The sequence below is a fragment of the Streptococcus mitis genome (genome assembly GCF_946190065.1).
Classification (GTDB): Bacteria; Bacillota; Bacilli; order Lactobacillales; family Streptococcaceae; genus Streptococcus; species Streptococcus mitis_DE.
In genome coordinates, this window is sequence record NZ_CAMHZD010000021.1 from 1 (window position 1) to 42,655 (window position 42,655).

General features: G+C 40.2%; 26 protein-coding genes and 2 pseudogenes. 4 read left to right on the plus strand and 24 right to left on the minus strand.

Annotated elements, in window-relative coordinates; translation table 11 throughout:
• From OCF96_RS08825 to OCF96_RS08945, 23 genes and pseudogenes are all read right to left on the minus strand, one after another.
• On the minus strand, positions 1-6,170 hold a 6,170-nt coding region (locus OCF96_RS08825), incomplete at its 3' end, for a DUF1542 domain-containing protein (protein WP_261446948.1).
• 412 nt (positions 6,171-6,582) lie between these two features.
• The gene (locus OCF96_RS08830) at positions 6,583-7,458 is read right to left on the minus strand and encodes an Rpn family recombination-promoting nuclease/putative transposase (RefSeq protein WP_261446949.1); all 876 of its coding nucleotides are present in this window, start codon (positions 7,456-7,458) and stop codon (positions 6,583-6,585) included.
• A 100-nt stretch (positions 7,459-7,558) separates the two neighbouring features.
• Positions 7,559-9,247 carry an alpha-L-fucosidase gene (locus OCF96_RS08835; protein ID WP_261028098.1) on the minus strand — a complete coding sequence of 563 codons (1,689 nt, stop codon included), beginning with the start codon at positions 9,245-9,247 and terminating at the stop codon, positions 7,559-7,561.
• 1 nt (position 9,248) lies between these two features.
• The gene (locus tag OCF96_RS10220; RefSeq protein WP_315899000.1) at positions 9,249-13,037 is read right to left on the minus strand and encodes a glycoside hydrolase family 2 TIM barrel-domain containing protein; all 3,789 of its coding nucleotides are present in this window, start codon (positions 13,035-13,037) and stop codon (positions 9,249-9,251) included.
• Positions 13,038-13,427: 390 nt separating this feature from the next.
• Positions 13,428-17,894 (minus strand): annotated as a pseudogene (locus OCF96_RS08850) (ZmpA/ZmpB/ZmpC family metallo-endopeptidase).
• A 308-nt stretch (positions 17,895-18,202) separates the two neighbouring features.
• Entirely contained in the window at positions 18,203-19,087 is an 885-nt protein-coding gene (locus tag OCF96_RS08860; RefSeq protein ID WP_004235732.1) for an SPFH domain-containing protein, read from the minus strand.
• A gap of 767 nt (positions 19,088-19,854) precedes the next feature.
• Entirely contained in the window at positions 19,855-21,360 is a 1,506-nt protein-coding gene (adcA, locus tag OCF96_RS08865) for a zinc ABC transporter substrate-binding lipoprotein AdcA (protein ID WP_261446950.1), read from the minus strand.
• A gap of 9 nt (positions 21,361-21,369) precedes the next feature.
• Entirely contained in the window at positions 21,370-22,176 is an 807-nt protein-coding gene (locus OCF96_RS08870) for a metal ABC transporter permease (RefSeq protein WP_000950030.1), read from the minus strand.
• Positions 22,169-22,873, minus strand: coding sequence for a metal ABC transporter ATP-binding protein (locus OCF96_RS08875; protein WP_001269496.1), 705 nt, complete (start codon positions 22,871-22,873; stop codon positions 22,169-22,171). The genes OCF96_RS08870 and OCF96_RS08875 overlap by 8 nt, the downstream gene beginning before the upstream one ends.
• Positions 22,873-23,313: a zinc-dependent transcriptional regulator AdcR gene (gene adcR / locus OCF96_RS08880; RefSeq protein ID WP_001249308.1), complete on the minus strand. Its 441-nt coding sequence runs from the start codon at positions 23,311-23,313 to the stop codon at positions 22,873-22,875. The genes OCF96_RS08875 and adcR overlap by 1 nt, the downstream gene beginning before the upstream one ends.
• A gap of 148 nt (positions 23,314-23,461) precedes the next feature.
• A complete protein-coding gene (dltD, locus tag OCF96_RS08885) occupies positions 23,462-24,730 on the minus strand; it encodes a D-alanyl-lipoteichoic acid biosynthesis protein DltD (protein ID WP_084928023.1) in 1,269 nt (422 codons plus the stop codon).
• On the minus strand, positions 24,723-24,962 hold the full coding sequence (dltC, locus tag OCF96_RS08890) for a D-alanine--poly(phosphoribitol) ligase subunit DltC (protein WP_000351967.1): 240 nt from the start codon (positions 24,960-24,962) through the stop codon (positions 24,723-24,725). Before dltC ends, dltD (OCF96_RS08885) begins: the two co-directional genes overlap by 8 nt.
• 13 nt (positions 24,963-24,975) lie before the next feature.
• Positions 24,976-26,220 carry a D-alanyl-lipoteichoic acid biosynthesis protein DltB gene (gene dltB / locus OCF96_RS08895; protein ID WP_261446951.1) on the minus strand — a complete coding sequence of 415 codons (1,245 nt, stop codon included), beginning with the start codon at positions 26,218-26,220 and terminating at the stop codon, positions 24,976-24,978.
• Complete coding sequence (gene dltA / locus OCF96_RS08900; RefSeq protein ID WP_261446952.1) at positions 26,217-27,767, minus strand: D-alanine--poly(phosphoribitol) ligase subunit DltA; 1,551 nt, start codon at positions 27,765-27,767, stop codon at positions 26,217-26,219. Before dltA ends, dltB (OCF96_RS08895) begins: the two co-directional genes overlap by 4 nt.
• Before the next feature lie 20 nt (positions 27,768-27,787).
• Positions 27,788-27,919, minus strand: coding sequence for a teichoic acid D-Ala incorporation-associated protein DltX (locus tag OCF96_RS08905; RefSeq protein WP_004262018.1), 132 nt, complete (start codon positions 27,917-27,919; stop codon positions 27,788-27,790).
• Between the two features lie 449 nt (positions 27,920-28,368).
• The gene (gene dltD / locus OCF96_RS08910; protein ID WP_261038936.1) at positions 28,369-29,541 is read right to left on the minus strand and encodes a D-alanyl-lipoteichoic acid biosynthesis protein DltD; all 1,173 of its coding nucleotides are present in this window, start codon (positions 29,539-29,541) and stop codon (positions 28,369-28,371) included.
• A 47-nt stretch (positions 29,542-29,588) separates the two neighbouring features.
• On the minus strand, positions 29,589-30,743 hold the full coding sequence (gene dltB / locus OCF96_RS08915) for a D-alanyl-lipoteichoic acid biosynthesis protein DltB (RefSeq protein ID WP_261446953.1): 1,155 nt from the start codon (positions 30,741-30,743) through the stop codon (positions 29,589-29,591).
• 254 nt (positions 30,744-30,997) lie between these two features.
• Positions 30,998-31,488: pseudogene (locus tag OCF96_RS08920) on the minus strand (transposase); the annotation flags it as partial.
• 90 nt (positions 31,489-31,578) lie between these two features.
• Positions 31,579-32,757, minus strand: a complete 1,179-nt coding sequence (locus OCF96_RS08925; RefSeq protein ID WP_261446954.1) for a ryptide export MFS transporter — start codon at positions 32,755-32,757, stop codon at positions 31,579-31,581.
• 227 nt (positions 32,758-32,984) lie between these two features.
• On the minus strand, positions 32,985-33,689 hold the full coding sequence (locus OCF96_RS08930; protein WP_000980817.1) for an MIP/aquaporin family protein: 705 nt from the start codon (positions 33,687-33,689) through the stop codon (positions 32,985-32,987).
• Between the two features lie 69 nt (positions 33,690-33,758).
• Positions 33,759-35,585, minus strand: coding sequence for a type 1 glycerol-3-phosphate oxidase (gene glpO, locus OCF96_RS08935; protein WP_261047312.1), 1,827 nt, complete (start codon positions 35,583-35,585; stop codon positions 33,759-33,761).
• 41 nt (positions 35,586-35,626) lie between these two features.
• On the minus strand, positions 35,627-37,135 hold the full coding sequence (gene glpK / locus OCF96_RS08940) for a glycerol kinase GlpK (protein WP_000076788.1): 1,509 nt from the start codon (positions 37,133-37,135) through the stop codon (positions 35,627-35,629).
• A 159-nt stretch (positions 37,136-37,294) separates the two neighbouring features.
• Entirely contained in the window at positions 37,295-38,722 is a 1,428-nt protein-coding gene (locus OCF96_RS08945; RefSeq protein WP_261446955.1) for a helix-turn-helix domain-containing protein, read from the minus strand.
• Positions 38,723-38,886: 164 nt separating this feature from the next.
• On the opposite strand from OCF96_RS08945, the gene hslO reads away from it, so the two are divergent.
• From hslO to OCF96_RS08960, 3 genes are read left to right on the plus strand one after another with little or no spacing between them, the layout of a single operon-like run.
• Positions 38,887-39,759 carry an Hsp33 family molecular chaperone HslO gene (gene hslO / locus OCF96_RS08950; protein WP_049499132.1) on the plus strand — a complete coding sequence of 291 codons (873 nt, stop codon included), beginning with the start codon at positions 38,887-38,889 and terminating at the stop codon, positions 39,757-39,759.
• The gene (dusB, locus tag OCF96_RS08955) at positions 39,746-40,726 is read left to right on the plus strand and encodes a tRNA dihydrouridine synthase DusB (RefSeq protein ID WP_000183317.1); all 981 of its coding nucleotides are present in this window, start codon (positions 39,746-39,748) and stop codon (positions 40,724-40,726) included. The genes hslO and dusB overlap by 14 nt, the downstream gene beginning before the upstream one ends.
• A 1-nt stretch (position 40,727) precedes the next feature.
• A complete protein-coding gene (locus tag OCF96_RS08960; protein WP_261274262.1) occupies positions 40,728-41,273 on the plus strand; it encodes a cysteine hydrolase family protein in 546 nt (181 codons plus the stop codon).
• 69 nt (positions 41,274-41,342) lie between these two features.
• Here the strand turns inward: OCF96_RS08960 and OCF96_RS08965 are convergent, their stop codons facing one another.
• Complete coding sequence (locus OCF96_RS08965) at positions 41,343-42,041, minus strand: hypothetical protein (protein ID WP_261446956.1); 699 nt, start codon at positions 42,039-42,041, stop codon at positions 41,343-41,345.
• A 277-nt stretch (positions 42,042-42,318) separates the two neighbouring features.
• Here OCF96_RS08965 and OCF96_RS08970 point away from each other — a divergent pair, with 277 nt between their 5' ends.
• Positions 42,319-42,549: a hypothetical protein gene (locus OCF96_RS08970; RefSeq protein ID WP_261017956.1), complete on the plus strand. Its 231-nt coding sequence runs from the start codon at positions 42,319-42,321 to the stop codon at positions 42,547-42,549.
• The last annotated feature ends 106 nt before the right edge of the window (positions 42,550-42,655 follow it).

Sequence of the window (42,655 nt, forward strand, 5' to 3'; positions counted from 1 at the left end):
GCGTTTCCTTTATCGTCTACTACTACAGTCGCACCTGGATTCACTGCTTTAACTTTGTCTTCGATGGCTTTCTTCTCTTCTGGAGTGAGAGCATCTGGATTTGCTACTACAGTCTTGTCAGCCGGTTTTACGATGTCGTTGCCTGCGTTTGGTTTCTTAGTATCTTCAACAGTACGTACTAATTCTTCTACAGGAATAACTTGTGTTTGACCATCTGGAGTTGAAACTTTAGCATTTCCTTTGTCATCAACTACTACAATTGAGTTTGGATTTACAGCTTCAACTGCTGCTTTAATCTTCTCCTTCTCAGCATCTGTCAACTTAGCTGGATCATTTACAACCACTTTATCAGCTGGTTTAACGATATCGTTACCTGCTTTTGGATCATTTGCTGTATCTGCAGTTTTCACTACTTGCTCAGGAGTGATGATTTCTTTGTGTCCATCTGGAGTTGTAACAGTAACATTTCCATCTGCGTCTTGAGTGATTTCTTTAGCATCTGGATTTACTTTCTTAACAGCTTCTAAGACCTTAGCTTTTTCATCATCTGTTAAAGCACTTGGATCATTTACAAGAACTTTGTCAGCCGGAATATTCACTTCACCTACAGCATTAATAGCCGCTTTATCTGACTCTTCAATTCCATTAACAGCGTCTGCGGTTTTAGCTACATCTACAGATTTCTTAGCTTGATCTGCGATTGCATCTACTTGAGCTTTAAGATCTTCTTTAGCTTTAGGAGTCAAGTCGTCGCGAGCGTCAATTGCTGCTTTTTTAGCTGTTGCTTCTTCATCAATTGCTTTACGAGCATTTGGCTTATCTTCTACAACAGGTACAGATTTTTCAATTTCACCTTCAGCTTCTTTTTGAAGTTGCTTAACTTCTGCATCTGTTCCAGCTTTATCGATTTCTTCCTTAGCTTCTTCTGCTAGAGCTTTAGCTGCATCTGCTGCAACTTTCTTCTCATCATCTGTAGCATCTGGAGTGTTAGCAATGTCTTCCAATTGTTTTGCTAATTTATCTTCGATGGCTTTCTTAGCTGCTGGTTTAGTAACTGCTTCAGGATTTACTGCTTTAACTTCATCTACACCTGATTTTTTAGCTGCATCTACTGCTTTTTGAGCTTCCGCTGCTTTTTCTGGCGTATCTGCATTGTCTGGTTGTGCATTAATTGCATCTGTTGCTGTCTTAGCTTTATCTTGTGCTTCTTTCTTAGCTGCGTCTTTTTCTTCTTGCGTTAAATCAGTACGTGCATCGATTTCTGCTTCTTTCTTAGCTAATTCATCTGCGATTGCTTTCTTAGCTTCTTCTTTTGCTACTGGATTTACAGCTTTAACATCTGCTACACCTTTATCTTTTGCTGCATCTACTGCTTTCTGAGCTTCTGTCGCTTTTTCTGGTGTATCTGCGTTATCCGGTTGTGCATTAATTGCATCTGTTGCTTCTTTAGCTTTATCTTGCGCTTCTTTCTTAGCTTTTGCTTTCTCTGCATCTGTTAAGTCTGTACGCGCATCAATTTCTGCTTCTTTTCTAGCTAACTCGTCTGCTACTGCTTTCTTAGCGGCTTCTTTAGCTACTGGATTTACTTTAGCAACTTCTCCTAAACCAGATGTTTTAGCTGTATCTACTGCTGCATCTGTTGTAGCTGAATCGATTGCTTCTTTAGCTTTCTTAGCTTCTTCTGCTGCTTTATCTTTAGCTACTTTTTTCTCTGCATCTGTTAAGTCGGTACGGGCATCAATAGCATTATTTTTAGCTGTTAACGCATCGTCGATTGCTTGTTTAGCTTCCGTTTTCTTAACTGCTGCTGGATTTACGGCTGTAACTTCATCTACACCTGTTTTCTTAGCTGCATCCACTGCATCTTGTGCTGTTTTCGCTGCTTCTGGTGTATCAGCTGCATCAGGTTGTTTAGCAATTTCAGCTAATTGAGCGTCAGCTTTATCTTTTGCTTCATTCTTAGCTGCTGTTTTTTCTTCGTCAGTTAAGTCTGTACGAGCATCAATTTCTTTATTTTTAGCTGTTAATGCATCTGCAATTGCTGTTTTCGCTGCTTCTTTCGCTACTGGAGTTACGTTTGCAACTGCTGTAGTTCCAGCTGTTTTAGCTTTATCAACTTCTGCGTCTGTTGTTGCTTTATCAACTGCATCTTTAGCTGCATCTGCTTTTGCTTTTGCAATTTCTTTCGCTTTAGTTTTTTCTTCTGGAGTTAAATCCGTACGAGCATCGATTTCTTTGTTTTTAGTTGCTAATGCATCATCGATTGCTTGTTTAGCTTCTGTTTTCTTATCTGCTTCTGGATTCACAGCTTTAACATCTGCTACACCCTTATCTTTAGCTGCATCTACTGCTTTTTGAGCTTCTGCTGCTTTTTCTGGTGTATCAGCATTATCAGGTTGAGCATTAATTTTTGCTAATTCAGCATCTGCTAGTTTCTTAGCTTCAGCTTTTGCTGCTGTTTTTTCTTCATCAGTTAAGTCTGTACGTTTATCAATTTCAGAATTTTTATCTTCTAATTCTTTCGCAATTGCTTTCTTAGCTTCTTCTTTAGCTACTGGATTTACAGCTTTAACATCTGCTACACCTTTATCTTTTGCTGCATCTACCGCTGTTTGAGCTTCTGTCGCTTTTTCTGGTGTCTCTGCATTATCAGGTTGAGCGTTAATCTTAGCTAATTCAGCATCTGCTAATTTTTGAGCTTCATCTTTAGCAGCTTTTTTCTCAGCATCTGACAAATCTGTACGGTTATCAATTTCTTGATTTTTAGCTGTTAATGCATTGCCAATAGCTTCTTTAGCATTTTCTTTTGCTACTGGATTAACTTTACCAATTTCTGTAGTTCCTGCAGTTTTTGCTGTATCTACTGCATCGTTTGTTGTTGCAGCGTCAATAGCTTTAGTTGCTTCTGCTGCTGCCGTATTATTTTTCGCAATTGCTGCGTCTTTTTCTGCTTGTGTCAGATTTGGATTTGCTTTAATAGCGTCTTCTTTAGCTTTACGAGCTGCTTCTACATCTGCTTTTGCTGCTGCTTTCTTAGCAACTACTGGGTTATCTGCTGCAATTGCACTTGTTCCTGCGTTTTTAGCCGTATCAAGAGCTGTTTTTGTAGTAGCATCATTAATTGCTGTTAATGCTTTTTCTTTATCAGCATTTACTTTAGCAACTGCTGCTGCTTTTTCTTCATCAGTAGCGTTTGGAGTAGCGTTAATTGCTGCAATTTTCTCATTTGCTGCTGTGTTTACTGCATCAATCGCAGGTTGTTTATCTAATTTAGTGAAGTCTGTTAATGGTCTTACATCTTTAGAACCATCTTTATATGTTGCAACAATGTTATTACCTTCTTTAGTGATTGTAGCAACTTTGTTATCAGTATTATCTACTGCCTCACCACGTTTAGATTCTAGGTTTTTGTCTTCATTCGTTCTAGAATATTCTAATTTTGCTTTAATTTTAGCAAATTCTTCATCAGTCACAGCTGTTGGATCAGCTACTGCTACTTTATCTTCTTCTGTTGGTGTAACGATGTCATATTTCTTAGCTTGTGCTTTTAATACGAATGTTACAGCTCCTGGGTCAGTTAAATATGTACCAACAATTTCTCCATTATTTTTATTTTTTACTGCATTATTTGAAATCTCTGCACCATCTGTATCTGTTGCTGTTGCAAAACGAGTTACAAGCTCTAAAGAGTCGTTTTCTGTTTTTGGAAGTCTATCCTGTGCAATCCCAGAAACTTGTCCTGTTATTTTAATTTTTGCTGGTGTAGCAGTTTCAGAATTAATCGCTGTTACTTTGAATCCCCATTCATTATCTTGTAAATCTGGATTTCCATCAACGTTATTTAACGCAATATTTCCACCTTTTTTAAGGGCCGCTGATTTAATTTTCCCAGAATCATCGTTAAATGTAATATCAACATCAGCTTCTTCTCCAGTATATAAATAAACTTCTTTTTTATTTGGAGCGGGATCTGAATACGGAATTGATACCGTTGGAGCAACGTTCGTACGGGCAAAATCTGTTAATGGTTTTGTATCTGTAGAGCCATCTTTATACGTTACTACTAGATTATTACCATCTCTTGTAATTGTATCGACTCTTTCATCTCTATTAGTTAATACTTCACCACGTTTAGATTCTAATCTCTTATCTGGATTTGTTTTAGAGTATTGAATTTCTACTCTTTTTTTAATTTCATTAAATTCTGCTTCTGTTACATTTGAAGCATCTGCTACTGGTAGCTTATCAGCTTGTGCGACTTCTTTAATATCATATTTTAAAGTTTGTGGTTTAAGCACTACATTAACCGCAGTTGGATCAGTAGCATCACGACCGTTTCCTCTCGCATCAGCACCATCATTGTCAATAGCTTTTACAAAACGCCATCCTAAAGCTATACCCGGTGGGTTTTCTCCTTTAGTTACTTCTTTTAATTTAGCTTCTGTAAATGCTCCTTCTGGCGCTGGAGTACCAGTGTAAGTGATAACTGCTGGGTTATCTGCTGTTGCAGTTGTTTCAGACGTGAATTTATTTGCAGTGAATCCATATTGAGTATCTTGTTTATTTGTTTCTCCTGCTACGTCTTTAAAATCTTGGTTACTTCCTCTTTTTAACTCTGCACTTGCAAGTTTTCCACTATCATCTTTGATTTTAATATCAAATGTATTAACTTCTGATGCATACACATATACTTCTTTTTTATCCGCTGCTGGGTCTGAGTATTCAATTTCTACCGTTGGTTTTTCATTTGTACGAGCAATATTTGAAAGTGGAGTTTCATCTGTTGAATCGTCAGTATATGTTACTACTACTTTTTTACTTGTAGTATCAACATCAATACTTTTCACTATTGAGTTTTGATTGTCTACGAGTTGTCCTTTTTTAGATTCTAATCTTGCATCTGTACTTGTTTTAGAATATTCAATCTTAATTTGATCTTTAATTTTTTGAATATCTGTAGCAGTTAAATTATCGATATCAGTAACACCGATTTTATTTCCATTTTCTGCTGGTTCTTGGATACTATATTTGTATGTTTGAGATTTAAGGACAATCTTAAAGTATCCATCTGCATTTACACCACTTCCAGGAGCAGACATTGTAGAACCATCTTTTGCTGTTACACGAAGATAACGGTCACCCATAGCGAAGTTTTGAGCTTCCGTCTTCGTATAGTTTTTATTCCCCATTATAACATCATTCGGTTGACCAGTCATTCTCACCGTTAATGGGGTATCTGTCTCTGTAGTGATTTTTTCAAAGTAATATCCATAACCATCTGTTAATGTTGTATCATTTACTTTTGTAAAAGGTTGACTTGATCCTTTTGTTGTTTCAACCGATGTTACTTTATTTGTTGCTGAGTTGATTTTAAATTCTACATTAGCCTCTTCTTTGTTATAAACATAGATTTCTTTTGTTGTATCATTTGAAAACTCTGTAGTGTAAGTAATATCACCTACAGTTTTTGACGTTTCAGTACGGAAAGCATTATCCTTATCCATCACTTTTCCGTTACGTGGATCGTTTGAACCTGTATTTTCGATTGAGTTAGATTCTGATTTTTTCTCAGTATTTTCTGCTGTTTTACCTACAGTTTCTTTTCCGTTAGTAGTGTCTACTGCTGGAGTTTCTTTTTTCTCTACAGGTTTATTTTTTAATTTAGTGTTAGCTGTAGTTACAAGTTTATTGTAAGCTTTTGTGATTTCATCTTGAGTTGTTGCGTTTGTTAATGTAGCTTTTGCAGATTCTAGTTCAGCTTTTAATACTGCAACACTTTCTTCAGTTTTGTTTTCGTATGTACCGTTAGCAAGTTTTGCTTCGATTTCTGAAATGTAGTTTGCTAGTTTAGTTTTATCTAAAGCTGGAGTTGCAGGTTCTTCTGATTTAGCAGGAGCTTCCGCTACAACTGTATTGTCCACTTGTTTTGTAGTATCCTCCTGAACCTTATCTGAGCCAGTATTTTCATCAGTTGGTTTAACTTTAAGCCCTGCTTCATCTTGCGGTTGAACAGCAGTCATATCAGCTGATACAGCTCCATTCCCTAGGAACATGAAAAGAGCAGCGACCGCTACACTAGCCGCTCCAAAACTATATTTACGGATCGAGTAACGTGTGACCTTTTCACGGTGCAGACGTTCAACACGACTCATAGATGGTTTGTTTTCCATTATTTTCTTTTCTCCTTTTATAAGGTTAATTGATTTGATTTCCACATGACACCTGCATACAGAAATCTACAATTTACATTTTATCTTATTTTCAATATATATGCAAATGATTTGAGTTGAAATTTTCGCCAAAAAAACATTCTGGGAAAGTAAGGAATTTTCAGATAAATCAAATCGGTATGTTTTCTCGTTTTTATGAATAAATAATTTACATGTTTTTATAACGAATTTGCTTTTATTTTAATTTCATTCATAAAGATAGCGCATTCATATAGGGTTAGTGGAGAAATAAATAAGTTTGAAGGGTCAAACAAATTATTTTTACGCTACATAAGAAAAAATTATTCGTAAAACATGTGAACCCAAAATAAAACATGCTACCTCATTTCGGTAACATGTCATCACTTTCTACTTACAACAACGCCTCAAACTCCTTGACGGTCATACCCAACTGCTGGCTGGCAACTTCAGGTGTCAGAAGACCTTGGCGGACTAGATTTAGTAAACCTACTTTCAATCCCTCTTCAATCCCCTCTGTCCTAGCAGTTTCCAAGGCATAGTCATGAGCCAATAATGCTTGTTCTTCTCGCATACGTAGTTGACTAAACATCTTCCTGTCCTCCTCGGACCAGCTCTTGTAGTCCAGCAGTTGATCTGCTTGGCTGATGGCTCGCTCAGGTTGCTGGGTAAAGGGTTTATTCCCAAAAAACTCCAACCACGGTTTACGAACCTCGTCTTTGCTGGTTTCTCTGTATTTTTTTAGTTCCAAGAATGCCATCTTGACTAGATGGTTTTCCTGTCCATTGTTTGTGATGGTTAAGACTTCACCTGTCGTGTCCTCTCGCATACTAAAGCTATGAAAAGCCAAATCATCTGAGAAATAATTACTGTCCACAATAGCGATTGCGTATACTGGAGCAATATGTTTGTAGCTCTGGTGAGTATTGCCCTCTTGCTGGCGAATTTTTTCTATATTTTGATTGACCTGACTGCACAAATAAGCCCACAGGCGATTGATGAAAAAATTCTGATGATGCACTTGAATCTCAATAATGACCTGAGTCCCGTTATCCAACTCCGCTAAGACGTCTATACTGGTATAGAAATCCTGCGCCGAGTACGGCAGGGAAGGCAAGACATGAATATTACTTCCCTCCAAAATGGTCACATTTTTGGCTGGCAAGTCCAGCATATCACGAATAAATTGACAAGTGATTTCTGGATTGCTAAAGATTTTCTTAGCAACCAAATCATTGGTCGGGCTGATGCCCGGATGTCTTAGAATCATCCTTTTCCTCCTTTTATTATACCACAGTTTTAAATCTAGCTTTACTAGATTCACCGCTACTATCTATTTATTCGGAAAGGAAATGAATTGTGAAGATATTTTATCTCGTTTCAACTAAAATATGAGCTTGATCAATCAACTGTCCATCAACAGTCAAATTGAGATAGAAATCCAAGGTCTTATCAGCAGCAAAATACAGGGTTGGTAGATGCAAATCTTTTTTGCATTCCCCTGCTTGGAATTGAAGGATTTGAATCTCGTCCTGATAGGCGACACCATGGACACCTGTCCCTGGTTGAATCGAAATCTTAGCCTCCAAAGGAGTATTACTTTCGCTACGTTCAATCCTAAAATGAAGAGTCTCTCCCTTTGTCACAGCTAGACTTTTTTCTGCAAAAGCTAACCCCTGAACAGCTACTGTTTGTGATAACCTCGGAGTCTTATAGAGTGAAATCTTGGTCAATACAGGCATAGATTGTACCTCGGTAATCATCACGCGCACCTTCTGTGCCTCTACTAGCGAACCTCGCAAGAGACGCTTATAACCAACTGTAAAGCCCTTACCAAATTCTTGCCAGACGCCATCCACCTCTACTTGCACATGAAAAGCAGCGATTCGTTGCCCTAGCTTCAAATCTTCTCTTAACTCAATCACATCAAAAGTTTTAGGTGATCCTAAGTCGAGTTCTAACTGGATTGGCAAGCCTGCATCGCTTGCCCAAGAGCTGGTCTTAAGGCCATCTGTCAAATGGTGACAGGCAAAGTCTGCGGAAAGAGCAGGACCAGATACCTTAGCTCCCAGAGCCAAATCTTCTTTATAGAGCTCATTGCGATAGGTCGCAAATTCATAGAGGCGTTCAATATCCTTTGCATCAAATAGCCCAGCTTGATTCGGCGGAATATTAAGTAGGAGCGGGGTTCCTCTCCCCACTGAGTGAAAATAGATTTCGACCAACTCCTCAAGAGACTTAGGATCCTGCCCTTCATGGTAAAACCAACCCGGCCGAATAGAGACATCTGCCTCTCCAATTGAAAAAATCGTACCCGAGGGATCTCCGTGCTGAAGATAGTCCAGCTCTGCTTCTGTTCCTAGTTTATCAGGATTCACCTTTTGCCACAGTGGATCACCTGCATACCCTCGTTCATTGCCAATCCAGCGGATACTGGTGCCTTCTGTTGAAAAAATTAAGCAATCTCCCTGCAGGTCACGAATGGTTTCAAACCATTTTTCAAATTCATAATTGACCTTTTGAGCGCCCTCTCCTCTGGCACCATCCATCCAGACCTCAGCAAATTTCCCTCCATTTCCATAGGCAGGATTTGATAAAATCTCCTTCAGCTGAGCCAGATAATAGGAATTATAGTCCGCTTCTCGGTCCACATGATAGAGGGGACTGTGGGCGTCCCACGGCGATAGGTAGACCCCCATATCCATATCAAACTCTGTGGCAGCTTGGGATACTTCAAGGAGTAAGTCCCCCTCTCCATTCCTCCAAGGACTGCTCTTGACCGAATAATCTGTATGAGCTGTCGGATAGAGGACAAAGCCGTCGTGGTGCTTGACCACCAAAATCAACTTTTTAAAGCCCGTTTCCTTGAGCACGCGAACCCACTCACGCGCATCTAACCTTGTCGGGTTAAAGCGTTCAGGATCCTCCTGACCCGTCCCCCATTCCTGATCATAAAAAGTATTGGGTCCAAAATGGATAAAGGCTGCTAGTTCATCCTCTAAATAAGCTAGCTGGGCCTGACTAGGCAAGGGCCCATGCGGTTTTATTTCTCTTACCATACTATTTCCTATCTACATTTTTCTTAACTTTTTTGGCATGTACTTGCAACTCTGTTAACGCTAGAGGGCTTGTCAAGTTTTCAAATCCAAGACGAAGGGCATAAGTCTCTACCTTATCAAATTCAAAACGAAGCTCTTCATCCTTGTCGCTTGAAACTTTTCGGATAGCTGATACAGGGCGCCAATTCTCCTCTTGCTTGAGCAGGGAATCCTTATCCAAATGGTTGGGAGTTCGAGGTAAGCTAGGCTCATTCCCTACATAATAATCAATAAAAGTAGGCTCCATCGCCACGTATTCTTGATTCTCAACATAATACAAGGTCACGTTATCCACGAATCGCGGTTTTAAAATCCCTGCATCTCCAAAAATTATGCCCACGCTGGCTTGCTCTGACTTGGCAATCCAAGTATTGGCTGTCGATTTCTTCCGAGAAATGACCTTGTCATTGAGGTAAGAGGCTGGGTGATTCGGTTCTGAATGAGAAGCAAAGACCAGAGGCAGGTTGGATCCTGTCCACTGATTAGAAATAACTTCCCCATCTACACTGGCATCTGTCACATGGATGGTAACTGTTGCCGGCAACTCACAGCTCGCTACTTGTCCTGTGAGCACACATTCTTCTACCTGAGCATAGATTTGAGAATCAAGCTCGTCCCAAGTCACCTTGGCCGTATCTCGTCTGCCATCTGATAAGACTAGCTTGACTCGGTCTGGTAAGTGTGGGGGTTCCTTGACAAGCGTCCAAACCCTCTCAGGCTCAATAGCGCAAATCCCTTGAACACAAACCTGGGCAGAAGCCTTTAAATCCAGACCTTCTATCTGACCAGATACCGTAAATTCATGAAATCTTGCCAAAGCTTCTTCAGGAATCTCCTCCCAAACAACCTTGACTCTCTTTACTCTGCCAGACTCATAGTCTACCAAAACTGAAGATGGTAGCTGTGGATAAGTTCCCTTAGCTGTATACAAGCGAAGTGGTCTTACAGAAACTGCCTGCCCTAGTAAGGTATTTTCTGCCACCTGCAAATGAGTTTGATAGGTTTTCCCTTGATAATTGGCGAGGATAGCCAAGTCGCCTGCAGACAAGCAATGAAGCACTCCCTGCTTGATAATGGCGTGGGCACTACCACTCGTCTCCCAAATCACTTCACTATTCCCCACCTTGTTCACAGGGTTATCCACAGTTTGTGGATAAAGTCCAATAGCTGGGGAATCCCCTTCTTGTAACCCTGTCTGCTTGTCCACTCGAATCTCAAACAAGCGCTTATTTTTTACTGGTTGGCAATCCAAAGCATCTCCCACTAAGAAATCAAAACTTGCTGGCTCTAATCCTCTGGCACTAGCCTTTACTCTGACTAGACCTGCCTGCTCCAAGCTCTGAACTAAGAGGACACCTCTGCCATGAAAGGCTTTCCGCTTAAAACGACCATTTTTCTGAGCCTGATAACGTTCACGACTGGCCTGCCTACCATTATCCACACCTACAATACGAGCAGGGCCTTCAATTTCAAAATGAAGCTGATTGGAAGCGCTCGGCACCCAATTTCCATCCTTGTCCAATACATCAAAATAGATATAAAGGAGGTCTTGCCCATCTGACTCCAGTTGTGTTTTCTCGGCATGCAGCCCAATTTTGGCTGGCTCACCTGCAGTCACCACCCTATCTTCTGCCACAAGCTGACCTTGGCGGTCATAGGCTACAGCATATAATTCTCCTGGTTGATAAGCTAAATGCCATTCGAGATAGAGTTGGTCAGAACTTTCTCCCTCTTGGTATTTTCGACCGTCTGAAGTCCATTTTTCCTGAAAGGTCTTCAGACCTTGGGATTTTCCATTGAGAAATAGCTCTACTGAACCAGCATTTGAATACACTCGAACAGGGATATCCCCATACTTATCCACAACTTGTTGATAACTCTTGTGGATTTCCCAATTCCAATGGGGCAGGATATGAACCATGGGATGCTGATCTAGGTCCAACCACTGACTTTGATAGAGATAATAGTCATTTTTAGGAATCCCTGCTGTGTCCACAATCCCAAAATAGGAGCTCTTGACAGGTGTGTCATTTTGATTGTGCCAAGGAGTCGGCTCACCGATATAGTCCACTCCTGTCCAGATAAACTGACCTGCATAGTCTAGCCGATTTCTATCTGCTATCCAAGAAGCCGTCGCTGTCTTCCCCCAAGGAACCCGATCATTGCCATAGTCTGACTGTTCAAAATTCCTCACGCGGCGATTATCCCCAATCCATTCCTTATCAGGGCGAAAATAGCTATCACGCGTCCTTGTAGCGGATGAGGTTTCAGATCCATAAAGTCGCCACTTGGGATGTCTTTTGCGAATCCCGTCAATATTGTCTTCCGAGTAATTCAAACCCACCACATCCAGCAAATCAGCAATCTTTTCATGACCTCCAGAACCATCTCCGAAGCGGAATTGGTCCATTCCCATAGTCACAAAACGGCTATCATCAACCTCCTTAACCCTTTCTAGCAAGCGTTTGATCGTCTTCAATGAATGAGCATCGCCATTTGCTTCGCTGACTTCATTTCCTAAGGACCACATAAAGATTGCCGGATTGTTCTTACCACGCTCAATCATGGTACGCAAATCGTAATCTGACCAGAAATCGCCTGCTTTCGCTTCTGGATGAGTCGCTTCTTCCTCAAAAAAGCGACCATAATCATATTCTTTCTTGCCTCCATACCAGGTATCAAAGGCTTCTTCTTGGATGAGTAGGCCCATTTTAGCGGCCACATCTAGCAAGATACTACTAGCTGGATTATGAGTAATTCGAATCGCATTGACGCCCATTTCCTGCATCTGACGCAAGCGTCTCTCAGCAGCTGACCTGTTTTCCACAGCTCCCAGCGCTCCATAGTCATGGTGCAGACAAACCCCATGAATCTTCAACCAGCGACCATTTAGAAAGAAGCCCTTATCCGCTTGCCAATCCATATAGCGGTAACCAAAGTTCTCCTCTACTTCATCAACCAAAAAGCCATTTTTGTAGAGACGAGTCTTCAATTGGTAAAGGTGGGGATGGTCAATATCCCAAAGCAAAGGTTGGAAAATTGATATTGCTTGTTGAAAATGATGTTTGTCCCCAGCTTCAATCACTAGAGAGTCTGTCGCCTGCCAGTCTGACAGTTGCTGCCCTTCATACCAGATACTCTGTTCCAAATACACCGACACAGACTGAGGTCCATCATTTGAAACCTTACTTTCAAGCTGAGTTTCAGCCCATCCATCTCTTTGTTCCTTGAGCTTGGGACTTACTATCTTAATCCCATATAAATCCAGATGCACCAAATCTGTAATCAACAATTTTACTTCTCGGTAAATACCACTACCAGAGTACCAACGGCTGCTAGGTTGCTGATTTTCCACAAAAACCGCAAGCTGGTTGGCCGTCCCATCATTTCTTAGATAAGGTGTGATATCATAAGAAAAGGGTGTATAGCCATTGGGATAATAGCCCAGCACTTGCCCGTTGATATAGACTTGGGAGTTCATATAAACCCCGTCAAAGAGCAAACGCACTGATACTAGACTGGCATCTTCTTCCAAGTAAAACTGCGTCCGGTACCAAGCCTGACCCCCGTTTAACTGACCGCCCTCATTTTGCGCTGGCGAATACTGGTCAAAATCATTATAAATACTCCAGTCGTGTGGCACTTGAATAGCCTGCCAATTTCCCCTCTGAAAATCCGGCGCCAAGGCCTCTTCTTTACCCATCTCCTGGCTAAAAAACCAGTGATTTCGTAAAACTTCTTCTCTTCTCATACAAGCATTCCTCTTTAAACGACTCGTTTTACTTGACTATAGCACAAAACAAAAGCGCTTTCAAGACTTCCTCCATCACTCCCTAAATCCTCAGAAAAGATTCTATAATTTGTGGAGGAGTCTGAAAATCATTCCATATTCAAGCAAACTGTAATTTTCAAGAAACAATACTCTTCTAAAATCTCTTCAAACCACGTCAACGTCGCCTTGCCGTAGATATATGTAAATGACTTCGTCAGTCTTATCTACTACCTCAAAACGGTGTTTTGAGCAACCTGTAGCTAATTTCCTAGTTTGCTCTTCGATTTTCATTGAGTATAAGGTCAAATCTTACAATAACGCAAAAAACACCTCTCTGAATGTTCATTCCAGAGAGATGTCCCTTTTGTCTTAGCTATTGTAAATCGACTGTCTAAAGTCATCTGAATCTTTAAGATAAGCTTTATAAATCGCTTGTTTCAGTTTTTGCACTGGAGTTTCAATAAACTCAAACTTTTTAGCCGTTGTATTTCCTGCTTTTATCTGTTTCAACTCCTCTTGGACAGCTTTCTGCATCAATTCACTTAACTTCTGACTTGTCAGACTTATTTCCTGACCTTCATATTGGATTGTCAAAGGTTTCAATTGATTAATCTTAGCTACTCTTTCCTTGATCTGTGCTTTTTTGAACTCAGCATAGCTCTTACCATTCAAAATTTTATTGAAAATGTAAGTATCAGATAAAGGCTTGTTCTCAGACTCTGCTACTTGTTTGTATTGATTTGAAACATAAGGAACAAATCCTTCATAATAGCCCAAAGCAGCCATCAATTCAAAGGCTTGTTTTCTAAAGGTGATGTCCCCACTCATACCAGAGTCATTTTGACTAACACCATAAATGGTGTCAAACATATCAACAGTATAATAACCATTTGCTGCAATTTTACCTTTATCTGAAAAACCAGCAATGATATAACGATTGACCAGGATATGATTGTCAATCAAACTATCAATATCTGTCAATTTTTTGGCATCTTCTAAGGTCAGAGCTTGAATCTCCTCACTCTTATGAGTCGGTTTAACTGCTGTATTACGGTAATCTACCCAAGTTCTAGGACCTGTTGAAGTGATTGGCGTTATTTTTTTGAAATAACTCATCTTGTCTTCTGCAGATAAGCCTTTACTTGCCTCTGCTTCTAGATAATCTAGAGTATAAAGGACATCAAAACTTCCCTTCATATAAGATTGCAAATCTTCTGCCGTTTTAAATCGATCAGGTGTTCTATTGTAAAATCCATTCTTATCACTCTCATCATATACAAAGTTGAGATTGAAATAAGTATCCTTTTCTGGATTATAGGAGTTTTCAAAAATACCACGGGCATAAAACTCTGCTCCTGTACCATCTCGACGACCGTGATTATTAAACAAGACCGTTCTATCTAGTAAGTGCGTCATTTCATGAGAATAAGTAGCTGAACCTCTATCATCCAGAACCCTATCTATAAAGTAACGGACACCTAATCCATTAGCCTCAGCTCCCACCTTACTTACTGGAGAATAGTAATTCATAGGAGTCATAAATTGGTCAACTCCCTTATCAGCTCCATTACCAGTAGCTGGTGACCAAGTACTATCAATCTGGGCATTTGGATTGCTTGTATATTTCTTCATCGTATCAATAATCAAGCGATTTGTCAGTAACTTATCACGATTTTCGGGTTTTGTTATACGATAAAGAGTATCAACATAGTTGGCTTGTTGTACAGCCGCTTTCTCAATTAAAGACTTGACTCTAGCAAGCTCAGCCTGATACTTAGTTGGATTAGACTGGGCAAGAGAAGTATCTATATAGGAACCAATATTACCATAGGTAATTGTCGCCATATTACTAATCACGTAAACATTTGGTTCTTTCACATTTAAAAGTCCCAAAATAGCAGCCATATTAGCCTCTTGTTTACGAGGATCCTTTTCTCCAGCTGTCAACTTGCTATACAGCCCGACATACGCTGAAGGATTTTCCTTAGATGATTTTTCAACAATCATAGCTTGGCTAGATTTTTTAAGCCAGGTATCCGCATCATCTGACGTAAAGAGTTGGCGATTGCTGTCTAAAAATTCCTTCAAGCTAGCCTTACCTGTAATAGTAGATAAGTATTTTGTAAATGTTTGAGGACTATTGGTCAATTTCATCTCTTCATAAGACATGGATCCTAATTTTTTCAAACTATCCAAGGCGGTCATTGTCTTATTACCAAATGAACTTGGATTAAAGGCCAGAATATCACGAATATTCGTGTCCCCAAATTGAATATTATAAAAGCGATTGATATAAGACAGTCCCAACAAAATCTGCTCTTTGTATTGCTCAAGCTCTTGTTTGACCTTGCTACGATTTTCAGGGGTATCTCCTATAATTCCCAATGTATGCGAGGCAATCTTTTTGAAACTTGACTCAGCTTGCGTCTTCGTCTGATCAAAGCTTTCTTGAATTGATAGTTTTTGAAGATACTCTGTACGCAATATATCTTTGACTTCTTGGTCAGTGATATTTGGGCGTGTTTTTCTGAGCGCAATTCTCTTTGTTATAATATCTCGAGGATCATAGACAGGCTCTAACTGTGCTTTTAATTTACTGTCATGTAAGAAATCTACTGATCTCGCGCTTGTGGTAAGAGCAGACACATCCACAGCATCTTCTCTCTCACTATTGGCTGGAAGTAAGTGTGGTTTATCCTCCTGACTACCAACTAAAATAACTCTCGGTTTCATTGGTTTTGTTATTTGACTCACTTCTTGAGGATTAACCAATTCACCAGTTTGTTCATTGATAGCGTAGGTTCTGGTAAGTGTATTCTCACCAACTTCTCCTTCAGATGCTACCTTTTCTATATTTTTAGCAAGTGAAGAATCCTCTCTTCGCTCCTCAGTAACAGCAATCGGTTGTATTACTTTTTCCACATTACCAACTTGAATCACTTTATCGACTGCTGGATTTACTTGTCTAGTAGTGTCAGATACCGTCACCTGACCTGTTGCCTTGTCTAGTTGATAAGTCGTCCTAGTTTCCACCGAACCATCACGCCCTGCAACCGCTACTTTCTCTTGTCTGAACTCCAAAGCAGGATTCACTTGGTAAATCGTTTTATGAGATAGGACAGTAGTTTCAACACTCGGTTTAGTTCCAACTTCTACAACTTGATCAACTTTGTTAACTACTATTTTGACAGTTTTATTCTCAGAAATATTTCCACTTGCTTGATCTTTAGTATAAGTAGTAGTAACTTGTTCTTGTCCCTCAACACCCGGAATTTTTACTCTTGTAACGCCGTGATCTAGTTCCTCATTCTTTTCATAAACGGTTTCATAAGGAACGACTTTGGTCTCTACTTTGGTCTGAGGAAGTTGAGTGTCTTCTTTATACTCTGGGAGATCCTCCTGTATCTCAGGCTCACCGGAAACGCCACCTTCATATGACGGAAGAGAAGGTTCTACCAAAGGATCGCCGGAAACACCGCCTTCATAAGACGGAAGCATTGGTTCTACCAAGGACTCACCGGAAACACCGCCTTCATAAGACGGAAGAGACGACTCTACCGAAGGCTCACCGGAAACATCGCCTTCATAAGATGGAAGGGACGGCTCCACCAAGGATTCGCCGGAAACACCACCTTCATAAGATGGAAGCATTGGTTCTACCAATGACTCGCCGGAAACACCGCCTTCATAAGAGGGGAGAATTGGTTCTACCAATGACTCGCCGGAAACACCGCCTTCATAAGAGGGGAGAATTGGTTGGACTTCCGGGGCTAGACTTATTCCATTTTCTTGAGGTTCCTTCTCTTTTGTCCCGACCAGAATCACCTGAGTAACTGGTTCACGAAGCACCTCTCTTCCTATTTCATTTCGCGTAACCACACCATCAATAATCCTTACTTCTGTTAAGATTCGTTCTTGTCCCTTGGCACCTTCTATAGAAATTCTTTTTTCTCCCTTAGCCAGAGTTGGGTCAGACTGCAATTGAATTTCAAACTCTATCTCCCCTACCCTAACTTCCAGTTCTGGCTTGTCTTCAGTAACAGTTTTCATTCCTTCATCTGGTACTTTTTTAGACTCAATACTCATACTTTTTTCAGGAGTTGGATTTAAAACAGGCTCAACTGAGTAAGATGGTTGAGGAGATTGCACAAGATCTTCAGTCGAGCTAAAATGAGATGTAGTCTGTGGTACAATCTTCTTAGATTGAGGTTCTGAACTTTCCTCCTTTTGAGATAATGCTGGCGACTCTACCTTATCAACAGAAAGTTCCTTGCTAGCACTATCTCTTACCAAATAATATCCCGTAAATTCATATCCTTGAACTCTTTCAGGACTTGGTAAAAACTGACCTTCTACTCTCTTAACAAGGGCTGGTTGCAATTCTACCAGATTTTCTAAAGCAGAGATGGATGCTACCCAACCACCAACAGCAAAGACGCTCACAAGGAAGTAAGACGCTCCCTTTTTTCTCTTGATTAAAGTGAAGGAAAGCAATAATAATCCTGCTCCCAAGATAAACATCTCATCATTAGAAAACAGACCTGTTTCTGGTAATCTTGTAGCCAATTTTCGATAGACAAAATAGTATTCTTTTCCCTCTTTTACCTCAATCTTATTTTCTTCAAACCATTGCAACTCAGATTTCAGCTTTTCAGGTAAATCCTGCTCATCCAAGTAATGACTTGAAATTAGTGTTGAAGTCGTTTCTGCAGCCTGTACGGGTTGAGCCCCCATACCTGCAAAAAATAAACTCGTTCCTAGCAAGACCGAGCAAGCTCCTATTGTATATTTTCTCAAAGAAAAACGCTGCTTTCTCTCAAATTAAAATTCTTTCATCCCATATCCTATCATTCATTATTACTGTATATTTAGTATATCAGAAATAGTTTGTATTCACAAATCTTTCTAGTTATTCCCTTATCATTCCAAATTAAGGGCAACAACATACAATAATTTTTATTTAATACTCTTCGAAAATCAAATTCAAACCACGTCAGCGTCGCCTTACCGTACTCAAGTACAGCCTGCGGCTAGCTTCCTAGTTTGCTCTTTGATTTTCATTGAGTATAAATGTATATCAATGTTCTTTGCTTTTCTTAACAAATGCAATACAAAAAGAGCCTGTTGCCAAGCTCTTTAGTCTATTATTTCTTCTCAGCACGGAGGGCTGACAAGATTTGTGTACGGATATCATCTACACCATTTGGCGTATTTGGTAAAAAGATAGTTTGGTTTCCTTTAGAGGCAAAGGTATTCAAGGTGTCCAAATACTGGTTGGTCAAGAGGATGGACATGATTTGTTCTTCTGTCATGCCAACATTTGCTTCCTTGAGTTCTGTGATAGATTCTGCCAATCCATCCACAATCGCCTTACGCTGTTGGGCAATCCCCACACCATGAAGGCGGTCTTTTTCTGCTTCGGCTTCAGCTGCAGTGACGATTTTAATCTTGTCGGCTTCCGCCAATTCTTGCGCTGCAACCCGCTTACGTTGCGCCGCATTGATTTCATTCATGGATTGCTTAACTTCTGCATCTGGTTCGACCTTGGTAATCAAAGTTTTCACGATAATGTAGCCGTAAGTAGTCATTTCTTCTGCTACTTGGTGTTGAACTTCAAGGGCAATCTCATCTTTTTTCTCAAACAATTCATCCAAGGTTAATTTGGGAACAGAAGAGCGAAGAGCATCTTCGATATAAGATTTAATCTGAGATTCTGGACGCATGAGTTTATAGTAGGCATCTGTCACGCTCTGCTCGTTGACACGGTACTGAGTCGCTACATTCATCATAACGAACACATTGTCCTTGGTCTTAGTCTCAACCACAATATCGCTTTGCAACAAGCGCAACTGAATCCGTGCTGCAATCGAGTCAATCCCAAAAGGCAATCGAATATGAATACCGCTATTAGCAACCTTTTGGTATTTCCCAAAGCGTTCAATAATCGCCACCGACTGCTGACGAACCACATAAACTGTACTCAGTGTGACTATCACCAATAGAAGCACACAAACCACCACAAAAATCATCAAAAATGTTGCCATTATCGTGACCTCCATTATTATTTTTCCTGTATTATAGCACATTTAAAGAAGGCTGTGCAGTTTTTACTGCTATTTTTCCTGAAAGGTCAATAATTAGAGGCGAATTGTCACATTGTCGTCTAATCTCTGTCAATTTAAGTTACATATGTTATAAACCGTGCTCAGAGTATTTCTAGTTGTTTATCTAAGTACTATCTGAGCTTTTCAAGTCGTGGACAAAGAACCGAAACAAGTAACGGTTAATCTCTTTAAAAGACTCACAAAAAACATCATTGAAGTGAACCGCACTCCAATAGTTCAAGCATTAAGCATTGTTGATGATCCAAATTTAATGTGATATACTATTTTTGTCATCGGTTACCGATTACGTTCCTTACGGTTCGTGAGAGGAGGTGAAACTAATGAGCCTTATCATAGAGCTCGCTCTTACTATTATAGCGGACGTCATAGCAGGAATTATCTTGTATTTCGTCTGCAGATGGCTAGATAGTAAGGACTAGACCGAGTGACTAGCCTATCAACACCCGTTAAATCGCTAAGATACGTCAAAAAAGCCCTTAACTATCGCACTAGTTAGGGGCTTTGGTGTTCTAATGAACCTTATCAATTAACTACATTCTAGCATATAAACCCCGATATTTCAAGAGTTTTATTTATTTTTTAAATTCCTTAGGTAGCTGAAAGGTCTATAATGAAGTTTGCCATCTAGTATCCAAAAACCGACTAGCTCTTATGAACTAGTCGGTTTCTCATCAATGCGCCAACATTTCTTGGGCGATTTCTTGGCCAGATAGGTTATCTGGGTAATAGGTTGGCCAGTTATCCATTTCTTCAAAGAGGGCTTCTTGGCTTGTGCCTCCAAAGAAGATATGGAAATGTTCTGCCTTAACTGGGGCGATATTGTGGTCGCTAAACTGAACATACTTGAATTGTCCAGCGTCCGCATCTGTCGCTTCAAAGAGGAAACGCACGCCACGATTGCCTTTCTTGTAAGTCAAGATTTTCTTACCAACATACTTGTAAGTATATTTCTTGCTTTGTCCACCTTGAACAAATTCCATAGTGTTATCAGTGATATTAATCTTAGTCACATCTGTCTGATAGCCTTTTGTATAGTAGGCCTTGTACTCAGCCTGAGTCATCTTACCTGTCAACTTAGCCTTGTAGTCAAAGACTTGATCAAAAGTACCATCTTCAAGGAAAGGATAAACTGATTGCCAGTTACCTGCATAGTCACTCAAGGTGCGGTCCTTGACGTCTGCATCCTCAAAGTAACCATTTTGAACTGTCTTGGTATCCTCTGCCTTTTCAGGCTCAATTGCTGGGCCTTCTTGGTCTGTTGTTTGTTTCAGAGCCTTGAGGTTTTTCTCCATAACGGAGATGTAGTTTTCGCCAGCCTTGGTATCCTCTTCTGTCAGACTTTCCAAAGGATTAAGGACATCTGTTTTGACACCTGCCTCTTTTGAAAGTGTGTTAGCAAGGGCTTGTGAGGCATTTTCTTCAAAGTAGATATAGGCAATTTTATTTTTCTTAATGTACTCTGTCAATTCCGCCAAGCGAGCAGCTGATGGCTCTGCATCTGGAGAGAGGCCTGAGATTGCGACTTGTTTGAGTCCATAGTCCAAGGCAAGGTAGTTAAAGGCTGCGTGTTGAGTCACAAAACTCTTTTGTTTGGCTTGAGACAAGCCTTCTGCATAAGCCTTATCCAATTCTTTCAATTTTTCGATATAGGCAGCAGCATTCTTCTCAAAGGTCTCTTTTTTATCAGGATAATCTGCTGACAAACTGTCACGGATATGCTCTACTAATTTAATAGCGCGAACTGGTGATAACCAAACATGGGGATCAAACTCATGGTGATGGCCTTCTTCTCCATGGTCATGGTCTCCCTCTTCTTCCTCACCACCTGGCAAGAGCAACATATCGCCTGTCGCTTTTATGGTTTTCACCTTTTTCTTATCCAGGGTATCTAGCAATTTAGGAACCCATGTTTCCATGTTTTCATTTTCATAAACGAAGGTATCTGCATCTTGGATTTTGGCAACTGCCTTGGCAGATGGTTCATATTCATGGGGTTCTGTACCAGCACCGATTAGGAGTTCTACATTAGCCGTATCTCCTGCGACTTGCTTGGTAAATTCATAGACAGGGTAAAAGGTTGTCACGATATTTAGTTTGCCATCTGCCTGCTTTTGATTGGAACAAGCCACTAAAAACAAGGCACATAGACTGGCTAGCAATAAGCTAATTTTTTTCACGTTCGTCTCCTATTTGATAAAACGTCTTACTAAACTGATGAGTAAAAAGACAGTTACAAAAATAATGGTAATACTTGCACTTGCAGGTGTTTCTGCATAGTAGGAAATGTAAAGTCCTGCTACCATTCCCAAAAATCCAATCGCACTGGCAAGCAACATAACCGATTTAAAGTTTTTCCCCAGACGAAGGGCAATACTAGCTGGCAAGACCATAATAGTCGATACCAGAAGAGCTCCCGCAGCTGGAATCATAAGGGCAATGGCCACCCCCGTCACCATGTTAAAAAGAATGGACATGGTACGAACAGGCAAGCCGTCCACAAAGGCCGTATCCTCATCAAAGGTCAGGATATACATCGGACGCAAGAAGAGGAAGGTCAAAATCAAAACAACCGCCGCAATGACAAAGAGAGAAATGACCTGTTCCTCGCTAATCGTCACGATTGAACCAAAAAGGTACTGGTCCAAACTCATAGAACTAGAGCTTTTGCCCTTACTCATGACAATCAGAGAAACAGCCAGACCTGTTGACATGAGGATAGCTGTCCCGATTTCCATAAAGCTCTTGTAAACCGTACGGAGATACTCCAAAAAGACCGCCGCAATCAAGACAATAGCAATAGTGGAAATAGTCGGAGAAATCCCCAGAACCAAACCAAAGGCTACACCTGAAAGCGAGACGTGACTGAGGGTATCACTCATCAAACTCTGACGACGCAAGATAAGGAAGGTCCCAAGAACTGGCGAGAAAAGACTCATAGCAATAACGGCCAGAAAGGCACGCTGCATAAAATCATAAGATAACAAACTAAGCATGACCCACCTCCTGATCATTCTCATGAACGTTGAAACAACGCCATGGTGAGTCTTGGTTACGGACTAGATGAATATTGCGGTCCGCATAGTCCTTAACTTCTTCAGGATCATGGGTAATCATCAAAACAGCCTTGCCGTGATGATGGGCGCTGTGATGCATGAGTTCGTAAAATTCATTTTTACTTCCTGCATCCATCCCCGTTGTCGGCTCATCTAGGATAAACACATCTGGATCCGAAGCAAACATACGCGCAATCACCGCTCGCTGCTTTTGCCCCCCAGATAGAGATCCCAAGCGTTTGTCTCGGTGTTCCCACATCCCAACTGAGTCCAGACTAGCCTTGATATGCTCCTCATCATGAGCATTCAAACGACGGAACCAGCCCTTTCGCGGATAGCGACCCGACTTGACAAATTCATAAACCGTACTTGGAAAACCAGCATTAAAACTGGCAATCTGCTGAGGAAGATAGGCTATTCTCAATTTCTTACCTTGCGTATTTGTCTTTGAAATGGTTACCTTGCCAATGCGTGGTTGGAGGATTCCAAGACTGGCCTTGATTAATGTCGTCTTAGCTGCCCCATTCTCCCCTGTCAAGGTAACAAATTCCCCACTATCAACACTATAATTGATATGTTCAAGAACGGGCTCCTTATCATAATAGAAGGATAAATCCTCTACCGTAATATATCTCATTATTTGATTTCTCCTACTAAAGCAGTCAAAAACCGCTGGATCACTTTTTGTTCATTTGGAGTAAACTGAGTCGCCACTTGTTCATAGGTTAAAAGTGTATGCTCATGGTGATGATGATGCTCCTCAGCGATTGGACGAGCCAAATCAGTCAACTGATAAAAAATCACACGCGCATCCTTAGGATCTTTAGATGTTTCCAACATCCCTTCCTTGACCAAAGACTTAATGGCCTTGGTAACTGCCGCCTGACTGACATTGAGGCGACGAGCCAACTCTGAATTTGTTAAAGATTCCTCTGACAAGAGCATGAGAATGTGCTCCTGAGTATTGGTCAGGGCCACCTCGCTAGTACAATGACCTATTAGGATTTCATGTTGGTTTTCCGCCTGTAAAATCACCTCATTTAAAAAGGCATCAATATCCTTAGCTAGCTGTCTCATATCTGACTCCTTTCCTTTTGGATTTCTCTTTTTTAAGAGAAAATACTATTCTTTGAAATTATTTACTGGTTAATTATATCACAACCAAAAAAAGAGTCAAGAAAAAACGTGAAAGCTAGTTTCATTCTTAAACTCTTCTTTCATTCCCCTATTGAAATTCTTTGACATCTCCATCGTATGTCGCCCAGTCTTTGCTGAAAAAGCGCTCATTCAGATGGTAAGTCGGAGCTGGTGTGGGATTGGATAGGAAAGGATCAACTGCCTTGTCAAAAGCTAACCAACCCAACCAACCAAGGTGAATGGTATCCTTCATAAAGAAAGGCTCCCCACCATCTTTAGAAAAATCTGCTATATTGGTAAAACCTTGACTTTCTAACTGATAGCGAATCTTCTGTACCGTTTGTTGGTACATATTTTCATCCAATCCTGTAAAATCCATCCATTTTTTATTTACGGGAGGAATCACAAACATTACATTGACCTTTGATTTGGCAAACTGATTTAGAACTAACTGCAAGTCACTGTACTCGGATGATTTAAGGTAATTATAACTAGTCTGTGATCCTTTTAACTTTTTCAAATAGTCTCTGATTTGTGTATCATAGAAATGATTATCTATACTAAATTCATTATTAGAAGTATTTTTTTCTGCATCTGCTTTGACAGCATCTTCTATTTTTTGATAAGAAAACTGGTCTGGAATAGTATTCAAATATTTATCAACATGTTCTTTATATTTCAACCACTGTCTGATTGAGAACTGTCCAAAAAAATTTGCTTGTTTCTGATTGATTAGAGCGCTAATCTTTATACGAATATGATCGAACTCTGAAAGAGACTCATTATTAGCAATTTTTTGTATTATATCTTTCATTGATACATTTGGAAACTGTTTTAATAATCTCTTAGATGCATGCTGACTACTAATATCTCCTGATTGATTTTCTAAAAAGGAAGTTAATTGGTCACTATTAAAATACGATTGAAATACTGCAGATTCATAATCTTTTTCTGTAAACCATTGGGGAGATATAACAAATACGACTTGCTTATTCTCTATTTCTGGCAACATCTGTTGCATTCCAAAATACTGGTTTAGCGATGCAGCTCCACTCTGTCCTAAAAGATAAGGACGATAGGAGCGATTGTATTTCTCAGCCAATACTGCAGGATGAGCACCATCAAAACGAAGCCACTCACTTGAACCAAAGAAAGGTATAAATCGGATAGAAGTATCAGACAAAGCTTTTGATTTTTGATTTCGTTCTCTAAAACTTTCTGCAGTAACAGAAGCTGCCGAATGCTTTTCAGATACAATGTCATGTCTAATACTTGCAGGATAATAGCATATAACCAAAATAACCAACAAGCCAGCTATCAAGACCGGTCCGAAGATCATCCATAAGCGTTTAAGCATTTTGTAGCTCCACAATACCAGCTATGATTTTATTAGCTGTATTCCAGTCGTCGCGACCAAACTCTGTAACAGGAACACGAATGTCAAAGCGGTTTTCAATCTCCACAATCAACTCAACCGTTCCCATACTATCCAAGACACCTGCATCAAAAAGATCTTCATCCATCATGTCAGAAACATCTTCCATAAACAACTCATCAATAATTTCGATAACTTCTGATTTGATATCCATATTTTATTTCCTTTTATTTTTTAAACCATAGATCATTCAAGAATCCAGAAAAGATTAAGAATGACAGCATGACGACATGGAAGGTGACAACCATGCCAAGCAACTGAATCCAGCGATTCTCAGGTAAAGCAGACTTCCCTGCTTTTTTCCGTTCCTTATTGAGTGTTTTTTTCTTACGAACCCAAGCGTCATTGACGACCAGCCCAATCCCATGAAAGAGTCCATAGGCGATATAGTACCAGGTCACTCCATGCCAAAATCCCATAATCAGCATATTTACAATGTAGGCCACACTTGAGGTTACATTACGATTCTTAAAGACCTTCTTTCTGGTCAACACCATCACCATTCGCATAAAGACAAAGTCACGGAACCAGAAAGAAAGACTCATGTGCCAACGATTCCAAAACTCTTTTAAATCCCTTGATAAAAAGGGTTTGTTAAAGTTGATGGGGCTACGGATTCCCATCAAGTTTGAGATGGCTAAGGCAAACATAGAGTAACCTGCAAAGTCAAAGAAGAGCTCCAGACCAAAGGTATACATGACCGCTAAAACATAGAGATTAAAGAAACCACCTGACTGCAGGGCTAGATTCTTCAGAGGAGGCAACAAAGTCTCTCCGAGAATATGGGCCAAGATAAACTTGTAGAGAAAGCCCCACATGATATAGCGAACAGATTCATCCAGCATATCCATCAACTCATCCCGCTCAGGAATGGTCTGATAATTTTCATTAAATCGCTTAAAGCGATCGATTGGGCCACTTGAAAAGGTCGGCATGAAGAGAAGGAAACGGAGGAATTCCCAGAGGGTAAAATCCTTAATCACTCCATCTCTCAGCTCGATGATAATCCCAACCGAACGAAAGGTCAGGTAAGAAATTCCCAAAAACCCAAGCAAAGACTGCGTTCCATTGATAGCTGGCTGCACCTTGACAAAGATAATCGGAAGGAGGGATAGAAAGCTAACTAGGTAGAAGACCCACTTGCCATCCTTGCTTTTTCGATAATGCTTGTAGAAAAGCAGGAGCACTATTTCCCAGCAAAGGTAAATACCCAAGGCAGCCAACTGATTGGTCTTCCCACCTACCAACATGGTGACGATAAAGAAAAGACTAACCAGTACTTCATACCAGGCAAAGCGTTTCTTGAAAAAGAGACCGATAAAGATGGGCAAGGTTGCAGCAATCACATAGACAAAATACTGAGGATTGCCGTATGGCTCTAAATGAGGAAGCTGTTTAAAGAACTCCATCATCTCCTATTTACCTCATTAATCAATCCTTTGATATCAATTTTTCCATTTGGAGTCAGTGGCAAACTGTCTCGGTAAAGGAATTTAGACGGCATCATGTAGGACATCATGATGTCTGTCAAATCTTCCTTGATGGCCTTAGTAATATCGATATCACGCTCAAACTGCTCACGAACACCATCTTTTAAGATGACATAGGCCAATAGATTTTGCACCTTGTGGTCTTTGTTATAGCGCGGAACAGCGACAGCAGACTCAATATAGCGAGACTTGTTAAGATTTTGAGAGACATCTTCTAACTCAATGCGGTAACCGTTAAACTTAATCTGGAAGTCCATGCGTCCTCCGTAGAGAAGCAAGCCTTCATCTGTCATAGTTCCCACATCTCCTGTATGGTAGGCTGGTAGACCTTCAAACTCAAAGAAGGCTTCCCCTGTTTTTTCAGGATTGTTCATATATCCTTTTGAAACAGCTGGTCCAGAAACAATGATTTCTCCCTGTTCGCCATTTGGCAGTTTATTTCCTTCCTCGTCAATGATAAAGGTTGGAGAATCAGCCTTGGTATAGCCGATTGGTAGACGTTTGAGAGTCGCTAGCATCTCATCTGTCACGGCAACTGCTGACAGGGCCACTGTCGCTTCTGTTGGGCCGTAAGCATTGATAATACGGGCATTTGGGAAACGCTCGCGCAGTTTTTGAGCTGTTTTAACCGTCAATTCTTCGCCATCAAAGTAGAAATGCGTGATTCCAGGCATTTTCTTACTATTAAAGTCTTCAGACAACATGGCCATATCCGCAAAAGAAGGGGTTGATGTCCAGATAGCGATTGGCAATGAAAAGATGGTCGCAAAGAGTTGCTTAAAGTCCTGAGTAATAGCTGAAGGAAGAGCGAAAAGTGTACCACCAAGTGCTAATGTCGGTGCCCAGTACATGACAGACAAGTCAAAAGAATAAGGTGGCTGAGCCAGCATTTGCGGACGACTTGGCGTCGCAAATTCCTTGTCCGTAATCATCCAGTTGGTAAAGCTGAGGAGGTTATCATGTGAAATCTGCACTCCCTTAGGCTTACCAGTTGTACCAGAAGTAAAGATAATGTAGTAGTTATCATCGCCCTTGACTGGATGCGTGATCTCATAGTTATTCTCTTGAGCAAAGGCTTCTTGAACCTGAGCTAGAGTCATCATTGGCGTAGAAACCTGCTCCAATGGAAAATCTGAGATGGCAATAATCAAACTTGGCTCCGCTACTTCTAAAATAGCTGAAACTCGCTCCAAAGCCGAATGGCTATCAATTGGAATGTAGGCATGACCTGACTTAGTCAGCGCTACAAAAGTTGCCAACATCTCATACTCTTGGCCTCCAAAAACAACCACAGGAGACTTCTCAGGCAAGCCTAGTTGGTCAATGGCTGCAGCCAAACTATCCGAATCAGCCTTCAAATCTCCATAAGTGTGTTCCTGCCCCAAAACATTGTAAACAGGATAGCTAGGCTGGGTCTGAGCAAAATGCTCAATGGTTTCAATCATATCTACTATTGGTTTATTTGACATAATAAGGATTCTCCTTCAAGTTAAAATTCATTATAGATAAAGCTTCCTTGACCCTGACCAAGATAGCTAAAAAAGTAAAGTAGCCCTAGAAAGATAATAAAATACAAGGCTGTCCGACCAAAAAAGAGGTACAATTCTTTTCTCTGTTTCATCAAGAAAAACCATTCATTTCTGTAATTTTCGCTAAAATAAAATCAATTTCTTACTAATTTATTTTCTGCTATTATACCACTTTATAGACTAGTTTTTCAATTGTTTACCCGTCTATTTTCACTACGTTTCAGTAACATTAATTTGTTCCACATGATTCTTTCTAATGATAGCTTGAGTGCTTTTCAGTATAGATTATATGGGGGCTACAACAAAGTAGGCTCCATACTACCTATAGAGGATTTCTCCACTATAAATATTATAGAGCCCTATCTTATGTCTCACTTTATCGGTGCAGTTCCCTTTATCTAGAGATTTTTATAGTATGTAATCCTAAAATTCACTATAGATAAATTCTTGAATGTTCGAAAAATCGGTCACAAAACAATAAATCACGATGCTTAAGATAACCGTATAGAAAAATAACGTCCACAAGATTAAACGGTGTGTGTTAGTTAGCTTGGTTTGCAAATTTGTAAAGTTCTTTTTCAACTTCCATCCATCCTTTCACTCCAACGTGCATCACGTCAAATAAAAAGTAATCATCATACTCTCTGTTTCCATAGTTTAGTACTGTTGCACCATGGCCTTTTGCAACATCTTCTATTTTTTTGTAAGTTTTTTCCCGCATCTCTCTTGAAACACCTGTGTAGTCGTTCCACTTCCCGTTTACTGGAAAAATAATGACTTCAACTTCAATTCCCAATTCCTTGGCAACTGTCAAGAAAAGTTCCATATCTGAATACTCTGGTGACTCCAAGTAGCTCAAATTTTTATTAGAATCTTTCAAAGATACATAGCGATCTTTCAAGTAGGTATTGTAGTAGTTGTTATCAACAGCATAGTCATTGTTGTTTGTTTTCTTTTTGACCTCTTCTACAAACTGATCCGTCAGCTGCCCCCAATCATAGTCTGGGGTTTTATCCCCTAGTGAAGGATAATCTGATTTGGCATGTTTTTGATAAAAAGTCTGTTTGAGTTTAAAGGAATAAATCGCATTATCGAACTCCAATAGTTTTTTATCAACAATCATTCCTTTCTCATCTATGAAATAACTTTTGTATTTTTTGTAGATGTCATTTTGTTGCTTGTTTCCCTTGGTAATATCAATAATCCGATTGATTAATTTTTTTTTCGTTTCCTTACTAATCTTATCATTATCTAGCATGTGGAAAATATGTTCCTGAGAAGCCTTGTTCAAAAAGGCATCTTGATGAGTCCCATCTTTTTCAAACCACTGAACAGACTCTACTATAGCTACTTTTCGCTTACTCATAGATCCCTCAATAGAACCCAAGGTCGTAGCCTGAATGATGTTTTGAGAATAGCTGGTCCCAATCTGCATGATATTAAAATCGTTGTAGTTAAAAATTTTATTGGGATGATAGTCTTCATTTATAGTCGCAACCAACTCCGAAGAACCCAATAAAACCAGTGTATTGGCAGTAATATTGCTTGTCAGAATATCTCTACTTTTATACTTTTCATACGAAGTGCTATAGCGAATACTATTATCCTTGACTTTATAATAATCGTCAATCTTCTTGACGTATGTCACATTTAAAAGGGCAAGCGTCGCAATTACGAGCACAAGCGATAGCAAAAATGCTTTTAGTTTAATCATCTCGTTTTATCCTATCCCTTCGATTCGTCCAATCTCTTTTCAATTTCTTATCTCTTTAAAATCGTAAGTAAGATTTTATAGGGTTCACCTGAAAAGATAAAGAAACCAATCATAACCAAATTCATGGTCACAAACCAACTTAGTAGCTTATACCAGTTTTTATTTTTATTTTTCTTATAAAAATTGCTTTTCTTTTGATATATTTCAAATCCAGCCATCAAAACTCCGTGGTAAAAGCCATAAACAATGTAGCTAACACTAAGACCATGCCAAAAGCCCATGACCAACATATTGACCATATAGGCATAGGTTGCATTGTGTAGTCTATTTTTAAACCATTTTTTTCTAATAACCTGCATCAAAACTCTTGAAAATACGAAATCTCTCAACCAGGTTGACAAGGTGATATGCCATCTGGTCCAGAAATCCTTGATATCAACACTCAAGAAAGGTTTGTTAAAGTTCATCGGTGTCTGAATACCTAAAATATTACTACTTCCAACGGCCATTAGACTATAACCTGCAAAGTCGAAGAACAGATACAGGGTATAGAGGTACATATATTTGATTGAGTAGACGACTGTGCTAGTATTATTTAGAGCGAGTAACATCTGGTAAACATAGGTTGATAAAACAACCTTGTAAAGAAGGCCTAGAACGATACGATAAACACCGTCACCTGCCAGCTCTAGATACTCTTTTCGTGGCATGACATCGTTTATCTCTTTTAAAAATCTCCTACTCCGATCAATCGGACCAGCACTAACTGTTGGGAAAAAGAGTAGAAACTGAAGATAATCTTTTATATTGATTTTTTCTTTAATCAAACCATCCGATATTTCCAGCATGATTTGTATTGTTTTAAAGGACATATAAGAAATCCCAATAAAAGCCAACAGATGCAGAGAAGTCAAGGCAAAGACTTTATTAAGCACCAAAGGCAGAATGGAAAGAAAAACAAGAGGTTTCAACCGCTTTGCTTCCATCCTTTGTGCTAGAAAAACTATCAAATATTGGTAAACGACAAAGGCGAGTAAATAGACAATCATCGCTCTACTCTTGCCATAAATAGCTCCTGTAAATAAGAGGGAGAGAACCAAAATATAGTAGTCCTTACGTTTTTCAAAAAAGTTTACCACAAAACCAATCAGTAAAACTACAAACAAGAGAAGGAAGAATTCATTCCCCTCGAAATAATTCATACCAGCCAAACTCCTTTTTTCTTTTTATCATCTCCTGATTTATCTTTTTAGGATTAGCTCCTATCATATCACCAAGGATAGTTAACTCCATTCATTATACCATAATTTAAAAACTATAAATACTTCTATTTTCTAATTTTTTAAAATAAAAAATCCAACTGACTCTTAGTACTGAATCCCAATAATGAGACAAAATTATTCACACCATAAATAAAATTCAAGAACAAAAAATTGATGAAGGAACCAGTGAAGAATTCTGCCTTTCTAGCTGTAAGGCTTCGTCCCTTTCCTATAACTCTTTTAACTTTTTTCGGTAAGCTATCTCAGTACGTAAGTGTTCATTCTCCTCCTGAAGTCATTCTAATTCTGTCATTTCTTCACAAGTTTTCTTCTGTTTACGTCCCATTTTAGCTAACCTTCCTCTTGTTTTCTCAGCAATAGTATACCTGTTTTTCCTGTATTGTGCCAGCCAATTTGGAAGCATTCCTTGGTTTGGGAGGGCATAATCAAGACTAACACTTCCTTGCGAACGACCTTCAAGAAGAACTTTATCAATCATTTTTTGTTTTAATTCTGGAGAATAATAGCGATTCTGCCCTTTCTTGACAATTTCAATCCTATAACGATCACTCAAACTAAATATGTACGTTAGTTTAGAAATACCTACTCCAAATATAGTGGAAAGTTGCTCTAAGCTAATTCCTTGTTTTTTTAGTTCATGGATTTGAACTTTCTCTTCATAAATTCAATTTCATAATAAAACACACAATATCAAGTTTTTCAACACCTGATACTATGCGCTTTTCTGATTTTTAAAGACTTCTTACCCGGTCTCTCATTTAAAATAGTCCCGTCTGATATAAATTAAAATAGCTTCTATCATCAGACAGATGGCTGATAGCCAAAAACTTATGCTAATACCAAAACTCTCAGTAATATAGCTCATTAGCAAAACAAATACTGAAAATGCTAATGTCGAAATCACTTCAAGAACGGAATAGACATTAACCAAGTTATTTTCCTCTACTGTTTCCTGAAGAAATACAGTTTCAGGAACTTCTTTTAGCTGCGATAACATACCAACTAAAGCTGAAAATAATAAAAACATCTGTGCGTTTGGAAAATATAGAATAGTCAGTGTCACTATTGCCATAGCTACAAGAGGAAAAAGAATACTTTCCCATTTAGCAGCAAGGAACTTTTCAGATAGCCTAAAAGCAATTAAGCCACTAATTATAATACCAATAGAGTATGCTGTATTAGAATATCCCCAGTAACTTTCCGTTTTATTTAATAACTCAGTTACAAAGACAAGTATGATAGACGAAACCCAAATCGTATTTGAGAAAATTTCAAATAAATTTGCTGATACAAAAAGTCTTAATCTAGGATCTCTAGCAACTAACTTCCAACCTTTGAGCAAAATTTCAAGATTTGTCTCTGACTCTAGCACCTCCACTTCAGCCTTAGGAAGAAATAACATCAGAAAGCTAGAAATTATATACAACATCAAAATTATAAACGTGGTTGGTAACAGACCAATTGTTGCAAACAAGAGTCCACCTAACCCCCACCCCACCAATTGAACGGCTTCACCACTCATTGATAAGGCTGAGTTAGCCTTGCCCAAATCGGTCGCATAGCGCGGCACAATAGCATAGGAAACGGGTGCTGCAAAACCATCTAATATGGAAATTGCAACAACAAATAGATAGATCACCAAAGGCGCTACTGATTGCATTACGGTAAACATTCCTACCAGTATCGCCAATAATATAGTCTTTCCAAATTGGGATAAAGATAAAACCCTATTTAGCGCTATCCTTTTAGTAACTAAAGGAACTAAAAGACTTGCAACAAAAGAGGATATCCCTATTAAAATGGGAACTAGTGATGTGGCAATTACTGATTTTGAAATAATGTATATGTTAGCAATGATTGTTACTCTAAAGAAAATATCTGCTAAATTTGCAAACAATTGAGAGACTAACAATTTGATAAATGAATTAGACATATAGCTCTCCTATCTTAGTTGCCAACTTTGGAATTAAAATTTGATTTTTAATATTTTAGCATAAAATAGCAGAAAACAAAAGTGAGGTTTTTTACATGAGAAAGCAAAAGCTAGTGCCTTTATTCTTCCTATTTTTTGAAGGAATTATTATCGTTGGAGGCTAGCTCTAAGAAGTTATACTCAATGAAAAAAGCCTGAGATACTCATCTCAAGCTCTATTTTCTAAATTAGAAAAGTGAGAATACGAGAACGGCCAAGGCTGCTCCGATAACAGGTCCCACAACAGGAATCCAGGCATAAGACCAGTCTCCGTCTCCCTTGTTTGAAATTGGCAAAATGCTATGCATGATACGAGGTCCAAGGTCACGCGCAGGGTTCAAGGCATAACCTGTTGTCCCACCTAGTGATAGACCGATACCGACAATCAAAGTCCCCACTGCAAAGGTTCCGATTCCTGCTTGAAGGTCATAAAGTCCCAAAGCAAAGATTGTCAATACCAATACAAAGGTGCCAAGGATTTCGCTGATCAAGTTTGATACAGTATCTTTGATGGCTGGTCCAGTACTGAAGGTTGCCAGGATATTTCCTGCATTTTCTTCTGCCTCATAGTGAGGTTTGAATTGCAACCAAACCAAAATCTGACCGAGCATAGCCCCTGCGAACTGGGCTAGGATATAAGGGAATACTGATGCCCAAGGCAAGTCACCTTTTAAAGCCACACCAATTGTCACAGCTGGATTCAAATGAGCTGGACTGAGTTTTCCAGATACAAAGACTGCAACTGCAACTGCAATCCCCCAACCCATCGTAATCACAATCCAACCTGAGCTGTTGCTCTTGGTTTTTGGAAGAACAACACCAGCAACAACACCATTTCCTAGAAGAATTAGGATTAAAGTCCCTAGAAATTCTCCAAATAATTCATTCATCATCTTTCTGTCTCCATTAAAAAGAAGGGGCGGGCGACAAGGAAGCCTGCCCTCCACCTCTTTGATTTTTTCTTAATTTTTTAATTCTGCTAAATCATTGTTAGCGAGAGCCGCTTCGACATCCGCACGGTAAGTTGCTTTCTCATCTTCTGTCCAGTCATAGAATCGTCCCATTTCATCCAAAACTGGCTCAACGATGCTATCCAAGCTATCACGCATAAAGAGCATGTGGTTGGTACGACGAAGAAGGAAGTCAACTGGGCTAAGAGCCAACTCATTGCGCATTGCATAGTGAAGGGACAAGGTATCCGCCAAGCTGAGTCCTGGTGCTTGTTCCAAGCTGTGAGCAAGGGCAAAGACCTTCGGTGCATTTGAACCGTAAAGATTTGCTAGGTAATGAGCTTCCTTGCTATCCAAACCACGTGACACTCCAAGTTGCGCAAAGGCTTCGATTTCTGAGTCTACATTTGCTGGGTTCAATTCTCCACCTGAAACAGGATATGTCTTAGAGTTGATGAGTTTAAAGCTGCGATCAAATTCTGCTTTGAGGATGTCAACCACACGCTCCATAGCTCCTTCAGCCATCTTACGGTAGTCTGTGATTTTACCACCAGCAAGAGTCAAGAGACCATTGTCATCACGGTCCAAGCTCGAACCACGTGAAACTGCAGATGGGTCCAAATGTTTCTCAGAGGTACTGCTTTCAAGCTTGCTGACAGCAGACTCAACATCTTCACGCGTTTTTTCTTTAGAGAGATAAGATTCAACAGTAGCAATCAAGTTGTTAAAGCTTTCATCACTGATGGTTCCGTTATTTCCTCCATTGTAGTCAGAAGCGCTATTGCCTGCGATCAATGGACGAAGACCTGCCCAGCTACTTTCGATATCATCAATGGTGATGTTGGCTTCTGGGAAGCGGTTGTTGACAATGCCAAGTAGGTAATCTACATCTTCCTGAGTTACTTTTGGATGTTCCAAATCACCTGTGTAGTCTGTATCAGTTGTACCAAAGTAAGTCTTGTTTTCACGTGGGAGAACAAAGACCATACGGCCATCACCCAAACCTGTATCAAAGTAAACTGGCTGTGAAACCTTGATCTTGCTTGAGTCCACTACCAAGTGAACTCCCTTAGTTGGACGCATTTGTGAGAATTGTGTTCCCTTATTAGACAAATTGCGCACCTTGTCGCTCCAAGGACCTGTTGTGTTAATCACCAGACGGGCCTTGATTTCAAAGACTTGGTCTGTCAAGAGATCACGAGCTACAACACCTGTAATCTTGCCACTTTCGTCAAAGAGGAAGCCTTCTGCCTTAACATGGTTGGCAATGAGGGCACCGTCTTGGTTGGCACGTTTGATGTTTTCAATCACGAGACGTGCATCGTTGTTACGGAAGTCAAGGTAAACCCCACCTCCTACCAAACCTTCTTTCTTCAAGTTTGGCTGGCGTTCCAAGACTTCTTCCTTACTCAAGACCTTGTTAGCAGCTGGTGTGTTGTTAACTCCTGCCAAAAGGTCGTACAAATCCATAGCTACTTTAAGACGGAAGAGGCTAAAGGTTGCTCCATCTTCATCGTAAACTGGCAAGAGCATTGGGTCCGGTTTTGGAATGTGTGGTGCGATTTGTTGAACCACTGCACGTTCAGAAACTGTATCTGATACTACTTCTACATCAAATTGCTTAAGGTAACGTAGTCCTCCGTGAACCAATTTTGTTGAACGACTGGATGTTCCTTCTGCGAAGTCCTGCATTTCAATCAAACCAGTATCTAGACCACTAGCTGCTGCCTGCAAGGCTACACCAGCCCCTGTAATTCCTCCACCGATAATCAAGAGGTCCAAGGTACGTTCCTGCATTTTTTGAATTGATAATTCACGTGTTTTCTTTGAAAATTCCATATTTACACACTTTCTAACTAAGTCGCTTTATTCTTCCAGTATTAGTCGTCTACTTCCGCAAAGACTTGCGTTGCTTTTACAGCCTTCTTCCAGCCCTTGTAGAGTTGTTCCTTGCGAGATTCGTTCATCGATGGTTCAAAGAGTTCTCCTGTCTCGTTCAAGAGTTTCAACTCATCCAAGTCTTTCCAATAGCCCACTGACAAACCTGCTAGGAAGGCTGCCCCTAGAGCTGTTGTTTCCAAGTTTTTGGCGCGTGCGATATCGATTCCCAAAATGTCAGCTTGGAACTGCATGAGGAAATTGTTCATAGCTGCACCACCGTCTACTTTCAAGACTTGGATAGCTGTCTGCGCATCCACTTGCATCGTATCGATGATATCACGGACTTGATAAGCGATAGATTGAAGAGTTGCCTTGATAAAGTCTTCTTTACTTGTTCCACGAGTTAAGCCAAAGACAGAACCGCGGGCATTTTGGTTCCAGTATGGAGCACCTAGACCTGTAAAGGCTGGAACGACATAAACTTCATCATTGTTGTGAGAATCACGAGCGTATTTTTCAGACTCTGGTGAATTTTCTACCATGCGAAGACCGTCACGAAGCCATTGAATGGCACTTCCTGCGATGAAGATAGAACCTTCCAAGGCATAGTAAACCTTACCGTTGATTCCGTAACCAATGGTTGTCAAGAGGTTGTTCTCAGACAACTGCATCTCTTCACCAGTATTCATGATAATGAAAGAACCTGTTCCATAAGTATTCTTGACCATACCAGGCTCAAAGGCCAACTGACCGAAGAGGGCTGCTTGTTGGTCCCCAGCCATACCTGAGATTGGCACTTGTCCACCGTAGAAATGGAATGGCGCTGTCTTACCGTAGATTTCAGAGTTAGAACGAACTTCTGGAAGCATAGCCTTAGGAATGTTGAGGATTTCCAAAATCTCATCATCCCATTTGAGTTCCTTAATGTTATAAAGCATGGTACGGGCTGCATTTGAGTAGTCCGTCACGTGAGCCGCACCGTCAGTCAATTTCCAAACCAACCAAGTGTCAATCGTACCAAAGAGCAATTCTCCCTTTTCAGCTCTCTCTTGCGCACCCTCTACATGGTCCAAAATCCAACGAACTTTAGTAGCAGAGAAGTAAGCATCGATGATCAAACCAGTCTTTTCATGGAATTTTTCCACATAACCTTGGCTTTTTAGTTGCTCAGCCAAAGGAGCAGTTTGGCGTGATTGCCAAACGATAGCGTTGTAGATAGGGAGCCCTGTTTTCTTATCCCAGACAACCGTTGTTTCACGCTGGTTGGTAATCCCGATGGCTTCGATTTGGTTTGGCTTGACACCACTTTCGATGAAAGCTCCAGCAATAACTGACTGAACAGAGTTCCAAATTTCATTGGCATTGTGCTCAACCCAACCTGCCTGAGGGAAAATCTGAGTGAACTCTTTTTGACTCGAGCTAACCTTTTCTCCTTTTTTGTTAAAAATAATGGCACGAGAACTTGTAGTTCCCTGGTCAATGGCCATGATGTATTTTTCTTGTGACATGTGCTGTCCTCCTGATAAAGATCTTGAGGATGTCTCCTCTTTACACTAACTAGTATACAAAATAAAGCGCTTTCTTGTTCATCAACTTTTTTTAATTTTTAAAAAAACGTGAGGAGATTGTGTGAATTTCACAAAAAAGACCTGGAACAACCAAGCCTTTTAAGTGAATAATAACTGACGAATCCCTGCCAAATCTTCCAAATCCAAGTCATTTTTTAAATAATAGACTGGTGTTTGTTCCTTCTTATGAATAGGGTTATTGGTAACCAGCAAATCATAATGCCGAGTACAATCATAGGCTTCAATGGTAATAAAACGATTGTATTCCAAATACCGTTTCAAAATAGCTGCCATCCTTGAAAAGACAAGAAAACCAGATGTCAAATCCAGACCAATCCGCATATGTTGACCACCATTTTCAGCCATATACTCTATCAACTGGAGCCATTCCCAGAGAATTTTCTTATCTAAGTCTGTCCCCTGTTGAAAGGCAGGTAGAGCATGAAAAATCTCCTCTGCTATCTCTTTAAAATTATGTTCCATCAACAAATAAGGATGACGATTCTCTAACTGGTACTTGTAGCGGTCCTGCAAGATATAACCCTTATAGAGATAGACTTGTGCACAAAGTTGACTGAGTTCATAGGTGACATGGTCCTCTGTATAATCCCCCAGCAACTCCTCCTTCTTCATTTCTTGAATCAATTGCGTCAGTAAATCTGCTAACTGCCCTCCAAATCCAAGGATATACTCCATAGTATGAAGAGGAAGAATGCGATGAGATAGGAGGAAAGAGAAGAAAATCATCATCTCCCCATCCTCAGTTCCTAGTGGAATATGTTGCCCAGCGAAAAAGGACGGAGCCTTTCGATGCAAACGAAGGTAGAAAATATTGTCAAAATACCCTCGCATTTTCTCTTCTATGACTTGAAACTGACAGGCATTGACCCGGAGACGTTGTTGACTGATGTGAGACCAGAGAACCAAATCCAATTTCTGACCCGAAGACAAACTTGCACCGCAAATTTCTTCTAGTGTAGCAATCTCCTGTTTTCTCTCTGGTTTCTGCATATGGCCTTCCCATTCCTGACTCGACCAGACCTTGCGGAAAAGACAGAAATAGAAATAGCGAATCTGATGCTCTGGACCTCGCCACCGTCCATTTTGGATGGATAAGTCAAATTCTGACAAAATCTGATTTAGACTAGCCAAGTGGCGACCAAGCGTAGCCTCACTAATCATCAATTCTTGAGCCAGCTGATGGGCCAAAAACTGTTGGTGGTAAAGAAGATAAACAAGAATCTGGTATTTAACAGCATTCTCCAAAAACAGGCTCCGAATATCTCTCCCCTTGGTAGCTGCACCGATTGACAGACGCAGATTTTCATCTTCTAAGGAGATGTTCAGCTCTAAACCACTGTCCAAAGCCTTGTCATTGAGCAGGGTGACATATTTGGTTAGGGTTGCTTTTGAAAATCCTGTTTCCTCCATTACAGCCTTGACAGTCGTCTGAGACTCTTGTAATAGAAAGGAAAGGATTGAAAATTGGCCAGATTCAGCCTTTTCCATCAAGTCTCCTAAATACATTTGTTACCCCTTTCATGTTCTACCTTAAGCATAGCATAAATCTTACAAATGCTGAAATAATCTGTTTCTCTTTTTATTTCCCTGCTAAATTCCCGGTCCATTATCCTGAAAATCAGCAAACACACGGCTCCCCCTTTGGGCATTTTTATGCTAAAATAGTAGCTATGGATAAAATTATTAAAACTATATCAGAAAGCGGAGCCTTTCGTGCTTTTGTCCTTGACAGCACAGAAACCGTCCGCACTGCTCAAGAAAAACACCAAACCCAAGCTAGCTCAACTGTAGCACTTGGTCGAACTCTTATCGCTAGCCAGATTCTCGCAGCCAATGAAAAAGGAAACACTAAACTAACAGTTAAGGTGCTGGGATCTAGCTCCCTAGGTGCTATCATCACCGTCGCTGATACCAAAGGTAACGTCAAAGGCTACGTTCAAAATCCTGGTGTTGACATCAAAAAGACTGCAACTGGTGAAGTTCTAGTTGGACCTTTTGTTGGAAATGGTCAATTCCTCGTTATCACAGACTACGGTACTGGAAATCCTTACAACTCTATGACTCCCCTTATCTCTGGAGAAATTGGTGAAGACCTTGCCTTTTACCTGACTGAAAGCCAACAAACACCTTCAGCAGTCGGTCTCAATGTCCTTTTGGACGAAGAAGACAAGGTCAAGGTTGCAGGTGGTTTCCTAGTCCAAGTCTTGCCGGGAGCCAAGGAAGAAGAGATTGCTCGCTTTGAAAAACGCATCCAAGAAATGCCAGCTATCTCGACCCTTCTCGAAAGTGAAGACCATATCGAAGCCCTCCTCAAGGCTATCTACGGGGACGAGGCCTACAAGCGTCTTTCTGAGGAAGAAATCCGTTTCCAATGTGACTGTAGCCATGAACGCTTTATGAACGCTCTTGCTAGCCTTCCAAGCTCAGACTTACAGGAAATGAAAGAGGAAGACCACGGGGCAGAAATCACTTGTCAATTCTGCCAAACAACTTACAACTTTGATGAACACGACCTGGAGGAACTCATTCGTGACAAATCTTAATACACCCTTTATGATTGGCAATGTTGAGATTCCCAATCGTACCGTTTTAGCGCCCATGGCTGGCGTGACCAACTCAGCCTTTCGTACTATTGCAAAAGAGCTCGGAGCTGGACTCGTTGTCATGGAAATGGTCTCTGACAAGGGAATCCAATACAACAACGAAAAAACCCTGCATATGCTTCATATCGATGAAGGCGAAAACCCTGTTTCTATCCAACTTTTTGGTAGTGATGAAGACAGCCTGGCACGCGCAGCAGAATTCATCCAAGAAAACACCAAAACCGATATCGTGGATATCAACATGGGCTGCCCAGTTAATAAAATCGTGAAGAACGAAGCTGGCGCTATGTGGCTCAAGGACCCAGACAAGATCTACTCTATTATCAACAAGGTTCAATCTGTCCTTGATATTCCACTTACTGTCAAAATGCGTACAGGCTGGTCTGACCCGTCTCTTGCAGTAGAAAATGCCCTCGCTGCTGAAGCTGCAGGTGTTTCTGCCCTTGCTATGCATGGCCGTACCCGCGAACAAATGTATACGGGTCATGCAGACCTTGAGACCCTTCACAAGGTCGCTCAAGCTTTGACCAAGATTCCATTCATCGCCAACGGTGACATCCGTACGGTCCAAGAAGCCAAACAACGCATCGAAGAAGTTGGTGCTGACGCAGTTATGATTGGCCGCGCTGCCATGGGAAATCCTTACCTCTTCAACCAAATCAACCACTACTTTGAAACAGGAGAAATCCTACCTGATTTGACCTTTGAGGACAAGATGAAAATCGCCTACGAACATTTGAAACGCTTAATTAACCTCAAAGGAGAAAACGTAGCAGTTCGTGAATTCCGTGGACTCGCTCCTCACTACCTCCGTGGAACATCTGGCGCAGCCAAACTCCGTGGAGCCATTTCACAAGCTAGCACTCTGGCAGAGATTGAGGCTCTCTTGCAATTGGATAAGGCTTAAAATGGTTCATACTGCTCTACTGATTATCGATATGCAAAAAGCATTTGATAACCCTATCTGGGGAGAACGGAACAACCCTCAAGCTGAACAACAAGCATTGAGGGTACTGGCATACTTTCGTAAACATGCTCTTCCAGTCTTACATGTTCAACACATATCTGACAATCCCCAGTCGCAATTTCATAACAAACAAAATCAGGAGTTTAAAAGTGGATTTGAGCCAGTTACTGCAGAAACTGTCTTTCAAAAAACGGTTAATAGCGCCTTCATTGGAACAAATCTTGAAACATATTTACGAAAAAATCAGATTTGTCATTTAGTCGTTGTTGGTTTGACCCTGCCTCATTGTGTATCTACTACGACACGAATGGCAGCAAATCTTGGTTTTGAAGTCACTTTACTAGCAGATGCTACTGCCAGTTTTACCCTATCTAACAAAAACGATCAGACCATCTCTCCTGAGACTATCCATGAGATTAATCTCCTTTCTCTACAAGATGAGTTTGCTCAAATTCTTACTACAGAAGAATTTTTAACCCAAGTATAAAATAATCCGTCAACTCTTATTGAGCTGACGGATTTTCTTTGATTGTAAAAATTCAAATACTGAGAGCTATTATTGACTCAAAGCAACACTGGAAACCTTACCATCCGCTCCTGTTGTAATTTGGATGACTTTTCCTCCACCAATTTTGGCATTATACTTACCATCATCAAGAGTGTAAGAGTAACCTCTGATAGAATAGTTTTCTTTCTTTCCATCGGAAGATTCTACTGTAAATTGACCACCTGATGAAACTGTGATGGTTTCGCCATTGGCTCCCTTCCAGTTGCCCGCTGCAGCTGAGAAATCACCATCAACCATGGTTAAGACACCCTTATAGCGTTTATTTTGCTCTGCCTGTTTGTCTTGAAGTTTGCGGTCAGTTGTAGGATCATAGCTTGATTGGTTAGACTGGGCTTGAGGAGCCTGTTGAGTTGAAGGAGCCTGAGCAGGAGTCTGTTTACTAGCCGCCTGTTGATTAGACACTTCTTGACCTTGTCTTTGCTCTGGTGCAGGTGCCGCTTGTGATGGCGTTGCAGTTGCTGCAGACTGGTCAGTAGCTGTCTTGGCCTTTTCAGATGAAGCTGAACTTGAGGACTTCTGAGTCTTGCTTTCTTTGCTAGCAGAAGCTGCTTTAGAGCTTGATGATTGGCTTGTCTTAGCAGAACTGCTTGCTTGAGTTGTTTCCTTTTTATTTCCACAAGCTCCTAACAGCAAGGTAGAAGCCAATACAGTTGCTGCCATCAATTTGATATATGTTTTCTTTTTCATTTTTCTACCCCTTTGTAATATTTTAGAAATATAAAGAAATCTTTTTGTAATATAATTGTAACATTGTAATTTAAATATGTCAACAATTTATCTAAACTATTTTAAAAATCTTAAATACTTTAGATACATTTACTCCTCCTACTCTTCTATTCGTAATAAAACAGAAAAACAGGAGATTTTCCTATTAAAAATTTGAATTTATTTTTTGTAATCGCTTGCAATTTTAAGTACAAAGGAATATAATAACATTGAAATAGAATATAGGAGGTGCACTCTTATGCTAAATAAGTATTACAAGTATCTGCCTTGGTTGATTTTGGTAGCTATTGGCTCTTATCAATCAGCCGCTTACTATGCGCGAACTGCATTTGATGTGTTTTATCTGACTACAATCTTTTTGATTTTCTATATCGCTTTGTTAGTTTTGCATGAGAAATATCTCAAACAACGATACAAAGACTTCTTTACTCACTTGTTGAGTAATTCTAAGAAAGATAGCCATCCCTAAAACAGTCGCAACAGCAAATCAAACTAATAAGGCTCTATAATATTTGTAGTGGGTAAATCCCCTATAGATATTATGGAGCCTATTTTTGTGTAGAAAAAAAGTCCCA

Bases quoted from the DNA above. Each gene is read 5' to 3' on its own strand.
- OCF96_RS08830 (WP_261446949.1), bottom strand. From the start codon at position 7,458: ATGATTCTAAGACATCCGGGCATCAGCCCGACCAATGATTTGGTTGCT.
- OCF96_RS08835 (WP_261028098.1), bottom strand. From the start codon at position 9,247: ATGGTAAGAGAAATAAAACCGCATGGGCCCTTGCCTAGTCAGGCCCAG.
- OCF96_RS10220 (WP_315899000.1), bottom strand. From the start codon at position 13,037: ATGAGAAGAGAAGAAGTTTTACGAAATCACTGGTTTTTTAGCCAGGAG.
- OCF96_RS08860 (WP_004235732.1), bottom strand. From the start codon at position 19,087: ATGATTTTTGTGGTGGTTTGTGTGCTTCTATTGGTGATAGTCACACTG.
- OCF96_RS08870 (WP_000950030.1), bottom strand. From the start codon at position 22,176: ATGCTTAGTTTGTTATCTTATGATTTTATGCAGCGTGCCTTTCTGGCC.
- OCF96_RS08875 (WP_001269496.1), bottom strand. From the start codon at position 22,873: ATGAGATATATTACGGTAGAGGATTTATCCTTCTATTATGATAAGGAG.
- adcR (WP_001249308.1), bottom strand. From the start codon at position 23,313: ATGAGACAGCTAGCTAAGGATATTGATGCCTTTTTAAATGAGGTGATT.
- dltD (WP_084928023.1), bottom strand. From the start codon at position 24,730: ATGCTTAAACGCTTATGGATGATCTTCGGACCGGTCTTGATAGCTGGC.
- dltC (WP_000351967.1), bottom strand. From the start codon at position 24,962: ATGGATATCAAATCAGAAGTTATCGAAATTATTGATGAGTTGTTTATG.
- dltB (WP_261446951.1), bottom strand. From the start codon at position 26,220: ATGATGGAGTTCTTTAAACAGCTTCCTCATTTAGAGCCATACGGCAAT.
- dltA (WP_261446952.1), bottom strand. From the start codon at position 27,767: ATGTCAAATAAACCAATAGTAGATATGATTGAAACCATTGAGCATTTT.
- OCF96_RS08905 (WP_004262018.1), bottom strand. From the start codon at position 27,919: ATGAAACAGAGAAAAGAATTGTACCTCTTTTTTGGTCGGACAGCCTTG.
- dltD (WP_261038936.1), bottom strand. From the start codon at position 29,541: ATGATTAAACTAAAAGCATTTTTGCTATCGCTTGTGCTCGTAATTGCG.
- dltB (WP_261446953.1), bottom strand. From the start codon at position 30,743: ATGAATTATTTCGAGGGGAATGAATTCTTCCTTCTCTTGTTTGTAGTT.
- OCF96_RS08925 (WP_261446954.1), bottom strand. From the start codon at position 32,757: ATGTCTAATTCATTTATCAAATTGTTAGTCTCTCAATTGTTTGCAAAT.
- OCF96_RS08930 (WP_000980817.1), bottom strand. From the start codon at position 33,689: ATGATGAATGAATTATTTGGAGAATTTCTAGGGACTTTAATCCTAATT.
- glpO (WP_261047312.1), bottom strand. From the start codon at position 35,585: ATGGAATTTTCAAAGAAAACACGTGAATTATCAATTCAAAAAATGCAG.
- glpK (WP_000076788.1), bottom strand. From the start codon at position 37,135: ATGTCACAAGAAAAATACATCATGGCCATTGACCAGGGAACTACAAGT.
- OCF96_RS08945 (WP_261446955.1), bottom strand. From the start codon at position 38,722: ATGTATTTAGGAGACTTGATGGAAAAGGCTGAATCTGGCCAATTTTCA.
- hslO (WP_049499132.1), top strand. From the start codon at position 38,887: ATGGATAAAATTATTAAAACTATATCAGAAAGCGGAGCCTTTCGTGCT.
- OCF96_RS08960 (WP_261274262.1), top strand. From the start codon at position 40,728: ATGGTTCATACTGCTCTACTGATTATCGATATGCAAAAAGCATTTGAT.
- OCF96_RS08965 (WP_261446956.1), bottom strand. From the start codon at position 42,041: ATGAAAAAGAAAACATATATCAAATTGATGGCAGCAACTGTATTGGCT.
- OCF96_RS08970 (WP_261017956.1), top strand. From the start codon at position 42,319: ATGCTAAATAAGTATTACAAGTATCTGCCTTGGTTGATTTTGGTAGCT.